Below are 57,671 nucleotides of genomic sequence, written 5' to 3' on the forward strand. Positions count from 1 at the left end.
CCAGCGGTTTTTGCAGAAAAATATGATTTATACCAACATTTCTCCCTCACCTCTAAGGTGTCAAAGTTGTAAATCTAAGAATGAGTGAGAAAACAGGAGAAAACATTACTTTATAGTGGGAGGAAATATTAGGGTGTCCGACTTATCTAGAGCAACAAATGAAGAGATTATGGAAGGCAATTATGATCGACCGATTGGAGTGAGCATACTTGCTATCTTAATGATTATTAACGGTGCTTTGGTATTAATAGCACAGTTATTAATGTTTTCTAGAACGGATGAACTATCCTCCTTCATCGGGATATCAGGGATATCTAATGCATACTTTCAAGTAGCACTTGGTTTCTCAGGGGCTATTGGTATTATTAGTGGGATTGGTATGTGGCAAGGGAAAAAATGGGGCTGGTGGCTAGCCATATTTTACTTTGCATATGAAATTACTTCAAATGTTAATTCATTATTTACTATGAAGGCAATTTCAGATCAGTTTGATATTTCAGGGCGAAGCCTGAATAAGTATTACATCAAAAATGGATCAAGAATTTTATGGAATGGATTAATTTTATACTATATGTACCGTGAAAATGTAACGTTTTATTTCAATACAACGGAGATAAAGAAGTGGAAAGCACTGCTTATTGTGTTTGCCTATTGCATAGCTATTTTTTTAATGGGTCTCATATTGAATCTATTTAATTAATATTTCAGTCAATCTAAAGTTAAAAAGCTTAACTTGAACCGTGAAGTGAACGACAGATTTTTCCAAAAGGAGTGCCTATGAAAGAATTAGATAAACGCGAGCATGGAAGATGGGACAAGATCAGGGCTAGAGGAAGGGTAATCTATGCGCTTCAATGGTCGCTTTATTTATTGATTTATTTTCTATTTATTCAAGGCGTCATAATTTTATTTAATCGTAGAAGCATTGAACAAATCGACATAATTGCTATATTGATTCTTTCTGTGATTTTGGGCATAGCGTGTATCCACTTCAAGGAGAGAAGGGACTGCTGTGGACTATGGGTTTAATCAGGAATGGTTAATAAAGAAGTTAGGTGCAGTTAACTGATAACAATTACATATTAAGCCCGATACATTCTGTTATCAGCATGTATATAACTGCACCGGGCATTTACCGAATTTGATCATCATCGCTTATTCCTCGCTTTTGAAAAAGTAGGTGTTAATTTACAATAACTACACCATTATAGCACAAGTAAAGGGATCGATTGCTTCACTCTTTTTGTTTGCATTTATGGTATAATTTGCAGAAAATTTAGGTAAAGGAACGGCTTAAGTGGGAGAAGAATCATGAAATATTTTACTAAAACAAGGTATGACGAGTGAGGATGTATCTATTGTAATACTTAAAGGAAAAACAGATGTTTAAAAGGAGAGAGCCTATGCAAGAGTATGAAAAAAAAGCGCGGGAAAGATGGTATAAAACGAGAGCTAAAGGAAGAGTGCGATATGCTCTTCGTTGGATACTGGAGTTCATTTGTATTTGTGTATTTTTAATTATTTTTTTGGGTAGAAGCCTTGCATACATGGAGATTATTACTATGGTATGCGTCACTGTCATAATCGGTATAATCGTTTCTATTATGATGTGGACTTTATTTGAGAGAAAGTATAAACAGGAATAAAACAGCTAGTCCAGACCATTTTCTAAATGGTAAATAAACTGCTTATTTGCCGTGACTAGCCTCATTCCCTGATGGGTGCTGTAGACAACAACGTAATTAGAGTCTGCGTACTCTTCAAGAATCTGTTCTTCAGAGTAAAAGGTTAAGAAAACAGGATCAACATTATAACCAATTCGAAACACGTAGTGAAAGAAATATTTTTCCCTGCTTTCGATTTCTAATACAAAGCCTTGTTTATCCTTGTATCCGTACTTTTCCTTTAAATAAGATCTGTCCAGCTCTAATTCCATCCCATTCCAGTGATAGGCTTGTCTATCCGTACCATTGAGTGCTTCTCTTCCTCGCTTGATGCTGTATTCCCCGGATGCCGATTTAACCGCTTCTGCTTCATAAAGCTTAAAATCTGCGGAGAAATAATTTTCATTAATCGGCTTTGCCTCAACAAAGGTTTTTCGATTGTTTTTCACTTTATAAGTAATTTGGTATGTACGTAACGGTACCAGCTTCTCGAGCTCCCCAGCAGCAATGGTAATCTCTTTTAGCGATTCTCCTTCCTCATGTATTCCTTCCAGCCTACTTCTATCCTTCTCATAAAGGCCAGTCAAATAGCTTTCCGTAATTAAGATGTTTTCCGTTACGGTGGGCGATTTCGCAAACGGGTTGCCAAAGACGATTCCTACAATGTAAGCAATGAACAAAATAAAAATAACGGCTGGAACGGACAGAATCAGAAAAGCATGCAGCAAACAGGAATTACGGCTTTGTTGAGCTTCTTTTGCCGTTCTCATTTTTATTTCCCCCGCAGTACAATTGAAATATATATTTTTTTCTATATTATACTATAACTCCCTTGCGAAAGAGGAAGACTTAAGAGGTGAAGCTAATGCAAATCGCGCTTAACTACATTTCTTTACGGGAATATAACCATGTGGTAATATAGCGATATGAAAAATGATAAACTTTTTGAAATATTGGCAGAGCCCAATCGAAGATCGATTCTCGATTATTTGCGTGCGGGGGAGAGATCTGTCGGAGAACTTGTAGCGATATCGACACTGAGTCAGCCTGGTGTATCGAAGCATCTGCGGATTTTGCGGGAAGCGGGCCTTGTAGCGGTGCGGAAAGATGCACAGAAGCATTTGTATCGCTTGAACGCGAAGCCCTTAGAGGAGATTAGCGATTGGCTTGAGCCTTATCGGCTGTTCTGGTCCAATAAGCTGGATGATCTCGAGCGGATGCTGGATGAAGAATAACGGTAAGGAGGAACAAACATGTTAGCAGTCATCACGCAAATTGAAAATGGACATACGGTACGTTTCGAACGCCATCTGAAGCACCCTGTGGAGAAGGTCTGGGCTATGCTGACGGATAACGAGAAGCTGGCAAAATGGTTCTCTGAGCTTAGGGTCGATGACCTTCGAGAAGGCGGAATCATTAAGTTCAATATGCAGGACGGTACTTTCGAAGAGATGGTAATTATCGAGCTTAAGCAGCAGTCCGTTTTGGCGTATACATGGGGTGAGGATCAAGTCCGGTTTGAATTGTATCCGGAGCCGGAAGGCTGCCGCTTGGTTTTGATCGAGACAGTCAATAAGATTACTGCCCATACGCCAAGAGATATTGCGGGCTGGGATGTATGTCTGGATGTGATCGAGGCACTGCTGGACGGCAGAACAATTGAATCGCGCAAAGACATTTGGAAAATCAAATACGATAAATATGTACAAGCCTTTGAAAATTTGCCTCAAGCGTAGCTTGAATCGTTGAATCAACAAGCAGCTTGCGTTATTTGGATGTGAGAAAAATAATAGGTGCGATTTTTATATTTGTACTGGCTGGATTAGCGGAAATCGGCGGAGGTTATTTAGTTTGGCTCTGGCTCCGTGAAGGAAAGCCGCTATACTGGGGAATCGTTGGAGGAGCAGCGTTAGCGCTATATGGCGTTATTGCTGCGTTTCAATCCTTTCAATCGTTCGGAAGAGTGTACGCGGCATACGGAGGAGTGTTTATCGCGCTTGCTGTTCTATGGGGATGGCTCGTTGATAAGAAAACGCCGGATTTGTACGATTGGATTGGCGCTGGCATTTGCTTAATTGGGGTTTCGGTCATTCTTTGGGCGCCTCGGCATTAAGAAATGTGCAAGCAAGGGGATGCTGTGACGGGAGCTCCTGTTATAGAGCTAGAGTATAAGCATCCATTGGTGCCGTACTTGAAGAGGTTGATATGGCGACATATCGACGAATCTGGGGTGGTACCGCGAAAATTTCGCCCCCAAGACTTTAAGTCTTGGGGGTGAAATTTTTTTTGTTTTGTAGACGTGACGAGAAGAAGGACCGCTGTACTAACCCTACAATGGAGGTTTTACGATGAGGAATGAGATAAAAGCGGATGCGGATCATTTTTTATACAAAATCATTAATGAGGATAATCAAGCGGGCGTCTTCAGCAGACCTATGTGCACACGATTTCTATTTTGAGCTATCGCAGCCTATTCGAGTAAATGATGTGCAAGCGAAAGAAACGCTGCAAAGTGATTTGCTCTCCCAAAATCTTCGATTTTAACTAATCAAGCATGTGGGCAAGCGGTGTAAATGAGATATTCAGCGATTTAACGGACAGAGAATCCTTTATTTTTCTAATTCAGCGATTATTGTGGCGTTCGCGGACTCAGGTTCCGTTATTCACTCAAAAAAACCAATTTTAACATCGTTTAAATGGATTTAACGGATCTCCTGTCCGCCTATTACGCCTAAATGGTCAAAATGCAAATATAACGGAAATACAGTCCTCTCACTACAAATTCATGTGTTGAGATTCATTAGAAAGAAGTAAACTTTCTTCGTCCTGTCTGATCCAAGGGTATGCGCTATTCTATAGGAGGAGCTTTATTTTTACGTTGAGCGCGCTATGCATATGGTTTTTTACGATCTATTATATTTCGAAAATGGGCGGGTATCCGTTTAACTTCATTTTAGTGGTTTTTACCGACATCGTAGTCGGCATGAGCTTGGTCCTGTGCAATGTCGTCGTTTGGAAAATAAACCGCAGACGCTTAAAGGCTGCAAAATGAAGCTTTCGCTTCAGGCTGCTGCTGTTGGATTCACCTGCGAAACAGCCAGCAGCCTAACGTCATTTGTACGCTCCTCGGCGTCAAATAAAGTGAAATATAAACGCAGGTTCACACGCTTCTTTTAAAAATGCTGATTTAGACGTAAAATATAAGAAACAACGGAGGAGAGAATGAAATGACGAATGAAGCAATAGCAATCAATCATGATGATCTTTTGGCAGATTTGGAGTACCGAGGGCTGGTACAGCAATTTACCAACCGCGAGGAATTACATAAGAAGCTCACCAGCGAGCGCGTTGTGCTCTACTGCGGATTCGATCCGACTGCGGACAGCCTCCATATCGGGAGCCTGCTTCCGATTCTATGCTTGCGACGCTTCCAACAGGCGGGACATATCCCGCTCGCGCTGGTCGGCGGAGGAACGGGCTTGATCGGAGACCCGAGCGGCCGCTCGACAGAACGTTCACTTAACACGTCGGAGACAGTATCGCAATGGACGGATAGCTTAAAGCGTCAGCTGTCTCGTTTTCTTGATTTTGAAGCGGAGGAAAATTCGGCTAAGCTCGTAAGCAATTACGACTGGATCGCGCCGCTTGATGTTATTACGTTTCTGCGGGATGTAGGCAAAAACTTTACCGTCAACTATATGCTTGCGAAGGACTCCGTCGATTCACGCTTGTCATCGGGTATTTCCTTCACGGAGTTCAGCTATATGATTTTGCAAGCCTACGACTTCCACAAGCTGCATCAGGATCATAACTGCTCCTTGCAAATTGGGGGCAGCGACCAATGGGGCAACATTACAGCAGGTCTTGATCTAATTGGCAAAATGGGCGGCGGAGACGCTTATGGAATGACGATGCCTCTCGTTACAAAGAGCGACGGCAAAAAATTCGGCAAATCCGAATCCGGCGCGATCTGGCTCGACCGCTCGAAGACATCTGCGTACCAGTTCTATCAATTTTGGATCAACACGGAAGACAGCGATACGATAAAGTTTTTGAAATATTTCACGTTCCTGTCCCGCGCCGAGATCGAGGCACTTGAGAATGAGCTGCAGAATGCTCCGGAGAAACGTGCTGCGCAGCGTGAGCTGGCACGCGAAATTACCCGTCTTGTTCACGGCGAAGAGGCGCTAGTAAGCGCAGAGAAAATTACGCAGGCTTTCTTCTCGGGTGATGTCAACCAACTGAGCGAAGCGGAGCTTATCGAAGCGCTGCAGGACATGCCTACAACGGTGCTTACGAATAGGGAAGAGATTGGGCTGATGGATTTGCTGATTGAATCAGGAGCAGCGCCATCCCGCCGCCAAGCGAAGCAGGACATTACGAGCGGCTCGATTTCGATTAATGGAGCGAAGCAAACGGATGCTGAGGGCGTTGTCGGCAAAGAGCAAAGACTGTATGACAAATTTGTCGTCTTGCGCCGCGGGAAGAAAAACTACTTCCTCATTCGGTTCGAATAGTAAAGAACGTTGGTGAGCGGCGTTGGTGCTCGGACGAGCTGGAATTTCTGGAGTTAACTAGAGTTAAGTTGGAGGTAGCGGGATTAGAAGTAATTCTAATTAGAAGGTTTACTCTGGAGAAATTCCAGTTAGTTGAGATCCTTCGGTTTACACCTGCCCGAGCCCGACGAATCGCTTACTCTGTAAAAGCAAACAAGGCTGCCGATCATGATAATCGGCAGCCTTCTATTAATAGGTTAGACATTAACGGCAGTCGCTTCGACCATCCAGCTGAATGGATCAGCCAGCTTGCCCATTTGAATGCCGGTTAGCGTGTCATAGAGCTTCTTCGATAGCTCGCCTGTTTGGCCTTCATTGATGACCAGAACGTCGTCCTGCCAATTCAATTCGCCGATTGGAGAAATAACGGCCGCTGTTCCTGTTCCGAAAGCTTCTTCCAGCGCGCCGCTCCGACCAGCCTCATATAGCTCTTGAATCGTAATCTGACGCTCGACAACCTCGATATCCCAATGGCGGAGCATTTGAATAATCGAATTGCGCGTAATTCCGTCTAAAATGCTGCCAGTTAGCGCTGGGGTGTACACGACGCCGTTCATTTTGAAGAAGACGTTCATGCTGCCGACTTCCTCGATATATTTGCGGTGTACGCCATCGAGCCATAGTACCTGGGAATAGCCTTTTAACGTAGCCAGCTCCTGCGCTTTCAGACCAGCCGCATAATTGCCTGCAGTCTTCGCCTCGCCGACGCCGCCCTTAACGGAACGGACGTATTCCGACTCTACGAAGATTTTTACCGGGTTCACGCCTTCGGTATAATAAGCGCCTACCGGCGACATGATGATGATGAATTTATAATGCGTAGACGGTGCCACACCAAGCTGGGCTTGCGTTGCGATGATGAACGGACGAATGTACAGCGACGTGCTTGGCGCATTCGGAATCCAGTCCTTATCAACAGCGATAAGCTGCTTCAAAGCTTCAATCGCGGTATCAACATCAAGCTCGGGAACGCTGAGACGCTCGTTGGAGCGGTTCATTCTTTGTATGTTTTTTTGAGGTCTGAACAGCAGCACGCGGCCGTCGTCGGTTTTGTACGCTTTCAAGCCTTCAAAGATCGTTTGTCCATAATGAAATACTTTTGCTGCCGGGTCTAATACGATCGGTTGGTAAGGAAGGATACGCGGCTTATGCCAGCCGTTGTCCGTCGAATAATCCATAATAAACATATGATCCGTAAAATGGTTGCCGAATCCGAGCTGATCCGCCGCTGGTTGTTGTTTCTTATTTTTGGTCAATTCGATTTCCAATGATTGAAGCAATTGGCCCATCTCCCTTTTTGATCATTAATTGAATGCTAACACTTCATACGCTATATTTAAAATATCTATTTTATTGAATGTCCATACTTTAAAGGTATGGATGAACGGAGTGAACGCAACGTAATGGACATGCGTCAGCTGAAGTACTTTTTAACTATAGCACAAGAAGGACAGGTTACGCGCGCAGCTAAACTGTTGAATATGGAGCAGCCGCCCCTCAGCAGACAATTGAAGCTGATGGAAGAGGAGCTTGGCGTTAAGCTATTTGAGCGCAATGGCAAGGGACTTATCCTTACAGACTCGGGAGAGCTGCTTAAGCAGAAAGCCGAATCTCTGCTTCTTCAATTCGATGAATCCCTCAGGGAAGTAAAGGGAATGGAGGAGGGCATTCGCGGCGTCCTGTCGATCGGATCGGTTGTATCCTGCATTTCCTTATTGCCTAAGCGAATTGAGCTGTTTAGAGACAGGTACCCCCAGGTCACGTTTAAAATATCGGAGGGAGACCACTTCTACTTAGGCGAGCAGCTTGAGAAGCGGGCCATCGATTTGGTTGTTGCGAGGCTGCCGTTTGAGGCGCAAAAGCATCCACAGCAATATACCATTTTGACGCTGCCATCCGATCCGTTTGTTGCTGTCATTCCCAGCTCATGGACAGCCTATTCGAGCAAGGAATCGTTATGCATGAAGGATCTAGCTCAGTTTCCATTCCTCACATTGAAGACGGACAAGACGACCCGGATGCATGAGCAGGTCGTAAATGAATGCAAAAGGCATGGTTTTCTGCCTAATATTATATGCGAATGCTCCAGCGTTGCGATTATTATGTCGCTAATTGCAGGAGGGATCGGCGCAACGGTTTTTCCGAAGTCAGTCATGTCTTCCTTTCCAAGCACTGTCATCAAAATGCTCCATATCGAGGATGCGGATTTCCAATCCGATGTCGGCATCCTATGGCTGAGAGATCATTATTTGCCTAAGCGTGCACAGCTGTTTATTGAGAGCTTTCGCTCGGAAATGTGAGGAAGGAGGCAGCAAATGGAATCCAACATTCGACGGGCAGAAGCCAAGCTTCGCGCCTATAAGCAAGAGCATGTCCTTAAGGTTCTCAGGAACTTACCCGAGACGTCAAAACAAAAGCTGGCCGCACAAATAGAGCTTATCGATTTCGAGCGGCTGTTCAAAGCGCTGGACGAGCATCATGAGTCCAACCAATCCAGCATAGCAAATGTAAAGCCAATCCCGTTTGAGGATTGGGACTGCTATGATGCGGGAGAACAGCATGCTTTTACGGAGCTCGGGTGGGAGCTGCTGCGCAAAGGGGAAATCGGCGCTATCGTCGTCGCGGGGGGCCAAGGCAGCAGATTAGGCCACGATGGACCCAAGGGGACATTTGATATCGGCCTGCCATCCGGGAAATCCTTATTTCAGCTTCAAGCAGAAAGGCTGCTCATTCTATCTAGAAGAGCCGGCAAGCCTATCCCTTGGTATATCATGACTAGCCCGGACAACCATGATGCAACGGTATCTTTTTTTCAAAAACATCATTACTTTGGCTATTCGGCTTTGGACTGCTTTTTCTTCCAGCAAAATACGCTGCCTGCTCTTGATTTTGAAGGCAAGCTGCTATTAACGGACGATGGCGCCATTAAGGAAGTGCCAAGCGGGCATGGGGAATGCTTCGCTTCCTTAAAGCGGTCTGGCGCAATAGCCGACATGAAGCAAAGGGGTTTAAGCTGGCTATTTTATTACAACGTAGATAACGCGCTTATTAAGGTGGCTGACCCCGCTTTTATCGGCGTAGCTGCCTCGCATAACCATCCGATTGCCACGAAGGTGATCGAGAAGTCGGATGCTAAAGAGAAGATTGGCATCGTTTGCATGAATAATGGACGTCCGGCTGTATTGGAGTATAACGAGATTCCGGCAGAAATTAGCGAAGCAAGGACGATGGATGGGCATTTGTTTTATAGTCTGGGGCATATCTCGATTCATTTATTCAAGCTGGATTTCATTGAAGAGCATGCCGATGCCGATATCCCCTTTCATATCGCCTCCAAAAAGTTGGATTACTTAAGCAACGCAGGAAATAAAGTCATGCCTGTTGAACCAAACGCGTATAAGCTGGAACGATTTATTTTTGATTTTTTTCCGTATGCGGATCAATTGACCGTACTCAAGGCAAGGCGAGAAGATGAGTTTGCTCCTGTGAAAAATAAAGCTGGAGAGGACAGTCCGCAAAGCGCGCGCAATCTCGTACTCGCACAGCATAGGCGTATTTGGCAAAGTGCTGGCGAATAGCCTAAAATAGGTTCTTATTTCATTGATGACAAAGGTGGTAATTTGGAAGAATGGCTAAGGGCAAATATTATGTCGTTTGGGTAGGCAAAAAAACCGGTGTATTCGCAACTTGGCCAGAATGCCAAGCACAGGTTAGCGGTGTGAAGGATGCGAAGTATAAAGCCTTCGAGAGCAAGCCGCTTGCTGAAGCAGCTTTCAAGGACGGCTGGCGCAAGCATTGGGGGCAAGGGAGCGGCACTGCCGCCGCCAAGACAGGTACAAGCGTCAAGCAGCCGGTACTGTTTGGCGATGAAGCCTCTATCGACTATGACAGCATATCCGTTGACGTGGGCACTAGAGGCAATCCCGGCCCCGTTGAATACAAAGGCGTAGATACGCAGACCGGCGAAATTCTGTTTTATGTCGGGCCAATCGCTAACGGAACAAATAACTTGGGCGAGTTTATTGCGATCGTCCATGCCCTTTCGTACTTGAAGGAGAAGGGCAGCGGGAGAACGGTCTACAGCGATTCCCGGACGGCGCTCAGCTGGCTTCGCAATAAGAAGGTTGCCTCGACTTTGAAACGGGATGCTTCCACCGCGAAAATCTGGGAGCTTACGGACGAGGCGGTGAGGTGGCTTCAAACCAATACCTATTCCAATAAAGTGATGAAATGGAACACCGAGGAATGGGGAGAAATTAAAGCCGACTTCGGAAGAAAATAAAACGGCATGGAAAAGCACAACTACTGGTTTCCTCGGAGCGATGACGGGGAAACTTTTTTGTGTTTCTTGAACGTCCGGCTAAAGTAGTAGATGTCGTTGAAGCCTGTAGCGGCCGCAACCTCCGATACGGTGAGCGGACTGTGGCGCAGCAAATAATCGGCTTTGCCGAGTCGAGTCATCGTAATGTACTCGGTCACCGTATGACCGCTGAGTTCCTTGAACAAACGGCTGAAGTGGAAACGGCTCAGGCTTGCCATATTCGCGAGCGTATCGACAGACAGCTCATCTTGATAGCGCTTCTCGATATGCTGGAAGACGGGCGCAAAGCGCTCGATATTTTTCATCCGTTCTGCATATTCGTCCTGGGTAAGCACAGTAGCGACATGACCGCGAAGCAGCAGCGTAAGCAGCCGGTAAAGCTCCGACTTAATCGCAAGCTCGAAACCGAACTCGCGTTCCTCCAGCTCTTTGATGATCGCAAGCATGCAGGAGGATACGTTGCTGTTGCCTGTGACATGGTTTTGCAGCAGCAGCCTGTTTTGCGTTATCGGGGTGATGAACTTGGTTTCGGCGGCGTCTACCGATTGGCTGTGCAGCAGCGAAATGTCCGCAATGAGCGCATAGTAGTACAAATGGGAAGAGAGACTGATGCCGTAGTGCAGCTCGTTGCTGTTGACGACAACAAGATCGCCGGCGGAGGCTATTGTGGTCGTAGATCCGCATTCGATCGAGGCTTGGCCGGTGACGATATATAGGAATTCAAGATGTTCGTGAAAGTGATGGGGGAAGATGACGACGCCCTGCTCATTAAAGGTAATACGGTGCAGCTTGATTGGAAAATGAGGGTCTGGCATGTCCATGGGCTCGCGCAGCGTTTCGAATTTTTCCACCTTCATCAACCTCCTTATCTGGATAGCACAATTGTACAAACAAACCGCACAGCTTTGCATGGTGTTAAGTATTGAAACCATTATAATACGAAAGTGTAGACGTGCAAAACCTTACTATGACAAAGGAGAGATTAGCAATGAAACCGGTACAAATTGCGGTTATTGGAAACGGCTCTATCTCATCATCTCATTTAGATTCATATAAGAATAACCCAAATGCGAACATTTACGCGGTATGCGATTTGAACGAAGAGCGCGCACAGGCAGCGGCGGAGAAATACGGAGCAGAGAAGATCTATACGGATTATCGCGAGCTGCTCGCTGATCCCGTTATCGAAGCAGTAAGCATCTGTACATGGAACAACACGCATGCCGAGATCAGCATTGCCGCGCTAAATGCGGGCAAGCATGTGCTTGTCGAGAAGCCGCTATGCCGTTCCGTTGAGGATGCGCTTCTTGTTCAGGACGCTGTAAACAAATCGGGCAAGCTGCTTCAAGTCGGCTTCGTTCGCCGCTATGATACGAATGCGCAGCTGCTGCGCGCCATGGCGGACAGAGGCGAATTCGGCGAGATTTATTTTGCCAAAGCATCGACGCTTAGACGTCTCGGCAACCCGGGCGGATGGTTCTCCGACATCGAGCGCTCCGGCGGCGGGCCGCTGATCGATATCGGCGTTCATGTCATCGATCTGTGCTGGTATATGATGGGACGCCCTAAGCCGGTTTCCGTTAGCGCCAATACGTACCACAAGCTTGGCAACCGCTCGAATGTGAAAAATTTAAGCTTTTATCAAGCGGCGGATTACGATGCAGAAAAAAATACTGTTGAAGATATGGCAAACGCTCTCATTCGTTTCGAGAACGGCGCATCGCTGCTCGTAGATGTCAGCTTCACGCTGCATGCAAAATCGAATGAAACGGCTGTGAAGCTTTACGGGGAAAAAGGCGGCTTTGAGATCGATCCGGAAACCGTCATTGTCACGGAGCAAAACGACACGATATTGAATATTTATCCGCAGACGGACAACAAAGGCTTTGATTTTATCGGCGCATTCCAAAATGAGATCAATCACTTTATCGATTGCGTTTCAAGCGGATCACAGCCGATCAGTCCGGTTGAGGACGGCGTGGAGATTATGAAAATATTGGTCGGCATTTATGAATCGGCCGCCAAAGGAGCGGAAGTTCGTCTATGAAATTAGGGATTAGCACATACAGCTTATATCAAGCGCTGAGAACAGGTGAAATGACGATACAGGATGTTATCATCTATATAGCATCTATCGGCGCTGAACATGCGGAAATCGTACCGCTCGGCTTTAACCTTACCGAAACTCCGGCGCTTATTGAAGCCATCAAGAAGCAAGCGAAGGAAAGCGGAATCGAGCTGTCCAATTATGCGGTAGGCGCCAACTTCTCGGCCCTAAACGATGAGCAGTTCGAGCAGGAGATTGCCCGGTTGAAGCAAGAGGTAGATATCGCGGCAGCACTAGGCGTCAAGAAGATGCGCCATGACGTAGCTTCGTCAAAGGATCTATCGATCTCTAACTTTCTGCTCGAGCTGCCAAAGCTGGCGAAAGCTTGCCAAATCATCGCGGACTATGCAGCGCCGCACGGCATAACGACAAGCGTAGAAAATCACGGCTATTATATTCAGCATAGCGACCGCGTGCAGGCGCTAGTTGATGCGGTAGACCGTTTGAACTTCAAAACGACGCTGGATGTAGGCAACTTCCTATGCGTAGATGAGAATCCTGTTGCTGCGGTCGCAAATAATATTGGCCTCGCTTCCATGGTTCATGTGAAAGATTTCTACTATCGTCCAGCTGCCGAAAATCCTGGCGAAGGCTGGTTTAAATCAACGAGCGGCAATTGGCTGCGCGGCGCAATCGTCGGCCATGGCGACATCGCGATGCCGCAAGTGCTGCGCGCAGTGAAGGAAAGCGGTTATGATGATTATGTTTCCATCGAGTTTGAAGGGCTGGAAGATTGCCGCCTTGGAACGAGACTCGGCTTTGAATTCGTAAAGCGTGTATGGAACGAACTATAACAAGAGGAGCGTGCCTGATATGACATTGCCTATTATTACGAATAAAATCGGCGTTATCGTGGATAGCTTTCAGGTTGGCGTAAAGGAAGGCCTGCTCAAGGCGAAGCAGGTCGGCGCCGATGGCGTGCAAATGTATGCTGTTCACGGCGAGCTTGACCCTGCTGGTCTTACTGCAGCTGCGAGAAAAGAATGGAAGTCCTACATTGAAGGGCTTGGCCTCGATGTTTCCGCCTTAGTTGGCGATCTGGGCGGCCACGGCTTTCAGGACCCGGAGCAAAACCGCGCGAAGATCGATAAGTCCAAGCGAATTATGGAGCTGGGCTTGGAGCTTGGAACGAATATCATTACGACTCATATCGGTATCGTGCCGAGCGACAAGAACAGCCGCGTATACGAGACGATGCATAACGCCTGTGAAGAGCTGGCCCGTTTCGCCAACGATGTGAATGCATATTTTGCCATCGAGACAGGTCCCGAAACGTCGGCTCATCTGAAGTCCTTTCTGGACGGCCTCGGCACCAAAGGGGTAGCGGTTAACTTTGACCCAGCCAACATGGTTATGGTTACGGGCGATGATCCGGTTCTAGGCGTACATACGCTGAAGGATTATATCGTCCATACCCATGCGAAGGATGGCGTTAAGCTCGGTCATATCGACCCGCGCGACGTCTATGGCGATTACGGCTACGAGGTTACGCTTGACCATGAGAAAATTGCGGTCATGGCCGAATCCGGCTCGGCATTCCGCGAAGTACCGCTTGGAGAAGGCGGCGTGGACTGGGCTGCCTATCTGCGCGCGCTTCAAGAAATCGGCTATAACGGTTATTTGACAATTGAGCGTGAGGTTGGAACTAGCCCAGAGGCTGATATTAGCAATGCGGTACAGTTTTTGAAAGCTTTCAAAGGTTAGCGGCGGCTGCATTAACTGGAATAGCTTCCGCTAATAAAGGGATAACCGGTAAAATGCCTGCATGAGATGGATTACCTCCCGTTAAGTTGAAAAAGCTCTCTAGGCGAATGCCAAGAGAGCTTTTTTTGCCGCTTCTCTAGTCTTATTTTGCTGGCAGGAAGCGCTTTATCGTATTGCCGATTCGTTATTCACAAATTTTATGATTTAATTCAGTGTAAAGGTATAGGAATAAAGAGAACTTAAAGCTATAATGGTTTTAAGTAGGTTTCCAACATAAAACGAGCATCTGGTGTTTGCCAAAGGCGACAGCCGTTTACGGTTGGTGTATAATTATGAAAAAAGGCATTGGGCCTATAGCGACTGCTGGAACCCTGCCGAAAAATAACATTTAAGGAGTACTCGAAATGACTAAAACGCTTATTTTCGGGCATAAAAACCCGGATACCGACACGATTACATCAGCTATTGCTTATGCTGAGCTGAAAACAAAGCTAGGTGCTGACGTTGAGGCTATTCGCCTTGGAGACGTTAACGGCGAAACGCAATACGCGCTTGATTATTTCGGCATTGCAGCTCCTCGTCTTATCGAGAACGTTGCTGACGAGACTGACACGGTTATCTTGGTCGACCACAACGAGCGTCAACAAAGCGCTAACGATATCGATAGAGTACGCGTTTTGGAAGTTATCGATCACCACCGTATCGCTAATTTCGAGACAAGCCACCCGTTATATTTCCGCGCTGAGCCAGTGGGCTGCACAGCGACGATTTTGAATAAATTGTACAAAGAGAATGGCGTTGAAATTCGTAAAGAAATTGCCGGCCTTATGCTGTCTGCCATCATTTCCGATTCCTTGCTGTTCAAATCGCCAACTTGCACAGAGCAAGACGTAGCAGCAGCTCGCGAGCTTGCCGCAATCGCTGGCGTTGACGCAGAAAGCTACGGTCTGGACATGCTTAAAGCAGGCGCGGATCTAAGCGACAAAACAATTGCACAGCTGATCTCCCTTGACGCGAAAGAGTTCGCAATGGGCAGCTATAAAGTAGAAATCGCACAGGTAAACGCGGTTGACACAAATGATGTTATTTCCCGCCAAGCTGAGCTGGAAGCGGCATTGAATGACATCATCGCAACTAAAGGACTTGACCTGTTCGTGCTAGTCGTTACCGATATTTTGAACAACGATTCCGTTGCACTTGCACTAGGCGCTCAAGCTCATGCTGTTGAGAAAGCTTACAACGTAACATTGTCCGACAACAAAGCGGTACTCAAGGGCGTTGTTTCCCGCAAATCGCAAATCGTTCCTGTTCTTACAGAAACGCTGAGCAACCTGTAGGAAATTGGGCGGCTGCAGCCGTTCATTTACAAATAGCAGTCTGGAGCTTGTCCAACAAGTTTCAGGCTGCTTTTATTTTGCTATAATAGATAGAGAAGGAGCGGATGACATGTTTGCAGTTACCGAATACAGCGCCGAATTAATGAAGGACCCGTTTGGCATTTTGACAGGAAAGAGATATGAATTCATACTCGATCTTGACGTTGCCGACGATGATGAGCTTTACCACGAGGAAGGTGTAACGCTTCGCGTCATTTATGTCATTGAGGATGATGAATCAGCTCGGATTGTAAAATATGAGTTTTTGACGACCTCCACTAGTACATATATCGATTTTGAGCTCGAAGAGGAAGAAAAAACGTTCGTGCTTGAAGTTTGCAAAGAGCACTTTCAAAAGTCAGAATAACAGTACGAAAGAGAGGGACACAGATAAAGTGTCCTTTTTTTATACATTTTTTTCAATTAAAATCCCCTTTTTCTTCTTTTTTATGATAATATTTTCTGGTATAACTTGAAAATATACATTTTTCGACAAAATGAAGTATTTCAAGGGAAATTAAGAATGATAAGGGGATTAGTATGAGAATGATCAGAATGATGTTTGGCTTGTTAATGGCTATGCTGCTGTTAACCTCTACAGCTTATGCAACCGAGGGAGGCCCCGAGGTGAGTTGGGTAAAGGGAGGCGGTACGGTAGAGATAGGCGGAATGTCTTCGCTTAAGCTGGACGAATCGCTGTTTTTTTTGGACAAAGAGGATACAAAAATAATTCAGGAGTACATAGGCAATCAATCGTATGATACTGAGATAGGCAGCGTATTTCCGGTAGATGAAAGTCAAAATTGGTTTGTCTTGTTTGAATACGAAGAGGTTGGAAATATTTCGGATAAGGAAAAGAATGAAATTGATGCGGGCAAGCTTCTCAAAAGCTATAAGAAAGGATCGGAGGAAGCAAATAAAGATCGAGCGGAAGAAGACCGTCTATATGTGAAGGGCTGGCATACTGAGCCTTTCTACAATGAAGCGAATCATACACTTATTTGGGCTCTTGAGGCTAATGACAGCCAAGGAAATTCCATTATCAATTACAATGTTCGGACACTGACTCGCAAAGGATACATCTCGACATTGCTAGTTACGGACATTGAAAGATTGGATAAGGATATCGAAATGTTGAATGCTATTATTTTACCAAATTATTCAGTTAACGCAGGACATCGCTATTCCGATTTTGATGCGTCAACGGATAAAGTATCCGAATTCGGCTTATCGGGTCTTATTCTAGGAGGAGCGGGTTTGATTGTTGCGAAGAAAGCAGGCTTGTTAGTGGCTGCAGCGCTCCTGCTTAAAAAGTTTTGGTTTGTGTTAATTGCCATTCCAGCCGGAATATGGTCGTGGATTAAACGACGCAGGCAAGCGAAGCAAGAAAGAATGTAGGCATAGAACAAGCCTTATCCACACAAGAGAAAATGTTACTTTCTACCTAACATCCATTCCTTTTGTTATTTGTCACCCCTTAACCGCATAAAATTTAAAAACAGCTATTTTTTGCAGGTGGATGCAGAAAGGAGCAGGTGATGAACAGGGCTAGTAAAGACATCGAGCTGGCTGAGCAATTCGGCGCCCATAATTATCATCCCCTGCCGATAGTGATTAGCAGCGCAGAGGGCGTATGGGTGCAGGATTCAGAAGGTTCGCGTTACATGGATATGCTGAGCGCTTATTCGGCTTTAAATCAAGGGCATCGTCATCCTCGCATTATTGAAGCGTTAAAGGAGCAAGCGGATAAGGTCACGATTACGTCACGCGCATTTCACAACGAGGTGCTGGGCACGTTCTGCGAGAAGCTTGCAGCCTATACCGGCAAAGAGCGGATTCTACCCATGAATACGGGGGCGGAGGCGGTCGAGACGGCGATAAAGGCAGTGCGGCGCTGGGCTTACAGCGTCAAGCATATACCGGCCGAGCAAGCGGAAATTATCGTTTTTGAAGGCAATTTTCACGGACGGACGCTGACGGTCACCTCCTTCTCCTCGACAGAGAGCTACCGGCAGGGCTTTGGCCCGTTCACGCCAGGGTTTCGTGTTATTCCATATGGGGATCTGGAAGCTTTAAAGGCTGCGATTCACCCCCATACCGCCGCGGTGCTGATCGAGCCGATTCAAGGCGAAGCGGGCATACGCATTCCGCCAAGAGGATTTCTTGCCGCTGCGGCTAAGCTGTGCGCGGAGCATCAGGTGCTGCTCGTCGCAGATGAGATTCAAACCGGCTTCGGCCGCACCGGACGCAAGTTCGCTTGCGACTGGGAGGATGTTGTTCCCGATATCTACGTTATGGGCAAAGCGCTTGGCGGGGGCGTATTGCCGGTATCGGCCATTGCAGCAAGCAGCAGCATTATGGATGTGTTTGAGCCAGGGTCGCACGGCTCTACGTTTGGCGGCAATCCGCTCAGCTGCGCCGTTGCAATCGCTGCGCTTGATGTGACCGAGGATGAGCTGCTGGCTGATCGCTCGCTTGTGCTCGGGCAGTATTTCTTATTGAAGCTCGCCCAGCTCCAGCATCCGGATATAAAAGAAGTGAGGGGCCGCGGCTTATTTATTGCGATCGAGCTGAATACGCCTGCTAGAGCTTATTGCGAGCGGTTGATGGAGCTGGGGCTGCTGTGCAAGGAAACGCATGACTATGTGATCCGGCTAGCGCCGCCGCTCATTATAACGGAAGACGAGATCGAATGGGCGTTTGAGAAAATTCAAGCTGTCTTCACGAATAGCAACTTGGCAGGAGAGTGACGGCTATGAGCATTCAACAGGTTGCCATTGTTGCGGTACCTTTCGGAAAAGGGGCTGGCACGCCAGGTGCTGAGCTTGGTCCGGCGCATATTTTGCATGCTGCAGGGCTAAGCCGCAAGCTGACGGAGCTGAATATTCCCTATCGGTTGGCAGGAGAGATCAGCGTCCCGGCGAAGCTTCCGCCTCTTCAGTCAGCGAATGCAAAGCATTTGTCGGAGGTGCATGAAGCCTGCAGCCAGCTATCGGAGCGCGTAGCTGAAATTGTGGCAGAGGGAGCTTTCCCGTTAGTTCTCGGCGGCGATCATAGCATTTCGATTGGGACGATTGCGGGCCTTGCCGAGCATTACGAGGATCTTGGCGTCATTTGGTTCGATGCCCATTCGGATCTGAACACGGAGGATACAAGTCCGTCGGGCAATATTCATGGGATGTCGCTTGGCATCAGCCTTGGCAGAGGTATTCCGATATTAACCGGATTAAGAGGCATTTCTCCCAAAATAAAGCCAGAGCACGTAGCGATCGTCGGGGCCAGATCGCTCGATTCCGGGGAGAAGGCGTACATTCGCTCCTTAGGCATCGCCTGCTATACGATGCATGATATCGATCGTCTCGGCATTGCGCGCGTGATGGAGAAAGTGATTCAGCAGCTCAAGCAGACGACCGATGGCGTCCATGTCAGCTTTGATATCGACAGTCTTGATCCGCTGGAGGCGCCGGGAACGGGGACGCCAGTCCGCGGCGGGTTAAGCTACCGTGAAGCGCATCTTGCGCTGGAACTGCTTTACCAGTCGAATCTCGTTACATCGGCGGAAGTCGTTGAAGTCAATCCAAGCCTTGACCATCATGACCAGACGGCTAAGCTAGCCGTAGAGCTGATTGGCTCGCTTCTTGGCGAGCAGATATTGTAAGGATACCGAGCGTCCATTTGAATGGGTAGGAGGGATACGCCTATGCGGGAACCATTTCAGAACGAGCCATTTACCGATTTCTCGGTAACCGATCATATTAACGATTTTCAGGAAGCGCTGCGTAAAGTGGAGTCGGAGCTTGGCCAGGAGTATACGCTGAAGATTGGTCCGGACCGCATCGAAACGATACAAAAGCGCAAATCGATCAACCCCTCCGATGTGAATCAGCTGATCGGCATCGTATCGCAGGCGGACACTGGACTTGCGCATAAAGCGATACTTGCCGCAGCGGCGGCCTTCGAGGACTGGAAGAAGGTAACGCCGCCTGCCAGGGCGAGGGTGCTTTATAAAGCTGCGGCGCTGCTGCGGCGGCGCAAGCATGAGTTCTCGGCTTGGCTCGTATACGAAGCGGGCAAAAGCTGGGCCGAAGCAGACGGAGATACGGCGGAGGCCATCGATTTTCTGGAGTATTACGGGAGGGAAATGGAGCGGCTCGCGGAGCGCCAGCCGATAGTAGCGATAGCGGGCGAGGATAATGAGCTGACATATATCCCGCTTGGAGTCGGCATTATTATTCCGCCATGGAACTTTCCGCTTGCGATCATGGCAGGCATGACGATGGCCGCCGTCGTTGCCGGCAATACGGTCGTACTCAAGCCAGCCAGCGCGACGGCAGTCATCGCTGCCAAGTTCGTTGAACTGCTGGAGGATGCTGGCTTGCCGGACGGCGTTGTCAACTTCTTGCCAGGGGCAGGAAGCGAGGTGGGCGATTTTATGGTGGAGCATCCGTTAACCCGGTTTATTTGCTTTACGGGCTCGCGCGAGGTTGGCTTGCGCATTAATGAGAAAGCCTCGCTTAGCCAGCAGGATCAAAAATGGATTAAGCGCGTGGTTGCAGAGATGGGCGGCAAGGATACGATCATCGTCGATGAGGATGCGGATCTTGATCTGGCAGCCGAAGCGATTACAGCATCCGCCTTCGGCTATGCCGGCCAAAAGTGCTCGGCCTGCTCGCGAGCCGTCGTGCATGAGCTCGTCTATGACGAGGTTATCGAGAAGGTGGTTGAGCGGACGAAGCGGCTGAAGCTTGGAAAGGCAAACGAGCAAATCACCTATATAGGTCCGGTTATCGATGAGCGGGCATACCTTAGCATTTTAAAATATATCGAGGTTGGCCGCAGCGAAGGCGCTATCGTGCATGGCGGAAGAATCGGCGACAGCAGCGGCTATTTCATTGAGCCTACGATCATTAAGGATGTTGCCCCCTATGCCCGCATCGCGCAGGAGGAAATATTCGGCCCCGTACTCGCGTTTATTAAGGCATCCAACTTCGACGCGGCGCTCGATATCGCGAACAACACCGAATATGGGTTAACGGGCGCGGTCATCTCGCGGAACCGCAGCAGACTGGAGCAGGCACGCGAGCAGTTCCACGTAGGCAATCTTTATTTTAACCGAAAGTGTACAGGTGCTTTGGTCGGTGTTCATCCCTTTGGCGGCTTTAATATGTCAGGCACGGACTCGAAAGCAGGCGGGCGCGATTACTTGCTGCTCTTCACGCAGGCGAAGGTTGTATCGGAAAGATTCTGATCGTTATTTGCGAGCGGATTGGGCAAGCAGGGTGCCAATCCGTTCTATTCCTCGTTCAATATCATCCTCGTTTACGTTGGTTGCGTTTAGCTTCACGATATTTTCCCTCTCGAAATTCGCCAAATAATCCCGGTCCAAAGTGTCCAGAAGGATCGATTCCTTCTTTAATTTTGCAATCAGCAGCGGAGCGGAAATCGTTTTGTCCAGCAAAATATGCGTATGAATGATCGGATTCCTCGAGCGTTCATAAGTGAAAGCGCCGCCGCTGCGAGCAGCCTCTTTTGCAAGCGCAGCATCTAGCAGCTTTGCCCTAGCCGCGTATCTGCTGCGGATTTTGGCGCGGTGACGATCGAACATGCCGCTGCGCAAATAGATTTCAAGAGCGGCCTGCGACAGCATGGAGCTGTCGATGTCGTCATGTTTCTTGTACAGCCGAAACGCTTCAGAGAGTAGATCGGGAACAACGGCGATGCCGATGCGCAGGCCGGGAAAAATAATTTTGGAATAGCTCTTCAAATAAATGACATGCGACGAATCGTCATGGGCGAATATCGGATCGGCCTTGCTGTCCCGCTCGAAGTCGGCGAGGAAATCATCCTCAACGATGTACACATCGTATTTGGCGGCCAGCTTCGCAAGGCGCTTCTTTTCTTTGTTCGTGTAAGAGCAGCCCAACGGATTATGGAAACGCGGCATCGTATAAAAAAACTTAATGTCCTCCGTACGGAAGATTTCCTCCAGCCTGTCAAAATCAATGCCCGCAAAGCGACGCTCGATGCCGATGACAGGCACGCGGCGCGTCTCCAAATATTCGATAAACAGATGATAGCCTGGCTGCTCGATCAGCACCTTCTGCTTGCCATTTGGGAAGGGCATAGCGGCAAGCAGCGACAGCGCCTGCTGTACGCCGGACACCACAAAAACGTTCCGCTCCGCGGTAAATACCTGATAGCCCATTAATTGCTTGCGCACGATATCGATCAGAGAGGCCATTCCTTTGGCAGTGCCATACACGAATAAGTCCTTCTGATACGTGTCGATCGCTTTATTGATGCAATGCTGAAAATCCAAATAAGGGAACACATTCGGATCTGGAGCAGCAGCCGCAAAATTCAAAATAGGAGATGCTTCGCTTTGATCGGAATCCGTCCCTTTGACAACGTAATAGCCGCTCTTTGGCATCGCGTATATAAGATGGCGCTTCTCCAGCTCATCCAGCGCTTTAATGATCGTGCTCTTGCTGCAGCCATACTGCTCCGAAAGCGTGCGGATCGAGGGGAGCTTCTGTCCATCCTTATAGGGCTGCTTCAGAATCAATTCCTCCAGCTCGTTCATGAGCTTCAAATACATGTACATCGGACATGCTCCTTGCTGTTATCTGTAACGGTACAGATAGCGGTTTTCCTTATTGTAGCATGCATGGCTGGGAGATACGATATAGCTAACATAAACAGCCACAAGGAGGTACGTCATGACAGCAGCACAATTAGATGCCAAAACAAAGCGCTTCGCATACTCTGCGATCGTAATTTATTCGACCATTATAGGGCTTTCTTTTCTTTTCGGAAAATTAGCCTTAACGGTGGCAACGCCGCTGGATAGTCTCGCTCACCGCTTTACCGTTTCCTTTACCGCGGCAACCATTCCTGTTCTATTCGGGTGGGTAAAGCTGCAGATCAAACCGCGGGATGTACTCGCTATTCTACCGCTAGCCGTTTTATATCCGTCGATGTTCTTTGCTTTTCAAGCCTTTGGCTTGCAATTCACGACCTCCGCGGAAGCGGGCATTATTCACGCGACAGTGCCGATCTTTACGATGGCTGCGGCAGCCTATTTCCTGAAGGAGCGGACGACGAGGCTGCAGAAGCTTTCGACGCTTCTCTCCGTAGCAGGCGTCATCTTCATATTTGTCATGAAAGGAACGACGATTGATTTTGCTAATATGAAAGGCACGCTGCTCATTCTGTTGTCAGCCCTCGCATTAGCCGGCTATAGCGTGCTTGCAAGGAAGCTTACTACGCGGATGAGTGTGATTGCCATGACTTATGTGATGACGGTGATCGGCTTTCTCGTTTTTAATGTAATGGCGGTTGGCAAGCATGTGGCAGAAGGGACGCTGTCCCTTTACTTTGAGCCGTTTGCAAGCGCTGTATTTCTATTTTCGATTCTCTATTTGGGTGTGCTCTCCTCGCTCATTTCCAGCCTGCTCAGCAATTACGCCTTATCGAAGCTGGAGGCATCGAAGGTGAGCGTGTTCAATCATCTTGCTACATTGGTTTCGATTGTTGGAGGTTTTGTCTTCTTAAATGAACAGCTTGCGTACTACCACCTTATCGGCGCGGCTGTTATCATCGCGGGGGTACTGGGCACGAATGCGGGGACAAGGGGAAGGAGGAAAGCGGCGCTTCCTCCCAAGGCGCTTGATCCAACGGCGAAACGCTAACTACGTAATAGAGGAACGGATAAACAATAGCGCCAGATAAAGCGGCATAGCGGAGAGATTAAGTACCTCCATAGAAACCGGCTGAGTGGCAGCAGTATTCGTTACCCGAACCCTTTTAACGGATAATAGATCAAATAACGCCATATCAGCAACCTTTTTCTAACATTTGGACGGTATGATCACGTATTGGATAAGCATGAGAATTTCCAGTTATGTTTCATTGATCGCGCCAAACGAAGGAATTAGAAGGAGCTTTTCCCGTTAGAGGTGTCCACAGAAAATAAAGTGTTAGACTGAAGAATTAAGTGGTAGACTAGGAAAATAAAGATGTAGACTGAGAATTTAAAGTTTTAGACTGACGATACACCATTTAACGGGCAGCAGTGAAGTAACGGAAGTAACTATCCATCCATTAATTTCATTTATATCTGATATCACAAATATTAATTTCATCTATATGAATGCCCTCGTTATAATTAGCTGTAGTTAAGCGCTAACGGGCTGATTAACGCCATCAATATCAATAATATTTTCTCTGACGGGAGAGCTGGTACATGGGGAATAGAACTGATTTTTTGAACATGAATATAGCAGAATTAAACAAACATGATGTGTCTCTTAAAGAAAGGTATGCTGAGTATAAGAATCAGACAATGAAAATGGATATGTCCAGAGGAAAACCGTGTCCTGAACAGCTTGAACTTTCCAGAAGCATGCTTGATATAGTCACATCCAGTGACAGCTTAAAGGCGTTGGACGGATCGGATTGTCTTAATTATGGTGGTATTGATGGGATACCCGAAGCTAAAGAGCTTTTTTCACAAATACTTGAAGTTAGTTCAAATGAAATTATAATCGGAGGAAACTCAAGTCTTACTCTGATGCACGATACTCTAAGCAGAGCGATGCTTCACGGTGTTTACGGCGGCGAACTGCCATGGGGAAAACACTCCACTGTTAAATTCTTATGCCCAAGTCCAGGTTATGACAGACATTTTGCCTTATGTGAACTATTAAATATTGAGATGGTCGCAGTGGATATGCTTAATGATGGTCCGGATATCGAAGCAGTTGAAAAACTTGTTAGTCAAGATGATACGATTAAAGGAATATGGTGCGTTCCAAAATACAGCAATCCTGATGGCATTACTTATTCGGATGAGACTGTTGACCGACTTGCCAGTATGAAAACGAAGGCAAGAGATTTTAAAATTTTCTGGGATGATGCTTATGCTGTGCATCATTTGACTGACAAACCCGATCATTTGAAAAATATCCTAAGTGCATGTAAAGAGGCTGGAAATCCTGACCGTGTTTTTATATTTTGTTCTACTTCCAAGGTTACTTTTCCTGGAGCCGGTGTTGCTGCTATGGCAGCAAGCGTTGAAAACATAAAATATATTAGGAAACAGATTGCTGTCCAGACAATTGGTCCCGATAAGATCAACCAGCTAAGGCATGTCCGATTTCTGAAGGATATGGATCATTTACGAAGTCATATGGAAAAACATGCGGCTATTATTAAACCCAAATTTGAGATGGTCCTAAATAAATTAGAGTCAGAGCTGGGCGGGAAGAATATTGCAACCTGGAAAAAACCAAATGGAGGATATTTCATTAGTCTGAATACATTGGACAGTTGTGCCAAGATCGTTGTAAAAATGGCAGCCGAAGCCGGTGTTACATTGACTGCGGCCGGAGCGACTTTTCCTTACGGCAAAGACCTGCGCGACCGTAATATACGCATAGCCCCTACCTTTCCATCTTTGAAAGAACTAGAGAAATCAATCGAGGTATTATGTATTTGTATCCAATTGGCAAGTGTTAATAAAATTCTAACAGAAAGATAGTTGCTTCAAAACATATATTGCGCTAACGGAGACGTTAGCGCAATACAACAGCGGCAGTCTAAGACTTTATCTTTGAGTTATAGTCCGCCGCTGTTCCATTTTAAGAACTAGTCTAAACTGGCGTAAAGTTTGGATATACCTATTTATTACGATGACAGCTTTACTATAATTGGATATCATTGGATCAAAAGGGATGCTGGAAGCATTGTGGGGGTTGGTCCAATGAACGTGAATAAGGAAAAGTGGATTATAGAGGCTGATATAGCAAGCATGCAAGCGGCTATGGGAGCGGGCTGGTTAAGCTCGGAAGAGCTGGTGAAGCTGTACCTGGCTCGGATTGAGAGATACGACGGAGAACTTCGCTCTATTTTGGAAGTTAACCCGGATGCGATTGAAATCGCCAAAGCATTAGACAAGGAACGAATCGAGCAGGGAATCAGGGGAAGCCTGCATGGCATACCGATCCTGCTCAAGGACAATATCGATACGCATGACAACATGCACACGAGTGCAGGCTCGGTCGCATTAGCGAATTCCTACGCAGCGGCGGATTCCTTCGTTGCATCTCAGTTGCGCGCAGTTGGAGCCGTTTTGCTCGGAAAAGCGAATATGACGGAATGGGCCAATTTCATGTCCAGCTCGATGTGGGCGGGCTACAGCTCAAGAGGAGGACTTGTGCTTAATCCATATGGACCGGGAGAGCTGTTCATTGGCGGCTCTAGCTCAGGCTCAGCGGCTGCGGCTGCCGCGAATTTGGGAGCTGGAGCAATCGGCACGGAAACCTCCGGATCGATCATCAGCCCTGCAAGCCAGACGAGCTTGGTAGGCATTAAACCGACGATTGGCTTAATAAGCCGAAGCGGCATTATACCGATTACGAACAGTCAGGATACAGCCGGTCCGATGGCAAGAACGGTGGCGGACGCAGCCATCCTGCTTGGAGCGTTGACGGGTGCGGATGAGAAGGACGAGGTGACTGCAGCCGGGGTGAAGCATGCTTACCGGGATTATACGCCGTTTTTGGATGCGGACTACTTGAAGCAAGCCCGGATTGGAATTCCGCGTTTTTACTATAAGGATTTAGACGAAGCTAGACTCGTCATTATTGAAGGAGCAATCGAGGTTTTGAAGCAGGCAGGAGCAACGATTATTGACCCTGTTGAGCTGCCGTGCGAGCAGGTCGATTGGGACTGGCATGTGCTGCGCTATGAATTCAAAAAATATATCAATGACTATCTCGGCAATTTGAATGAGTCGGTTCCCGTTCATTCCTTGCAGGAGCTGATTGCCTATAATGAGGAGCATGCAGAGATTGCCTTGAAATATGGCCAAGACACGCTCATATCGGCAGAGGAAACGAGCGGGACGCTGACCGAGCAGGAATATGTGAATAGTCTAATCCGAAATAAAGAGCTGGCCGGCAAAAGCGGAATTGATCTTGCCTTGGCGAGCATCGATTAGATGCGCTCCTGATCCTCGGCAATGAGGAGCTCGATGATATTGCCGCCAGAGCAGGCTATCCCGTCATTACGGTGCCAGGCGGTTTTGCGGAAACCGGCATCATCGCAGAAGGCGGCTATACGACGAAAGGGCCTCAGGGCATCACCTTTGTCGGCACAGCCTTTAGCGAGCCGACTCTCATTAAGCTGGCTTACGGCTTCGAGCAGGCGACTAAGCATCGTTTTCCGCCATCGGCCTTCAGTTGAAATCAAATAGGCGCAAGCATCAGGTTTTATAGCCTCGTTGCTTGCGCCTATTTTAAAAACCTACAACCGAATTTTAAATGATTTTTTCGTTAGCGGATAAAGCCATTTTACGCCGCTTGGCGTGAGCGTGTCCGCGATGAGATGAGATAAATAACCGAGCATGGCGACGATTGCGACGCCTTCGATATGCAATTGATTTTCGAGTCCCCAGCCAATCGCTCCCCAAATCGGGACCACCCATATCGTATGCGTCATGCCGCGGTGCTTCAGCCACGGTACCCATGCGGCAAACAGGCCAAAGCCGATAAGCCAGTTCATCTGGTAATAGTAGCCGGCGTACATGACGAGGCAGCCGACGATGCTGGCGAGCACATTTCGGATGACGCCTTGCTTAGCGACGAGGCCGAGCAGGAAGACGGCTGCGGCGACGCCTATGTATAACGGTGACGGTGATCGATCGGTGAAAAAATAATAGCAAATGATGCCGGCAAGCAGGAAGCCTGACCAGAGCGTAAGCTCGCGGATAAGCTTGGAGATCTTGCTAAGCTTGGAACTAAGCATGCTAGGGCCGTCCAGATCGGCGCTTAATGCGGAGAAGCCGGCTACTGCAATGTACAAAGCGGCATGCTCCAAAGTGAACGGGTAATAGATCGAAGCGACAGCACCGACGGCTGCTCCGATGGCAAGATGAGTCTTTCCTGTCATAATTCCTCCTGTGACTGACTATGCTTATGCATGTATGATGACAGCCTATATTATAGTTGTTCCCGGTTAACCTGCTCATTGCGTACCATTTGCTCCAGCTTCTCTACCAATCGGTCATGCGAGGGGTCTTTTTTGCCAAAGCTGAAGAGCCTTTTTCGGTTTTGCTTTTTGAGCAGCTCCAGCAGGTAGAGCTTTTCTTTTAACGTAAACATGCTTACTAAGAGCCTCCTATCTATTCAGCCTGCCCCTATCGTACCTTATGAACCAAATCCCCGATATGATGATAGCCGGCATCCTCCGCGATATATGCGCATTCGAGAAAATCATGATCATGGTAGGGGCTCTTTCGTTCTGCTTTTTTATAATTATAGAGGAAAGAGTCGAGGCAAGGAAGGCGAACACGCAATAAATAACATCATCGTTAAGTAAAGGTATGGAATGCAAATTTTGAAATTAAAGAGGAATCCATCATGTTTGAGATTAGTGGGCTGCTCGACAGGTTTGATAACCTAAGAGCAGTCTATTCTTTTTTAATGGAATGGAATAAATTTTTATTGATTTTTAGTAAAATAAAAGTATAATTTTACTTATCATACAGAAATCGCTTACAGTAAGCATTTGATGTCCACAGGAAGGAAGGGTAGTGTGGCTACGATCAAAGAAATCGCACAAAGAGCCAATGTGTCGATCGCAACGGTATCTCGGGTGCTTAATTATGATCCGGGCATTTCGGTAGCAGACGAAACCCGCAAGCGTATTTTCGAGGCTGCACAGCAATTGAACTACAAGACGCTGCGTGAGCGCAATGGCGCTGCTGCCAAGGAGCACTGCCTTGTCGGGCTTGTGAACGGGTATTCCGATCAGGAGGAAATGCTCGATCCGTATTATTTGGCGATAAGGCTCGGTATTGAACGGGAATGCTTTCAGCGAAAGCTGGATTTAGTTAAATTATATATGCAGCCCAAAGGAAATTTAGAAAGCAAAGACTGGCCTGGCGAGAAGCTCGACGGCATAATTGCGATTGGGCGGTTCGAGAAGGAGGATTTGGATTATTTTCCGATAGGCCTTGGGAACATCGTCTTCGTCGATTCCTCACCTGATGATAACCGCTTCGACTCTGTTGTCATTGATTTGCGCAAGTCGGTTTCCGAGGTTGTGGACTATCTTATTGGGCTGGGCCATACCGCGATCGGTTATATCGGCGGGCACAATAAGGTCAACAATAAGCGTGTGCGGGATGAGCGCGAGCAGGCATTTATGGAGCGTCTAGCCGCTCATGGCCTGTACGATGCGGAGCTGGTTTTTACAGGCAGCCACTTATATTCCGAGGATGGCTATAAGCTGATGAAGAAGGCTTTATCCAGAGCAAAGCTGCCAACGGCGTTTTTTATCGAAAATGATTCGATGGCGGTTGGCGCGCTGCGTGCGCTGCATGAGGCGAAGGTGCAGGTTCCGCAGGACATTTCGATTGTTGGATTCAACGATATCGCCATATCTGAATTTTTGCAGCCGCCGCTTACGACGGTAAAGGTTCATATGGAGCATATGGGCGAGACCGCGGTTGAGCTGCTTGCCGATCGGCTGGCCGCCAAGCGGGAAATTGCCAAAAAAATCGTTTTGCCGACCCTTTTGCAAATACGCGAGAGCAGCGGGACGCCAGCTAAGAAATGATTGGCACTGTGAATAACGGAAGTTATTAGAATATGCGCGGAGGTGGCTGGGTTGTCTTTGTTGCTGAACGGTCAGAACGTATTGCCGGCTGTGCATAAGCTTAAGGATGTGGAGGCGGTGCTTGCCTCGCCTTATGCTTTTATGGTGCTGCTCGGAGGACATCTGGGACAAATAAAAAATATCGTTGATTTGGCAAGGCAGCATGAGAAAAAGGTGCTGCTGCACGCCGATTTGATTGATGGCTTGAAAAATGACGAATACGCAGCCGAGTTTCTCTGTCAGTCGATACGTCCCGCGGGCCTTATATCCACCCGCTCAAGCGTAATTGGCCGCACGAAGCAGAACGGGCTGATTGCGATTCAGCGGCTTTTTCTAATCGATTCGGACGCCCTCGAGAGAAGCTATACGGGCCTAGACAAAAACCGTCCCGATTTCATTGAGGTGCTGCCGGGTGTCATTCCGGACATCATCAGCGAGGTCAAGCAGCGAAGCGGCATTCCGATTATTGCGGGAGGGCTTATACGGACCCAGGACCATGTCAAGCAGGCGCTCGAGGCCGGCGCAACGGCTATCACGACATCGCGGAAAGAGCTTTGGAAGGCCGAGAATTAAAGAGTTTCGCTTGCAAGGAGGAGGGTGGAAACGGATGCTTCGTTTATATCGGAATCAACGAAGAAGGTAATGGCGGAGCTGCTTGCCAAGACAGGTATAACGGCTGAGCAAGTCGCTGGAATCGGAATTACGAATCAACGGGGAACGAAGGTTGTTTGGGACAAGAAGACCGGTCAGCCCATTTATCACGCGATTGTTTGGCAGTCTCGTCAAACCGCTGGCATTTGCGAAGGTCTTAAGCAGGGCGGATATGAGCAGCTGTTTCACTCGAAGACTGGATTGCTGATCGATGCTTATTTCTCGGCACAAAGGTGAGCTGGCTGCTGGAACATGTCGATGGCGCCCGCGAGCGATCTGAGAAGGACGAGCTTCTGCTTGGCACTTTATTTGCATATCCATTTATGATCTTATTTTTATTGATTGGTATTATTTATTATTCATTGGGTTTAGGAAAAAATTAAATCTATTAATTAAACTCCCCTCAGTACGATATTGTTTTCTGACAAAAACTCGGACATTGTCGTACTGCAGGCAAATCGATCGTTCGACTGTAAAAAACAAGCAGGTAATCTGATTATTCAACTACCTCGATCTGCTTCCGAACCGTTTCCAACTTATAGACCTTGCTGTAGTCTCCGTCCTGAAGCGTAAATTCCGCAACTGCCGAAACATCATATAGGCCGGACTTTTTAAACTGATATGGATGCTTCTCTGATATAACCTCATTCACTGACATTGGACGTATAACCCCGACATCGGTTCTGACAATCGTGTTAATCGCCTTCCCAGTACTGTCCCGTATGACAAAGTAGAATACCGGCTCCCCGCTCATAATCTCGATTGTCCGCTCAGCCTCATTTTTCAATTCAACCTCAATCTGAAAAGCCTCATTTGTCTCAACTAGCTCCGGAACTGAAACATGAATGGAAAAAAGATCGTTTTCAGCGCTTGCCGTAGTAGATGGGTGAAGCTTTGTCTTTGCTATAGATCCGGGTTCTGAAGACTGGCAGCCAAGCAAAGATAATAGAAGGATAAGGATAATTACCAGCTTATTCAAATTAAACACCTCCAACCAAACAGACGTTATGTGCTATGTTTTTGTTTCAGCCAGGTTTATATAGGCTGACAATATCGTAAAATTAATTACTTTGAAGGGATGATAAACCAATGATTAAGAGAAAAGTAATGATTGCCGTTATCTTGGCCGGCTCGTTAATTTCCAGCTCCATCTTTACTTACTCTGCAAGTGCAGAGGATGCGTCTGCTCCTGAGATGAAGGCGTTTAAAGGAACGATTTCGGAAATCGAGCTGGCAAAGCTGCACAAAGTGGATCGATTGTTTGAGCCATCCATGGCGGCTGAGAAGCGAACTGAACGATACAATGGCTGGCATCGTGCGGTAAAAGCGGCCATGGCTTTTGCGAAATAATCGTGCTATAATGTCGATAAGTTAATAACGGTTGGAGATCAGGAGAAACCACGAAGACCGCTTCCAAACCCATTTTATATGGCTAGGAAGCGGTTTAAGTGGTTTTTTTGTTTATATATTCTAAATCATGAGTAACCAAATGAATTTGGCAGAACATTAATGGGTAGAGAATCGGGAGGCAATCATAATGACAAATGATAAGGGCAAGGAAATTTTTGCAGCGCAAAATCGCGAGCAGGTGCTGGCAGAAATGCAGGCTTCACCGCTTGATGTGCTGGTAATTGGCGGAGGAATTACGGGGGCAGGCATTGCGCTTGACGCTGCCGCTCGCGGGATGAAGGTAGCGCTGGTGGAGATGCAGGATTTTGCGGCGGGAACATCTAGCCGTTCGACGAAGCTTGTACACGGCGGCTTGCGCTATTTGAAGCAATTCGAGGTAGGCGTCGTAGCCGAGGTCGGCAAGGAACGAGCTATCGTATACGAGAATGGACCGCATGTGACAACGCCGGAATGGATGCTGCTCCCGCTCTACAAGGGAGGCACCTTCGGCAAATTCTCAACCTCGATTGGGCTGCGTGTCTATGATTTTTTGGCGGGAGTCAAAAGAAAAGAGCGGCGCATGATGCTGAGCGTGGCGGATACGCTGTCGAAGGAACCGCTATTGAAGCGCGATGGCTTGAAGGGCGGCGGCTATTATGTGGAATATCGGACGGATGATGCGCGGCTGACGATTGAAGTGATGAAGAAAGCGGTAGAAACCGGCGCTTTGTCTGTCAATTATGCGAAAGTGGAGACGCTTCGGTACGATAACGATGGTAAAATAACAGGCGCGCTCGTTAAAGATACCATTAGCGGCACAGATTATGAGATTAAAGCAACAAAAATCATCAATGCAACCGGACCTTGGGTCGATGATATACGGGAGATGGATGGCTCCAAAAAGGGGAAAACGCTTCGTCTGACGAAGGGCGTTCATCTCGTGTTCGACAAGAGTCGCTTTCCGCTTCGCCAAGCGGTGTACTTCGATACGCCGGATGGACGCATGGTATTCGCGATTCCTCGCGCCGGCAAGACTTATTTCGGTACAACCGATACCAATTATAAAGGCAACACCGTGAATCCGGTTATGACGCTGGAGGATCGGACCTATTTGCTGAAGGCCGTCAATTTTATGTTCCCCGAGCTGAAGCTTGTTGAAGCGGATGTCGAATCGAGCTGGGCAGGACTGCGCCCGCTTATCCAGCAGGAAGGAAAGTCGCCTTCGGAAATATCACGCAGAGACGAAATATTCGTATCGCAATCCGGCCTTATTTCGATTGCAGGGGGCAAGCTGACAGGCTATCGCAAGATGGCTGAAATGGTTGTCGATAAAGTAGTTGAGCTGCTAGGGCAAGAACGGAGCGGCGTTAACTTTGCGAAAAGCGCAACAAAATCGATTCCGATGTCGGGCGGAGACCTTGGCGGATCGGCAGGCTTTGAGCCATTTTTACAGAAGAAAACGGCTGAAGGCGCTCATTTTGGCTTTACGAAGGAAGAGTCGGCCTATCTTGCGCAGCGTTATGGCTCCAATGTCGATCAGCTGTTTGCGATGGCTCAAGGGGCGGCAGCATGGGCAGCTTCGCATGAGCTTCCGCTCGTGCTGGCGGTGCAACTGCGCTACTCATTAGAAGCCGAGATGACGGTGAAGCCGACGGATTTCTTTATCCGCCGTACAGGCGATTTGTTCTTCCGTATCGGCTACGTGCAGCAATGGAAATGGCATGTCATAGCCGCAATGGCGGATCGTCTGCAGTGGAGCGACGAGCAGCGTGCTGCTTATACAGCGGAGCTGGAGGAGAAGCTGGTGGAGGCGGTTGAGCCGCTGAGAAGCTGATAGCTCGCATCTAAAAAAAAACTAGAGAGCCAAGTGTGATTTGGCAATATGATTGAACGCAACCCTTTTCAAAAAATAGAGGTTTTTTCGAAAGAACGAGACTGCTGGTATTACGATACCGGCAGTCTCGTTCTTTTAATAAAGGCTATAATCAACCTCGTATCCATCGGGAGTTGATAGCTGGAAATAATAAGGCTGAGTATTGTCTATGCCTTCTATAGTAAATATTTTCAGTCTCGAATGGACAGGTCTTCCAATCACTATAATTTGTTGATTTTTTATCTTTAAAGAGGTTATGTCTGTGTTCATGACGACAACTAATATTTTTTTTAATCGGTCATTGATAGGTGCAGCTTTTTCCATTTCCTTGACTATCCCGACATTATGGGTGAAATCATAAAGTACCGACGCATTCATAGGTGAAGTAAATATGCGATGCTTTGCATAATGGATTCGATTTGGCACATACGACCAACGACCAATACTGCTATGCCAATAAGGAAGATAAGACGGTCTTTCCCAAGATGGCATATCCAGAACAACGGTATACTTTAGATTATTACCATTATGAATGACCTCGCTGATTGATTCTATCGTTTTAGGTATTTCACTATGGCTGAAGGGTGGATTACGTAAAGAAGTTGGCTGGGAAGGCTCAAGTGCTTTTATTTGTTCTTCACAAGCAGGTAGTTGTTGTGCTGCGACGGATGGAACATTTACAGCTAACAAGAACGCAGTCAGTAAAGTTAAGGGGATTTTTTTTCTGTTCCTCATAAACGCCTCCTTTTCAATATCGCTTTTTTGACGTTAATTTGTGTTGCTAACGGATTTCTTATTCCAAAGTTATAAGTGTCAAAACGCATCATCATTCGCTTTGGTTGTTGCAATTGAAGCTAATCAACCATATCATATACATATGAGCATGTATTCATATGTTATGAATTGTTTCAATGAAATGATTGAATGAAATGATTCGATCAGAGCTAAATGGAATAATGAGGTATGAAGCAGACGAATAGAGTTTGAATCGGAGGTTGCGTTAGATGAGCGAAGCAAATGATGAGCAAAAACAAAGCTTAAGGATAGCAGAAGATGAATGGGATAAACGGCAGGATGAGCATGGACATTCTGATGGGAAGAGCGAGCATACGCATGACCATAGTGGTCTTGATCATAAGCATGACCTTAACGGACATGATCATAAGTATGACAACGTTAACAAGAAGCGCGCAAATGGCAATCATATCGATCATTCGCACGGACATCACCATGGTCACTCGCATGGACATCACGGTCATTCACATGCCCCTAATAATAAGGCTGGTCTGCTGATTGCGCTTGTCATCACAGCTGGAATTATGATATTGGAGTTTGTCGGGGGCTTAGTGACGAACTCTTTGGCGCTGTTGTCCGATTCCGGTCATATGCTGAGTGATGCCGCTGCGCTGGCACTGAGCCTGCTGGCGATGTGGTTTGCGGTGCGACCGAAGTCGACCAAACGTACGTATGGTTTTCATCGCTTTGAAATATTAGCCGCTTTGCTGAATGGCGTCACGTTGTTTGTCATCGCGGCTTTTATTATCGCGGAGGCGATCAAACGGTTCGGTGAGCCTCCAACTGTGGCGAGTGGTTCGATGATGATTATCGCAGGCATTGGTTTGCTGGCTAATATGGCGAGTGCGTGGTTTCTTATGCGCAAAGGCGACGTTAAGGACAATTTAAATGTACGCAGCGCTTATCTCCATGTTCTTGGAGATGCACTTGGCTCCGTTGGTGCAATCATTGCCGGTATTCTCATGTCCTTGTTCTCGTGGTATATCGCGGACCCGATCATAAGCGTAATCGTTGCGGTTCTTATTTTGAAAAGCGCATGGGGAATTATTAAATCTACCGTTCATATTTTAATGGAGGGTACGCCGGCTAATGTGGACGCAAGGCAGATCGAGGAGACGCTGCTTCGCATCGGTGGGGTAAAAGATGTGCATGATCTTCATATTTGGACGATTACGTCTGGGCTGGACGCCGTAAGCTGCCATCTAATCGTCGAAGACAGCGTGGACTGCCAGAAGGTTTTGCAGGAAGCGATTCAGCAAATTGCAGCTGATTTTCAGATCGAGCATACGACGATTCAGATCGAAAAATCGGAGCTGAAGCATTCGGTTTTAAAGGTGTAGGGACTGTATTGAAGAATAAACAGAAAAGCAGGTCGCGATGCTTTGTTGAAGCATTGTGACCTGCTATTTTGTGCGCGTTTAACGGGTTGCGGCAATTGATTTGGCTTTGTATACCTGCAAGCCGACCAAGAAGGAAACGACGCCCCACAGCACCATAATGCCGATTCCGATCCAGAAGGAGCTGGATGCTACGCCTGATGCGTATATGAGACCGTCCCGCATGCCATCGACGAAGTAGGTGAGCGGAAGCATTTGCGTGACCGGCTGCAGCCAAGTCGGCAAAGTTTCGAGCGGGAAGAAAACGCCGCTTAGGAACATCATAAGCATGCTCGCGATGTTCGCCATCCCCATGTAAGCCTCCATCGATTTGCTGAACGAGGAGAACAAATACCCCATCGCATTAAACACCAATCCGCCTGCAAAAAAGGCAATGACCAAGCTGAACACGTTAATATGAAGATTCGCGCCAAATCCGAACACGCCAATCAACGATAAAATAACGATTTGGATGACGCCTAGCATAAGCCGCACGACCATGCCGGCTAAGCCGTAGAGTCCCATTTTGGCAGGAGTCATGCGAAGCCGCTTCATCAAGCCTTTCCTGCGCATCTCGACGAGCTCGACCATGCCGAACAATCCGCCTTGGGCAACAGATAATCCAATCATGCCAGTGAGCAGGAAGTCTGCATAATTCAAATCGTCTGCGCCAGAGGAGACCGAGCTTTTGGTTAAGCTGAACGTAGGTGTAGCTCCGGCAACCGTCCAGTTCGCTTGCTGAATAAATTGATCTAATATCCCGGCTATCGCTTGAGTAGTAGCGCCTTGTTCATCAGCCTTATTTACAATAAGCTGCATTGTAGTGGCGCCTTCTGATTCAGGCAAAATAATAAGGGCGTCGATATCTTGCTTTTCAACCAGTTCATTGCCGGCTTGTTTCGTAACGGGCTGCTCTTCTTTGAACTCGAGCACAGGAATTTGCCGCAGCTGCTCAAGCAGCATGCTTGAGGTTGCATTTGGCTGGGGATCAACAACAGCGATTTTAGCTTTAAAGCTATCGCCAGAGCCGCCTCCGAAAATAATCATAAATAACACCATTAAGATAACGGGAAAAAAGATATTCCAAAACCATACTTGTTTCTCGCGAAACATCATTTTGATTTGCGCGGTGAACATTTTGGAAAATTGCTTGGCGTTGTTCATTTAATCCCTCCATTCCTTGCCGGTGAAGGCGATGAATACATCTTCAAGGCTCATTTCGCGAATTGAAATTTGCTCGACCCGGAAACCGCGATCTTTCGTAAAGCCGAACAGTTCATAAAGTGTTTCTTCCGGCTGCGTCGTCCATAGCTGGAGCGAAGCGCCTTCACGGCTTGTTCTGACAACAGTAGGTTGGAGGAGAGCTACCTTCTCCGTTTCGATTGCTGCTTCGGCGCCGTCAAGAAAGGTGAGACGGACCTCGCGTTCCTTCGTAAGCCGATCGATGAGAGCAGCTGGTGTGTCGAGCGTGACGATCTTCCCTTGATCGACGATGCAGACGCGGTCGCTCAGCTTCTCGGCCTCCTCCATGTAATGCGTCGTAAGGATTGTCGTTTTGCCGAGCTCCTTCAGCTTGAGAATGATATCCCAAATGTTGCGTCTAGCCTGCGGATCAAGTCCGGTCGTCGGCTCGTCAAGGAAAATGATCGTCGGATCATTAATCATTGCAAGTCCGATCGCTAGCCGCTGCTTTTGGCCGCCGGACAGCTTTTTGACATGCTTATCACGTTGATCCGTGAGGCTGATCATCTCGAGCACCTCAGCCGCTGGCCGGGATTTCGGATAGAAGGTCGCGAACAAATCCAAATTTTCTTCTACCGTCAACAGGTCGAACAAAGCGCTGGACTGCGGCTGCACGCCGATGGACACTTTGATTTGCTCACTATTTTTGGACCAATTTAAAGCACCGAACTCAATTTGGCCCGCATCAGGCGATTGCAGTCCTTCAATCATTTCGAGCGTAGTCGTTTTTCCGGCGCCGTTAGGGCCAATAATGGTGAACACTTCGCCAGCTTCCACCGTGAAGCTGATGTCTTTAACTGCGCTGACTGAGCCGTAAGCCTTTTTCAAATTGCGGACTTCTAAAACGGGCATTATGTAACCTCCTCAAAGTTTGGTGAAGCAAGCTAGCTTTGGAAGCGAAAGCTTGAGTTGTGAAGTTGGAAGCATGGTCTCCGGTTTCTTTTATCTGCTACCGTCATTTTAACCGTATCCATTTTATGTGAGTACCGCCTATAGCATGCTTTTAATCTCGGTCTGTAGGCGGAGAGGATAGTCGTTGCTGTACAAAAGCATCTACAGGAGCACAAACAGAAGCACAAACAGTAGCAGTAAGGGCGAATATGGGCAATATTGCCGCTGAGGCGCATTTGAGGGCAGATAGAGGGGGAGCGGGCAAAAAAAAAGTAGAGCCATCCGCGCTTAATCAAGCGGTCGGACGGCTTTTCTTTTGATTAAGTGCTGAATACTTGGCTGACTTGGCGCTGCGGGCTGCTGCTGCTTCTTCTTTGAAGGAAGCGGACCGAACAGCAGCCAATGCCACTTGTATGGCGCGCATAGCGATACGATCACCCAAGGAACAAGCAGAGCAAGCACGAACCCTCCTGCCGCCCAGATGTGATACAGCAGCGGATAGGCGCTTAGGTTTATTTTGCGGTATAGAAACAAGATGACAGGATGGACCAAATAGATGCCAAAGGAGGTCGCTCCAATATGAAGAAGCGCTCTGACCGCCCATTTGCTCCATGTGGTATGGATCCAGAAGGAAAGTTGAAGCAGTACAATGCCCGCTGTCACGCAGCGCAGCTCGTCCACCAGATCTAATAGATCCGTATTGATTACCGATATTTTATATACCCAGTTCTCGTAATAAAAATAAACCATAACCATGCTCGACGATAAGAATAATACCCATAGCACAATTGTCGCAATTATTTTTTGGGGCGTGGAGTTTTGTCGTGTGAGGTTGATCCATTCAGCAAGCTTCAAGTAATAAATGCCGATAAACGCGCCAGCCGTAAAATAAAACATGTAGGTAAACGAATAGCTGCCTGGAGTTGTAATATGAAGCAGCGTGATGATTTTAAATATAAATAGCCATTGCACCAGCAGTCCTATCCAGGCGATATGCTTGCCAAGCGATGGAAATCGTTTGAGGGCATACAGCATGAGCGGAGCCAGCGCATAAAATTGAATAATAATAACGACAAAATATAGATGCGTGTAAGTTTTGCCGATGACAAGCAGCTTGAGAAATTTAAACGTCGTAAAGTAGCTGATAAACGTCTGGATGTCAGTAAAGCCAAACTGCACCAGCCTCGTAAAGCCAAAATACAAGAAGGAGAATAAGAGAAACGGAATCAATATTTTGGACATTCGTTTTTTGTAAAATTGTCCGATCGTTTTTGCGGTGAAGGGTTTGTCGCAGTAGTTGTAAAAAAGGACGAAGCCGCTTAGAAAAATGAAGACGGGAACTGCAAATTTGGTAAAGTTGTTTAAAAAAATGTAAAGCGGATAAAGCGTAGCTTGGTGATCGTAGCCTGCTACAATCGAAGATGTTGCGTGAATCATGAGGACCGCTAAAATACCGAAGGCTCGAAAGATGTCCAACTGGGGCAAATACGGTCTGTTTGCAGCGTGTTCCATTAAAATCCCCTTGTTTTTTATAGGATGCTAGAGCAGTAATGAAGACGATGAAACCGCCACTATCGATATTATAAGGTCAGTCCTAATTTCAGCCAATACTTTTATTTTTTAAGTCTCACCGCATTCGAAGCAGGCCTTATTCAGTACAGACAAAATGGATTCAGCTTGATATGATAGACTCTGTTATGTTTACCGTCCTCATAGGATGGATCTTGGAAAGGGGCTTCTTGCTCTCATGTGGCTTACTTATTCGGTAATCGCTGCCCTAATCTTTGGCGTGCGAGGCATTCTGTATCATTGGACGAGTCAAAGGCCGCTCAACCGTAATTTACTGCTCTGCGGAACATTTAGCATGGGTGCTATTATAAACGGCATTTGCGCGCTCGTATTTTCGTCGGATTGGACGATGGCAACGCTAATCGGGATCCAAATGGGATTGTTCTCCTTTGGCGGCAATGCGAGCATGTTTAAAGGCTTTGCGGTAGGAAAGGCGTCGCTCGTCGCGATTTTAACGGCGCTGCCGTCGGTTGTTGTGGTCATCGTTGCTTTTGGATTGTGGAACGAGAAGCTTCATGCTATGCAGCTTATTGGGTTTGTCGTTATTATAAGCGGCGTGCTGCTGGTTCGTATGTCTAATGACATCTCGCTTCGGAATTTGCAAGGAGCGCAGTGGGGCATGCTGGCGATGCTGTTGTTTGCGGCAAATGATTTGTCAGGCAAATGGTCGACGATGATGGAGGCGGATTTGTTTCCAACGATGTTTTTTGTGTTTATGACGGGAACGGTCTGCTTTGGCTTATGGTGGCTGCGGGATTTGCAGAGCGAGCGGGGCAAGCGGGCGCTTGCTCTTCAAAGCGTAAGTCCGGCAGGCGGTGGGGTGCGCGTGTCGCAGCATGCTTCCAGCGGTATTGCAGACAACCATCCGATTGCATGGAGCGTCAAGCGTACTTATCTTGTCGGACTCGCCATCGGGATATCCAATGGGGTTGGCATGATGCTTATTGTAACGGCGTTCTCCCTCGGCAAGGCCGGGCTCGTATCCGCGGTTGCTGCCCTTAATGTGTTGATCGTCCTTCTTTATACGCGATTCTTCGTTAAGGAAAAGTTCAAACGAATTGAGGTTATAGGCATTACACTTGCGTTCGCGGGTATCCTGCTTTTGCGGTTGTTTGGGACATAGCGGTTAACATGTAGAAAAAGCTTTGCAGCGGCGGTTGGTCAACTGCGAGTTTAAAGCGAAGAGGCCAGCAAGTATGAACATCAATAAGGGCAGCTCCAACAGGTTGAAAAAACCTCATTGGGCTGCCCTTATTTTTTCATATAGCTGCCGCCTTATTTCATGACTGCTGGCCGGGACGAATGCGGACGACGCCGATATCTGTTGCGTTAATGGCAAATGCATTGCCGCCCTGGTTGATGGATGCATTAGCGCCTTGCTTTACGTTAACGAAGGTTTTGCCGGTGTCTTTTTTTACCCAGTTGCCTTGTTTAGAAAATTTACGAGTCATTTCCTCACCCCCCTTCAAGCGTCTTTAGGAGCGCTGCCAAAATGAAGAGAGGGCTAATATTTCCTGTTTTTTTTGCTTTTCTTAAAAATTTGTACAGTAGCCGCATTGCTGGCAAGCACATTGCCATGCTCAGCTCTTGCTTCGGAAGTTTGGTAGATATTGATGATCAAATATTTGTTTTTGCCTACTTGATACTTTATCGTTTTCACGCTTGAACGAACCATCTGTAAACCCTCCCCTGCCAGCCAGTTTGACTTTGCAAGTTAGTATATGAGAGGAATAGACAGGCTGTATCCGCGAATGATAACCGTCAAATCTATCAATTACTCATTCCTTTTGTAATGCGAGGGTGTCATGCCCGTTAGTTTCTTGAACATACGGTGAAAATGCGGAAGACTCTCGAAGCCGCATTGCTCAGCGATGCCAGCGATATTGGCATCGCTCTCCATAAGCAGCTCCTTGGCGCGAATAATCCGTTTGGTCGTCACGTATTCCGTCACGTTCATGCCCGTCAGCTTCTTGAAGACGCGCGAGAAGTGGGCAGGGGTAACGGAGGCGCGCTTCGCCAGCTGCGACAAGCCGAGGGGACTGCCCGGATGCTCATCGATATAGGTTAAAGTAGCGGTCATCCAGCCCGGTGCTGATGATGATATCGGTTGCCCTTCCTCAGAAGGGTTAAGGGTACGTCCAAGCAGCAGCAGCAGCTGCTGCAGATGAAGCAGAACGGCCTGGCGGTAGCCCGGCAGCTTATCTGACTCCTCGTCATGTATGCGATCGATGAAACCGATAATTTGCTGCTTATCGGCAACAAGCACTGCCGGCAGCTTATAGGCTTTGCGGCGCTTGGCCTGCTCGAAGCAGCGCAAATAGGAGAAGGCGTCGCCAAGCGGCGGGCTGTGAACGAGCGAAGCGTTAAAGAACAGTGCGGTTGAGGTCTTAGGATCTTCAGAATCGGGAAAGGAACGGTGGATGGTGTTGCCGGGAATGAAAAAGATATCGCCAGGGGCGGCGTCATAGAAAGTTTGGTCGATAAAAAAGGTGCCTCTGCCGCTATAAATGTAGACCAGCTCATACCAATCGTGGAAATGGTCGGGCAGCTCGTTTTGCGCGCTTTTGGTATCCCGATAGACGCATTCGAATGGAAAAGGGGTATTGGCATCGAACCTTTTGCGATACGGATTCATCGCTTCACCTCATTCGAGTAGTTTGTCAGCCTGATTGTAGCAAATATCAAAATAGAGTACAAATATGCGAGTATTGATTATTTCAGAGATCAATATTGTTTTTTATAATAAAGAGGAACCTAATCGGCTGGAAAAGAGGCGGAAGCGATGAGATTGGATGCACATCAGCATTATTGGAGCATTGAGCGAGGGGATTACGGCTGGATTACACCGGAAATTCCGGTGCTGTACCGAGATTTTTTGCCGAAGCATTTAGAGCCTCTTTTACATAAACATAAGCTGGACGGATCCATTGTTGTTCAGGCGGCGGCGACGCTTGCGGAAACCGACTATTTGCTCGCATTAAGCGCCTCTTCCGATACGATAGCAGGTGTAGTGGCTTGGCTGGATCTTGCTGACCCTGATTACCGCACTCATTATGAGCGCTTTGCGCAGCATCCGAAGTTTGTTGGCTTCCGCGTCATGATCCAAGAGATGGCTGATGCAAACACGATTCTTGCGCCCAGCTTTGTGGAAGCGCTCACTTTTTTTGCGGAGAAGGGTGTGCCCGTTGATTTGCTCGTCGTATCGCCTCAGCTCGAGCCATTGATCAAGCTGCTGGATAAGGTGCCCGGCCTTCATGCGGTTATTGACCATATCGCGAAGCCGCGTATTAAGGACATGTTGCTTGAGCCTTGGAAAAGCCAAATGAGCCAAATCGCCGCCCATCCTCAAATTTACTGCAAGCTATCGGGCATGGTGACCGAGGCGGATCATGATAGCTGGAAGCCATCTGATTTCAAGCCCTATATCGAGCATGTGCTCGGGGCATTCGGGGCAGACCGAGTGATGTTCGGCAGCGATTGGCCGGTCTGCCTGCTGGCAGCAAGCTATGATGATGTTGTGGCTGTGCTTGAAGAGGCTCTGCCGGAGACGTGGACGGATTCGGAGCGGGAGCGGCTGTTCGGACTAAATGCAAAGGAGTTTTATCACCTATGACAACGTTAAACCCTAGCAAGTTGAATGAGGAACAGACGCGATTATACGAGGCAGCGAAGCAAGCGAAGGTGACGGTGCTGCAGATTGGCGAAGGCAATTTTTTGCGCGGCTTCTTTGACTGGATGCTGCATGAATGCCGGAAGAAAGGCTTGTATGAGGGCAGTATCGCGGTCACGCAGCCGCGTCCTGGCGGCAAGCCGAAGATCGACGCGCTCGCTGGGCAGGATGGATTATATACGCTCGTTATTCGAGGCTTGGAAGATGGGGAGCGCGTGGAGCGGACGGAAGTGATTTCGGTGTTCAGCAGCGTATTTGACCCTTATTCGGACTGGGAGGCTTATCTCGCTTTAGCTGAAAATGCTGATTTGCAGGTCGTCGTATCCAATACGACGGAAGCGGGGCTTGCCTACCGGCCGGAGGAGCAGGCAGAAGGGCAGCCGATTCAGTCGTTTCCCGGCAAGCTGACGGAGCTGCTTTATCGCAGATTTAATCATTTTAACGGTGATCCTGAGCGCGGCTTGGTGTGCTTGCCCTGCGAGCTGCTGGAGCGCAACGGCGATGAGCTTCGCAGCTGTGTACTCCGCTATAGCAACGATTGGGGCTATTCCGAGGCATTTAAAGAATGGGTCATTAAGCATAATCGGTTTTTGAATTCGCTTGTCGATCGGATCGTTACGGGCTATCCGGATGAATCACAGGCAGAGGAATGGTTCAGCGAATGGGGTTATTCCGATTCGATGCTGAGCACGGCGGAGCCGTATCATCTGTGGGCGATTGAGGCGGAGCCGGAGCTTGAGAAGCTTCTGCCGCTGCGGGAGGCAGGCCTCAATGTGCACTGGGTTCCAGATTTGAAGCCGTTCCAGGTCAGAAAGGTAAGGATCTTAAACGGAGCGCATACGCTCATGACGCCGCTCGGGCTGCTGCATGATGTGGAGCAGGTGCGCGAGGCGATGGAGCATGCGGTGCTTGGGACGCTTGTGAGGACGACGGTAGAGACGGAAATTATTCCTTCGATTTCGGCTAACGAGTCAGAGCTTCGAGCTTACGCGGAGGATGTGTACGAGCGTTTCTTGAATCCGTTCATCCGTCACCGGCTTGCTGATATTGCGATGAATAGCTTAAGCAAATTCAAGGTGCGGCTGCTGCCTTCGCTGCTTCATTATGCGGATGACGGCAAGGCAGTACCGAGCGGGCTTGCGCAAGGCTTCGCCGGCTTGCTGCGTTATTACAAGGTGAAGCGGACTGAGGCGGGCTTCGAAGGGAAGACGTTAAGCGGCGCTGCTTATATAGTACGGGATGATGCTGGCATGCTGGAGACGATTGCGGCGGTATGGTCGGAAGCGGAGAAGCAGCGTTGGCCTCTTGAGCAGACAACGAGCAAGCTGCTTAGTCTTGCGGGCATTTGGGGACGTGATCTAGCTGTCGAATGGCCAGCGTTAACTGCTGCTGTTAGTGCGAATATATCGGAAATGGAGGGAGTTGCGAGTGAATAGCTGGGTCAGATTGCATGAGGAGGATCATGTCGTTATCGCGCTGCAGCCTTATGCCAAAGGGGAGCAGCTGACACTGGAAGCGGGGAATACGCTTACGCTGCAAGACGAGGTGCCGAAGGGGCATAAGGTGCTCACGCGTGCTGTCATGAAGGGCGAGCATGTGCTGAAGTTTGGCTATTCGATCGGGGTTGCGAAGGAAGATATCGAGCCGGGCAGCTGGGTGCATACGCATAATATGGGTACTGGCTTGAAGGGCTTTGTAGATTATTCTTACGAGCCTTCGAATCCGGAGCCCAGCAAGGCATCGTCGATTGATGCGGGCCGCACCTTCCAAGGCTTCATCCGCGAAAATAGCGACGTCGGCATCCGCAACGAAATATGGATTATCAATACGGTAGGCTGCATCAACAAGACCTGCGAGATTGTAGCAAGAAAAGCACATGCGCTCTATGAGGGACGCGTGGACGGCGTGTATCACTTTGCACATCCGTTCGGCTGCTCGCAGCTTGGCGATGATCTTGTGCATACGCAGAAGCTGCTCGCCTCGCTCGTGAACCATCCGAATGCAGCTGGCGTGCTCGTCATCGGCCTCGGCTGCGAGAATAATCAGATTGATGCGTTCAAGCGGGCGATTGGCGAGCACAGCCCGGAGCGGGTGAAGTTTCTGAAATCGCAGGAGGCGGAGGACGAGATCGAGGATGCCCTTGCGCTCGTTGAAGAGCTGGTCTGTTACGCCGAACGGTTTAAGCGCGAGCCGGTTCCGGTGTCGAAGCTGAAGCTTGGGCTAAAATGCGGAGGCTCGGACGGCTTGTCCGGCATAACGGCCAATCCGCTCGTCGGCGCAGTGTCCGATCGCTTGGTCGAGGCGGGCGGAACGGCGATTTTGACCGAGGTGCCGGAGATGTTCGGAGCGGAGACGATTCTGATGAACCGTGCTGCGGATGAGCAGGTTTTTGGCAAAATCGTTCATTTGATCAACGATTTCAAGCAATATTTTATAAAGCATGATCAAGAAATTTACGAGAACCCGTCTCCCGGCAACAAGGCCGGAGGCATTAGCACGCTGGAGGAGAAGTCACTCGGCTGCACGCAAAAGGGCGGCCATGCGATCGTGCAGAACGTTGTGCCTTACGGGGAGCGCATTACGAGCAGCGGGCTTAATCTGCTGGAGGCGCCGGGCAATGATCTCGTTTCGGTAACGGCGCTGTCCGCGGGGGGCGCGCATATCGTGCTGTTCACGACGGGCAGAGGAACGCCGTTTGGCGGACCGGTGCCGACGGTGAAGATTGCGACGAACAGCGAGCTCGCCGGGCGCAAGAAGAACTGGATCGACTTTAATGCAGGCCAGCTTCTTGAGGACAAAAGCATGGAGACGCTGACGGATGAGCTGTGGGAGCAGCTGATCAGCCTTGCTTCAGGCGAGACGCAGACCCATAATGAACGCAATGGCTTTAAGGAAATTGCGATCTTTAAGGACGGCGTTATTTTGTAGAAGCGTTAGGCGGCAAGCTTATGCATAGGTTGCGGCATGGATTCTCATTGGAGCGTTAGGCTGTAAGCTTCTGCGTAAGACAAGGCGTGGATTCACATAAGGAGTGTTGAGAGATGAAATATCGCAAGCTTGGAAAGACGGGCCTAGAGGTGTCGGCGCTCAGCTTCGGGGCATCGTCGCTTGGGTCTGTGTTTAGGGAGACCGATGATGCGGAAAGCGTGCGCACGGTGCATACGGCTGTGGACAAGGGCGTCAATCTGATCGACGTGTCGCCGTATTACGGTTTGACGAAGGCGGAGACGGTGCTGGGCAAGGCGATAGCAGAGATTGCGAGAGATCGGTTTATTTTGACGACGAAGGCAGGCCGTTATGGCACGGATCAGTTCGACTTCTCGGAGAAGCGTATCATCAGCAGCGTAGAAGAGAGCTTGCAGCGATTGCAGACCTTGTCGATTACATTCATCGCCATTATCCGGCTAAGAAGTTCCATATGTTCGCTCCCGGCGAGCGGCTTATTTATATGAAATAAACAGTTTAGAGTTCTTATTTCAGCTTAAACACGACAACGCCGGCGATCATGATGCCAATTCCGATCAGCTTATTGGCTGATAAAGGCACCTTATCGACGCCGAACAGTCCGAGGCTGTCAATGATCAGTGAGACAAGCAGCTGCGTAACAAGCAGAAGCGCAACCGAGTAAGCAGGACCAAGCGTCGAGATGCCCTTCATAACGGTAAACACAATCATAACGCCGAACGCGCCTCCGAGCCAGTATAACTTGTTCACGGTGTACAGCTTGGATAGGCCGCCGTCCTTGACCATTAGCAAAATGAGCAGCGACAGCAAAAACCCGGTGCCATGCACCCAAGTGTTTGTAAACCAGAAGCCTGCTTTATCGCTGAGCCTGGTGTTGAATACGCCTTGAAAGCTGACCAGAACGCCAGCAAGCAGCGAATAAATAATGCCCATCATGAATAATCCCTCCAACCGGATAAGTTAACGGTATAAATTGCCGCTGGCAAGCTCTCGAAGGCGAATCACGTTACGAATATAGATGGCGCCGCGCTTTCGCTCGATAATGCCGTCAGCGGCAAGCTGCGTGATGACGCGGTTTAAATGGCGGTAGCTGGTTCCGAGCAGCTCGGCAACCTCCGTCAGCTTCTCTGTCTTCATCTCTACAAGCGAGGGGGTAAGCGGATCTTCGGACATAATAGAAATAAGGTAGCTCGACAGGCGATTTTCTACCGGATACAGCAGGTTAAGACTTGATACATACGAAACCGTGTGCAGCTTGTGGCTGATTTGCTTGATGATGAAGGTTAGGAAGCGCGGGTCTTGAAATGCCGTTTCCCGCAGCGCCTCCGTCTTAATGGCAATAAAGTGGCTTATGCCGACCGATTCGACCATGCAGCGAACCGGAAGGCCGGTCATAAGCTCCATATCCCCAATGATCGCAAGCGGTTCATTGAAGCGCAGCAGTACGGACTTTCCGTTCGGAAGCGTCGTGTAAACCTTAATTTTCCCTTTTACTAATAGGAATAGCTGATCAAGCTGATCGCCTGGCGAGCAGATCGCTTCTCCATTCTCGTAAGCCAGAAGGTTCATCATCACAATGCTTGCCGCATCAAATATGATATCAAGCTGATTTTCGGCTACATATTGGGCAATGCTTTCTTTGTTATGAATCTTTTTCATGGTCCCTCCGTCAACTGTTGAGTAGAAAAGCAACTGCCAGTTATTATCCTCATTTATTATTTTAGAAACAGAACGTGAATATGAAAAGGACATATGTCCCATTCTCAAAGATAAGTTATCTTAAATTTTTCTATTTCGCTTGTTTTTGTACGCTGCCATTTCAAGGTCCACATGAATTTGCTGGCTGCAGGGCAAAATAAGGGGAGAGCGATGACTGGAGGATGATCTGCTGTGGCCAATAGAGGACTTGTAACGGCGATTGCCGCTGTAGGTGCAGCGCAGCTGCTTAAGCTGCCATTGCATTATGCAAAGACCGGTAGATGGGAAATCCGAAAATTGATTGGATCGGGCGGTATGCCTAGCTCGCATTCGAGCGGGGTATCGGCTTTAGCTGCATATACGGCAACCAAATGCGGCGTGAAGACGCCAGAGTTTGCGATATCGGCGATGCTTGGCATTATTGTTATGTATGACGCTATGAATATTCGCAGGCATGCAGGAGAAATTGCTATGCAAGTGAATGATTTGGATGTGGATGTCGAGAAGCTGGCTGGCAAGCATCCGGGAATTTATCATATGCGCCGGCGTAAGCGGCTCAAAGAAAGCTTAGGCCATCAACCGCGCGAGGTTGCGGCAGGCTCTCTGCTCGGCCTTTTGTTTGGGTTCGTTGGCGCAATAACCGGGTCAAAAAGATGACAAAAGCAAAGTCGGGATTCAGATTGGATGAAGGTTTAGGCGTTCATGCGCTTAAGCCTTTTTTAGTTTGAAGGTCCATTGTTTGAAGCTCAATTCGATTTTTCGATTCGGATAGCCGGGTCGTTTTCGTTCTTATATAATGGTGAAAGATGGAAATTTATTTGAAACGATATAAGGGGGATTTTTTGCAAATGACGGAGCAATTATTATGGATGCATGGAGCACCGTATGCAGTAGGTAATGCGGACGAGGATTGTCCAGCTATCACCCCATATCTTGTGGAAGGCGACCATTCTCCCGCGATTATTATATGTCCTGGCGGCGGCTATCAGGGAAGAGCCCCTCATGAAGGGGAGCCTATTGCTCAGTGGCTGAATGGGCTGGGCATTTCTGCTTTCGTTTTGCGCTACAGGGTGGCCCCTTATCCGTATCCATGCGCGCTGCTGGATGTACAGAGGGCGATACGTACCATCAGATTCAAAGCGGATTTGTTCCGAATCAATCCGAACAAGATCGGAGTGCTTGGCTTCTCGGCGGGCGGACATTTGGCGTCGAATGCGGGGACAATCTATGACAAAGGAAATGAGAGTGCCGAAGATGTTATTGAACGAATGTCATGCCGTCCAGATCTGCTTGTTCTCTGCTATCCCGTTATAACGCTCACAGAGCCGTTCACGCATGAAGGCACAAGAGATAACTTGCTGGGCAAGGAAGCGGAGATAGGACAAGTTGAGCGGATTAGCAGCGAGCGAAATGTAACCGAGGATACGCCGCCGACTTTTTTATGGCATACGTCGAATGATGCAGCCGTTCCCGTCGAGAATAGCCTAATGTTCGCTACTGCTCTCAGCAAGCACAAAGTGCGCTTTGACCTTCACGTGTATGAGAAGGGGCAGCATGGGCTAGGCTTAGCTGAGGACGAGGAGCATACGAGAGGCTGGACGGCTGCATGTGCTTCATGGCTTGCATTGAATGGATTCAACTAACAGCTTGCGGTATTGCGATAGCTTACGAGCAAACGATGATTTGCCTAATGAAGCTGCCTTTTCTGGTGGTGCAGCGATCTGAGATGGTGAAGCCTGCGCCTGCGATAAGGTCGTCCATCGGATCAGCCGTAATAATAACGGCCTTGCTCGCGATGCGGCGAGCATTCTTCAGCAGCGAAAGCTGCGCCTCAGGCGTCGTGCTTGAGAAGTGGTTATAGGGCATATCTACAATCGCTGTATCATAGTGGCTGGTAATGTCGGCAATGTCGCCGCATACAACATCCGTTTTGAAATCGAAATGCGTTAAGTTTTCAAGCGTACCGCGAATGACAAAAGGATTGATGTCTCGGCCGACGATGTCAATGCCCATCGAGAGCGCTTCTACGAGCACCGTCCCAATGCCGCAGCAGGGGTCGATCGCTGTCTTTCCGATTGGAAGAGGGACAGCTATATTGGCCACCGCACGTGCTACCCGGGTGCTAAGCGCAATCGAATAGCTGCGCGGCTTCTTCATTTGCGTAAGCCAAACGGCCTTGCTCTTGATGTAGTTGCCGAAATACCAGCGCCCGCCCCAGTTCAATATGCCGAAGGTGTAATCGGGATTGTGCACATCGGCTTCCCCATCAATATAGATTCCAATTTCACGTTCGATGCTGCGCTTGTCGTCGAAATCTATTTTATCCTCTGATGCAAGATCGCTCATTTTGATAAAAATAACTTTAAACGTTGAATCGGCTAATTCGATTTGCTTCACTTGCTCCAATATATCCTCGAGTCGATCCGCCTCATAAAGCATCTCTAGCCGCTCTCTCATAAAGGGGCTGCGATCGGGATGAACGGCTATCTCACTCATCAAGAGCCCGGAATCCGATTGCTTGCCAAAAAAAGACCGCATCTCCAAGTGACATAGATCTGCTTCCTCCGGCCGGTAGCCATAAGTATAAATAAATAACGGCGCTTGCTTTTTCATTTCCAAATCGTAGTCGCATCCTTTACCATAACGTACTGAAACTTTCATTATACGTTAAATGGCTTGCAAATGCCTGCTGCTCAGAAATGGAGAAGGCTGTTTCACATCTATTCAGCCTATTTGGGCGACCGCTTGTTGCTCGGCAAGCAGAAGCTGTTCCCGTACTTTAACGACTTCCCCAATAATAATTAGCGCTGGATTGCTCAGTTTCATGGATATGGCAAGGGTATGAATATTAGCAAGAGTTCCTACGATTGTGCGCTGTCGCGTGGTCGTACCGCGTTCGATTAACGCAACGGGCGTTGAAGAGGCTTTGCCGTGCTTCAGCAGCTCCTCTCGAATAGCGGGCAGCTCGCTTACGCCCATATAGATCGCTAGCGTATCCACGCTATGCGCCAGCAAATCCCAGCGGATTGGGGACTTTACGCCGTGACAGCGGCTGCCGGTCACGCAAGCAAAGGAAGCGGCATATTCCCGGTGGGTCACGGGGATGCCCGCCGCTGCGGCAGCGCCGATTGCCGAGGTGATGCCTGGCACAATTTCGTACGGAATGCCTTGTGTGGCGAGCGCCAGCGCTTCTTCGGCTCCTCTTCCGAAGACAAGCGGGTCTCCCCCCTTCAGTCGGACGACGCTTTTGCCTTGGCGAGCATAATGGACGAGCGCGTCATTAATTAGATGCTGGGGCATGGCATGCGAGCCAGGAGCTTTGCCGCAGTAAATCAGCTCTGCTTGAGAGCTGGCATAGCCAAGCAGCTCTTTGCTTATGAGCCGATCGTACAGGACGACGTCAGCCTGCTGAATGCGCCGCATCGCTTTAATCGTAATAAGCTCAGGATCGCCTGGACCTGCTCCGACAATATAGACCATTCCTGCCGTTATATTTCTCATAAGCTGCTCCTTCCGGCTCAATTTGCCGCATCGTATTCCGTATTTCTACGGTTTTCTCTTGAGACAAGTCCGCCTTAGATCGTTACATAGATAGATCCGCTCTCTTGATCGATTTCGGTCTCGAAGGTCGTTACGCAGCCGTCGTCAGGCTCATGCACGCGGCCGCTGCGCAAATCCACCTTCCAATCATGGAGCGGGCAGTGTACGGCCGTGCCGCACACCATCCCTTCCGAAAGCAGTCCGCCCTTATGCGGGCATTTATTTTCAACGGCGAGCACGCTGCCGTCTGTTAGGCGGAATACGGCAATTTCGATGTCCTTTATTTGAATGCGGCGCGAGCCCTTTACATCAATGTCGCTGAGATTAGCGACGAGCAGCTTCGTTGTCATGTGAGTACTCCTCCTTAAAAGTTATAATTGCACAGTCTCAGCGGCGGATAATTGCTCGAAATTTTTGCGGAGCTCATCGGTTTCAACGATTTGCTTCCAAGGATCGGTCGTTAAGCTGAGCGTCTTCTCAATGCGCGACTTCAAGGCAAGACGATCTTCAGGATTTTGCAGCGCAATCTTTACATAATCGAGTCCAACACGTTCGATCCATTGTGCGGTACGTTCATTCCATTGCGCATTTTCGCGATAAAGCTGCAAGTAGGCGGAGGACCATTCCATTACCTCTTCCTCGGTTTTGACGATGCAGAGCAGGTCTGTTGCGCGAACCTTTACCCCGCCGTTGCCGCCGACGTGAAGCTCCCAGCCTCCATCTATGGCGACTACGCCAAAATCTTTAATGGTTGCTTCCGCGCAATTTCGCGGACAACCGGACACGGCAAGCTTAACTTTAGCTGGCGCATTTAGACGCTCGAACGCTTTTTCCAATTTGATGCCCATGCCGATTGCGTCCTGCGTGCCGAAGCGGCAGAAGGTCGAGCCGACGCATGTTTTTACCGTACGCAGCGTTTTTCCGTAAGCGTGGCCGGATGGCATATCAAGCTCTTCCCATATTTTCGGAAGATCCTCTTTCTTGACGCCGAGCAGGTCGAGCCGCTGCCCGCCAGTAAATTTAACCATCGGAACGTCGTATTTCTCGGCGACCTCGGCGATTTTTTTCAAATCGGCTGGGGAGGTTACGCCGCCGTAAATACGCGGAACGACGGAGTATGTGCCGTCCTTCTGAATGTTGGCATGGTAGCGTTCATTGGTAATCCGTGATTCGTTCTCGTCAACGTATTCCTCCGGATTGATCATGCCGAGGTAATAGTTAAGCGCCGGACGGCATTTCGAGCAGCCCTCTGGATTATGCCAGCCGAGTACGTTCATGACTTCTTTAGTGGAATTAAGATTCATCCTTGTTATTTCTGCGACGATCTCATCCCGGTTAAGCGTCGTACAGCCGCAAATGCCTTCCTTGACCGGCTCGCCTACCGCATCGCCGGCATATATTTGAAGCAGTCCTTCAACTAGCGGCTTACAGCCGCCGCAGGAAGCGGAAGCTTTCGTGCAGGACTTGATGGCGCCAACCGTGTTGCAGCCCTTATTCGTAATCGCCTCGCCAATCGTACCCTTGGATACGCCGTTGCAGCCGCAGATGATTTCATCATCGGCCATCGCCTCTAGTCTGTTGCCGCCCGAGGATTTGCCAAGCATATCGGATGAGATGCCGAGCAGCAGCTCCTTCTCGCGGCCTTCTACCGATTCGCCTTTCTTAATCGAAGCGAATAATTCTGCACCATCTGAGGTGTCGCCGAATAGTACAGCGCCAATCAGCTTGCCATCCTGAATGACGATTTTTTTGTACGTGCCTGCCAAATCGTCTTGGATCTTCAATGCGCGAGTGGTTGGCGATTCATCAAAATGTCCAGCGGAGAATACGTCTACGCCAGATACTTTAAGCTTCGTTGAGGTGACGGACCCTGCATAGCCAGCCGTTTCCACACCAGCCAGATGCTTAGCAAGCACGGCGCCTTGCTCATACAGCGGAGCAACGAGACCGTATGCAATCCCGCGATGCTCAGCGCATTCGCCGACAGCATAAATGTCAGGCACGCTCGTTTGCATGAAATCATCGATGACAATGCCGCGGTTTACTTCAAGGCCTGTTGCCTTAGCGAGCTCAACGTTCGGCTTAATGCCGACGGCCATCACGACCAAATCGCCATCTACCTCGGTGCCATCCGTGAAGACGAGCCCGGAAGCGCGGCGTTTGCCTTTAATGGAAGCTGTGCTTTTTTTCAATAAAAATTGCATCCCTTGCGCTTCCAGCTCGCGCTGCAGCATTTTGGATGCTGCTTCATCCAATTGCCTCTCCATCAGGTAGCTGTGAATATGGACGACATTGACTTCCATTCCGAGATGGAGAAGGCCGCGAGCGGCTTCGAGTCCGAGCAGGCCGCCGCCAATGACGACTGCTTTCTTATATTTTTTGGATGCATCGATCATCACTTCGCAATCATGGATGTCGCGGAAGGCGATAACGCCTTCCTTGTCTGCGCCGGGGAGCGGCAGCATAAAAGGATTGGAGCCAGTCGCCACAATGATCGAATCATAGTCAACCTCAATGCCTTGGTGGGAGATTACCTTTTTGCGGTCCATGTCAATTTTGGTTACTTTGTGGCCGGTGTAAAGGGTGATGTTATTTTCTTTGTACCAATCCCAGTCGTTAATGACGATTTCTTGCATGTCTGCGCCGCCTGCGAGGACGGAAGAGAGCATAATTCGATTATAGTTAGGATGCGGCTCAGCGCCGAAAATTGTAATATCGTAGCTGTCTGGTGAAAGCTTCAGTAGATGCTCGATTGCTCGAACCCCCGCCATGCCGTTGCCGATTAGAATTAGTTTCTTTTTCGTTGTATTCATTGTAATTCTCTCCTCTCAATCTCTGTCTAAGCAAAAATAATAAAAGCCTGCCTTCGATCCAAGAGAAAACGTACGTCTCCCTTGAAAACGAAAGCAGGCTTCTTTGCCGCTCCAAACGAATACATCGTTGTACTCGTGAATGATATGTTTTTGTTATCGTAAATATACAATGAGATTAGAAGCTATGTCAATATACTTAACATCAAATGGGTGAAAAACTTGGGTGATGACAATTTCATGTTTTGTATGTTATATATAATCACAAAGACATCGACTTGTGCACTGTTAACAAATGAAGTCGAATAGGAGGGGGCACTTCTACATGCGTTCATTGTTGGTGATCGATCAACGTGCAGCAAGCGAGGTACCGGTGGCGGACCCTCAATCGAATCAGCTTTCCAAGAAGCATACTCCAAAATTTTTGCTTGAGACCTATGGGTATCATGTCATTCGTGCAGGTGATGAGAATAAGGCTGTGCTGCAAATGAACAGTGCAGATGCCGTTATTCTTCACTTGCCTCTTAATGAAGTGAAACAATGGGGAACGAAGCTGTTGAAGCAAAAAACGGTGCCGATGCTCTGGTGGTGCAGCGCTGCGACAGCATCCTTGTCAGCCGCATTTTGCGAGGACGACGTACCTGTGGATGGCGTGCTGACCCCTTCGATGAGCGAGCAAGAACTGCACTGGGCGCTGCATTTTGGATCTAAGCAATGCTTCGAGAGGCTGCAATGGATAAACGAGCGCAAGCAGCTGGAAGGACGTCTTGAGGAGCGGAAGTGGATTGATATGGCAAAGGGGATTTTGTGCAAAATTAAAAACATTTCCGAAGCGGAAGCCTACGACGTGCTGCGGAAGCAGGCGATGAATGAGCGCAAGCGTATGGTTGATGTAGCGACATCGATTGTAAAGGTATATCAAATCCTTCAGGATCAAAAATAAGGGGGCGATGCGATGATGATCAACCTGTTAAAGGAAGTCGGCCGTGGAAAAAGAGGAGCGCGTGACCTCGGGTATGATGAGGCGTTGCAAGCGGCCAATGCAATTTTAGAATTAAAGGCGACCCCAGCGCAAATCGGCGCTTTTTTTATCGCTGAGCGAATAAAGATGGAAAGCGTTGAAGAAATTGAGGCCTTTGTAGCCGTCTGTCGCAAGCATGCTCATCGCGTACCTATTCAACAAGGACTCGATTGCGCTGGCCCCTATGACGGTCGGAAAAAATCATTTTACGCTACATTTCCTACTGCGTTTCTTCTTGCGGCCGCCGGGCTTCCCATTACGCTGCACTCAGCGGCATCCTTGCCTCCAAAATGGGGAATAACGCTGCATGATTTGTTGAAGGAAGCAGGCATTGATGCTGAACGCTTATCGAGCGAACAGATTGTTCAAGCGGCTTCGGGTACCGGCGTGCTGTACGTTCCGGCAGAGGAATGGTGTCCGCCTCTTAAGGCGCTGCGCTCCATTCGTATTGAGCTCGGTATGCGGACCGTACTGAATACGGCCGAGAAGCTCATTGATTACGCCCATTCCCCTTATTTGATATTCGGGGTTTTTCATAATACGGTGTTTGAGCGAATGGCGAAGCTAGCCAGCAACTTGGCATACAAAAAAGCGCTCATCGTACAGGGGATGGAGGGCTCCGAGGATTTGTTCATCGAGAGGCCGACCCGCACCTATTACGTAGAAAATGGAGAGTCGCATCTGAATATCATCGATCCGGACACCTATGGCTTAGAAACGCCAGTGCCGGAAATCGATTGGACGCCTGCAGGGCAGCTGCGCGTATCGGAATACGTCCTGCAAGGACGCGGCCATATCGCTTTCGTCAATCAAGTGCTGCTTAATGCGGCCGTGAGGTTGCAATTGGCAGAGAAGGTCGACTCCATTGAGGAAGGGTTGTATATTTGCAAGGATTTGCTCGATAATGGCGCCCCATGGGAGCTTTATCGCAAATGGCAAAGCGCGATGCGAAGCGAAACATCGCTGCCTTGTCGCATGACGTAGCGGCGAGAATCGAAACGTCATTGCCTTGTCGGATGGCCTAGCGGCGAGAAGCGGGGAACGATCGCCCGGCATAGCCTGCTTACTCTGAACTTAATATGACGAAAGAAAACGAGCCGTAGAATCGCTTTTATGGCTCGTTTGGCGTCCTGCTAGAGCTGTGAAGACTATAGAATCCTTAAATGATTTCGTGAAGATAACGGGAGATTTTCCAGTTAGTATGACTTTCAGACGCTTGAATCACAGCTACAGCAATAAGTGCCTCTGAGAAAATAATAGGAGCATCGATTTGCGCCTGAATTTCCGTGCAAGGAGGATCAACTTCGAAAACGTTCACCCTTGCAAATTGCGGGCAATTCATTCCTATGTGGTTTATCCATGGTTCACTCTTCTAAAACTCTGTTAACATCCGTTATCGGGTGGTCCGATTGTTGACTCGCTTGCTTTTGGCCGCTATCCGGAAGGGCAGGAAAGAGGAGATAAACGGCGTGTTGAACTCCCAGTTGAAGAGTAAGGCTGTAAGCTCGAGCTTGATCGACAAATAGTACAGATACTCCTTCAGGCTTCCGCATCTATACCGGTAACCCAATACATGGGTACTTTCCGTGATCATCTTCAGTCGGAGAAGCCTCGTCATATCTTCCTTCGTAACGGGGGTTGGGCTATTCCTTAAATTACGAATCAGCATGCTAAGGATGGACCCAACATGATAGGCTGCCATATCTTTTTTATAATGACTATAGGCATATATACCGAACTCCTCGGAAATCCGCTTCCTTAACTCATGTTGCAAAATCAAGCTCTTCTCCAAATAAGGCTTATAGGGAGAGCTCATTAAGCTATCTAAATTGTCGACGGTGTAAAAATATAACGAATCCGGAAGCGCATAGACACGCTGTGCGGACAATAGGGCTTCCATATGAAAAATGGTATCCTCGCCGATCGCAAGTCCCTCATGGAATTGAATGCCGCTGCCTTCAAGCGACTCCCGAAGAAATAAGCTTCGCCAATTAAAGCACAAATCGTTATTCGAATGAACAGCCGGTGCGCTTAATATAAAGTCCTTCCCGTTCATCGGCGTATGGAGCCTGTAATGTGGAGAAACGTTTAGCCCAGAGGGCACAGTCTCGTAGCCGCTGATTACGACGTCGCAACGATGCTCCTCCGCTGTGGCATAAAGCTTAACGAAAAACATCTCGTTGATTTCATCGTCGGCATCCAGGAAGGCGACGTACTTGCCGCTTGCTGCCTTGAGGCCAGCGTTTTTAGCGGAACTCGTTCCGCCGTTAGGCTTGTGAAGCACTTTTATTCTAGCATCTATGGCAGCGAGCTCTTCGCAAATAACACCGCTCTGATCGGTGGAGCCGTCATTGACTAGCAGCAGCTCTAGATTTTGGAAGGGCTGATTTAGGATTCGTTTTACGGAGCGGAGCAACCATTTTTCAGCATTAAAGATGGGTATGATTACACTAATGGCGTAGTCCAAACGCTTCACCTCAGCTATGATCAATAATTGAAGCGCTGCCAAGCTCAGCTTCAAAATCATCATACCATATTCGTTATAAAGAACGAATCGTTATTTTGCAGATCGTATTTAGAGCCAATATTTAAGCTTGGAAGGCTAATCTTTTCCGTGGTAATATAAGGATGTTGCGCGATTTGAAGTAAAAAGTTGAGGGTGAATAGTCATGAAATATTTGAATTTTAACCATTTGCTTCAAAAGATCGGCGCACTAGTATAGTCTAGAGATGGCTTTGAGGCATTTGGAAGGAAGGGAACTTCCTTACTTAGCTGTTCAGCATTGATAGTA

At 48.3% G+C, this 57,671-nt stretch carries 53 protein-coding genes and 3 pseudogenes; 35 read left to right on the plus strand and 21 right to left on the minus strand.

The window, feature by feature from the left end; all coding sequences use genetic code 11:
* Positions 1–133: 133 nt before the first annotated feature.
* Positions 134–700: a hypothetical protein gene (locus AC2TDN_RS21420; protein ID WP_484690132.1), complete on the plus strand. Its 567-nt coding sequence runs from the start codon at positions 134–136 to the stop codon at positions 698–700.
* Between the two features lie 951 nt (positions 701–1,651).
* Here AC2TDN_RS21420 and AC2TDN_RS21425 read toward each other — a convergent pair.
* Positions 1,652–2,434, minus strand: a complete 783-nt coding sequence (locus AC2TDN_RS21425; RefSeq protein WP_484690133.1) for a hypothetical protein — start codon at positions 2,432–2,434, stop codon at positions 1,652–1,654.
* A 156-nt stretch (positions 2,435–2,590) separates the two neighbouring features.
* Between AC2TDN_RS21425 and AC2TDN_RS21430 the strand changes: the two genes are divergently transcribed.
* The 4 genes from AC2TDN_RS21430 (at position 2,591) to tyrS (ending at position 6,181) form a co-directional block, all read left to right on the plus strand.
* Positions 2,591–2,899: an ArsR/SmtB family transcription factor gene (locus tag AC2TDN_RS21430; RefSeq protein ID WP_484690134.1), complete on the plus strand. Its 309-nt coding sequence runs from the start codon at positions 2,591–2,593 to the stop codon at positions 2,897–2,899.
* Positions 2,900–2,917: 18 nt separating this feature from the next.
* Complete coding sequence (locus tag AC2TDN_RS21435) at positions 2,918–3,400, plus strand: SRPBCC family protein (RefSeq protein ID WP_484690135.1); 483 nt, start codon at positions 2,918–2,920, stop codon at positions 3,398–3,400.
* Between the two features lie 35 nt (positions 3,401–3,435).
* Entirely contained in the window at positions 3,436–3,777 is a 342-nt protein-coding gene (locus tag AC2TDN_RS21440; protein WP_482068742.1) for a YnfA family protein, read from the plus strand.
* 1,114 nt (positions 3,778–4,891) lie between these two features.
* Positions 4,892–6,181 carry a tyrosine--tRNA ligase gene (gene tyrS, locus AC2TDN_RS21445; RefSeq protein ID WP_482068741.1) on the plus strand — a complete coding sequence of 430 codons (1,290 nt, stop codon included), beginning with the start codon at positions 4,892–4,894 and terminating at the stop codon, positions 6,179–6,181.
* Positions 6,182–6,417: 236 nt separating this feature from the next.
* Here the strand turns inward: tyrS and AC2TDN_RS21450 are convergent, their stop codons facing one another.
* Positions 6,418–7,500 (minus strand): branched-chain amino acid aminotransferase, encoded by a 1,083-nt coding sequence (locus AC2TDN_RS21450; protein WP_482068740.1) that lies wholly within the window; start codon positions 7,498–7,500, stop codon positions 6,418–6,420.
* A gap of 123 nt (positions 7,501–7,623) precedes the next feature.
* On the opposite strand from AC2TDN_RS21450, the gene AC2TDN_RS21455 reads away from it, so the two are divergent.
* The 3 genes from AC2TDN_RS21455 to rnhA are packed head-to-tail and all read left to right on the plus strand — an operon-like array spanning position 7,624 to position 10,502.
* Positions 7,624–8,520 carry a LysR family transcriptional regulator gene (locus tag AC2TDN_RS21455; RefSeq protein ID WP_484690136.1) on the plus strand — a complete coding sequence of 299 codons (897 nt, stop codon included), beginning with the start codon at positions 7,624–7,626 and terminating at the stop codon, positions 8,518–8,520.
* Between the two features lie 15 nt (positions 8,521–8,535).
* Positions 8,536–9,798, plus strand: a complete 1,263-nt coding sequence (locus AC2TDN_RS21460) for a UTP--glucose-1-phosphate uridylyltransferase (protein ID WP_484690137.1) — start codon at positions 8,536–8,538, stop codon at positions 9,796–9,798.
* Positions 9,799–9,848: 50 nt separating this feature from the next.
* A complete protein-coding gene (rnhA, locus tag AC2TDN_RS21465; RefSeq protein WP_484690138.1) occupies positions 9,849–10,502 on the plus strand; it encodes a ribonuclease H in 654 nt (217 codons plus the stop codon).
* Between the two features lie 20 nt (positions 10,503–10,522).
* Here rnhA and AC2TDN_RS21470 read toward each other — a convergent pair whose 3' ends face one another.
* Positions 10,523–11,392, minus strand: coding sequence for a helix-turn-helix domain-containing protein (locus tag AC2TDN_RS21470; protein ID WP_482068736.1), 870 nt, complete (start codon positions 11,390–11,392; stop codon positions 10,523–10,525).
* Between the two features lie 137 nt (positions 11,393–11,529).
* Between AC2TDN_RS21470 and AC2TDN_RS21475 the strand changes: the two genes are divergently transcribed.
* The 9 genes from AC2TDN_RS21475 to pruA all read left to right on the plus strand — a co-directional run bounded on the left by AC2TDN_RS21475 (position 11,530) and on the right by pruA (position 20,976).
* Positions 11,530–12,588: a Gfo/Idh/MocA family protein gene (locus tag AC2TDN_RS21475; protein ID WP_484690139.1), complete on the plus strand. Its 1,059-nt coding sequence runs from the start codon at positions 11,530–11,532 to the stop codon at positions 12,586–12,588.
* Positions 12,585–13,442: a sugar phosphate isomerase/epimerase family protein gene (locus AC2TDN_RS21480; RefSeq protein WP_484690140.1), complete on the plus strand. Its 858-nt coding sequence runs from the start codon at positions 12,585–12,587 to the stop codon at positions 13,440–13,442. Before AC2TDN_RS21475 ends, AC2TDN_RS21480 begins: the two co-directional genes overlap by 4 nt.
* Before the next feature lie 19 nt (positions 13,443–13,461).
* On the plus strand, positions 13,462–14,352 hold the full coding sequence (locus tag AC2TDN_RS21485) for a sugar phosphate isomerase/epimerase family protein (RefSeq protein ID WP_484690141.1): 891 nt from the start codon (positions 13,462–13,464) through the stop codon (positions 14,350–14,352).
* A 404-nt stretch (positions 14,353–14,756) separates the two neighbouring features.
* Entirely contained in the window at positions 14,757–15,689 is a 933-nt protein-coding gene (locus AC2TDN_RS21490) for a manganese-dependent inorganic pyrophosphatase (protein ID WP_169090945.1), read from the plus strand.
* A 109-nt stretch (positions 15,690–15,798) separates the two neighbouring features.
* The gene (locus AC2TDN_RS21495; RefSeq protein WP_484690142.1) at positions 15,799–16,095 is read left to right on the plus strand and encodes a DUF6509 family protein; all 297 of its coding nucleotides are present in this window, start codon (positions 15,799–15,801) and stop codon (positions 16,093–16,095) included.
* A 179-nt stretch (positions 16,096–16,274) separates the two neighbouring features.
* Positions 16,275–17,126, plus strand: a complete 852-nt coding sequence (locus tag AC2TDN_RS21500) for a DUF2167 domain-containing protein (protein WP_484690143.1) — start codon at positions 16,275–16,277, stop codon at positions 17,124–17,126.
* 140 nt (positions 17,127–17,266) lie between these two features.
* Complete coding sequence (locus AC2TDN_RS21505; RefSeq protein ID WP_482068730.1) at positions 17,267–18,478, plus strand: ornithine--oxo-acid transaminase; 1,212 nt, start codon at positions 17,267–17,269, stop codon at positions 18,476–18,478.
* A gap of 5 nt (positions 18,479–18,483) precedes the next feature.
* The gene (gene rocF / locus AC2TDN_RS21510) at positions 18,484–19,386 is read left to right on the plus strand and encodes an arginase (RefSeq protein ID WP_484690144.1); all 903 of its coding nucleotides are present in this window, start codon (positions 18,484–18,486) and stop codon (positions 19,384–19,386) included.
* Positions 19,387–19,428: 42 nt separating this feature from the next.
* Complete coding sequence (gene pruA / locus AC2TDN_RS21515; RefSeq protein ID WP_484690145.1) at positions 19,429–20,976, plus strand: L-glutamate gamma-semialdehyde dehydrogenase; 1,548 nt, start codon at positions 19,429–19,431, stop codon at positions 20,974–20,976.
* A 3-nt stretch (positions 20,977–20,979) separates the two neighbouring features.
* Here pruA and AC2TDN_RS21520 read toward each other — a convergent pair whose 3' ends face one another.
* Entirely contained in the window at positions 20,980–22,332 is a 1,353-nt protein-coding gene (locus AC2TDN_RS21520) for an aminotransferase-like domain-containing protein (RefSeq protein ID WP_482068727.1), read from the minus strand.
* 115 nt (positions 22,333–22,447) lie between these two features.
* Between AC2TDN_RS21520 and AC2TDN_RS21525 the strand changes: the two genes are divergently transcribed.
* The 3 genes and pseudogenes from AC2TDN_RS21525 to AC2TDN_RS21535 all read left to right on the plus strand — a co-directional run bounded on the left by AC2TDN_RS21525 (position 22,448) and on the right by AC2TDN_RS21535 (position 26,975).
* On the plus strand, positions 22,448–23,419 hold the full coding sequence (locus AC2TDN_RS21525; RefSeq protein ID WP_482068726.1) for a DMT family transporter: 972 nt from the start codon (positions 22,448–22,450) through the stop codon (positions 23,417–23,419).
* Positions 23,420–23,973: 554 nt separating this feature from the next.
* The gene (locus tag AC2TDN_RS21530; RefSeq protein ID WP_482068725.1) at positions 23,974–25,269 is read left to right on the plus strand and encodes an aspartate aminotransferase type Ic; all 1,296 of its coding nucleotides are present in this window, start codon (positions 23,974–23,976) and stop codon (positions 25,267–25,269) included.
* A 222-nt stretch (positions 25,270–25,491) separates the two neighbouring features.
* A pseudogene (locus AC2TDN_RS21535) lies at positions 25,492–26,975 on the plus strand (amidase family protein).
* A gap of 60 nt (positions 26,976–27,035) precedes the next feature.
* On the opposite strand, the gene AC2TDN_RS21540 reads toward AC2TDN_RS21535, so the two are convergent.
* Together AC2TDN_RS21540 and AC2TDN_RS21545 are read right to left on the minus strand one after the other, a co-directional pair.
* Positions 27,036–27,680, minus strand: a complete 645-nt coding sequence (locus tag AC2TDN_RS21540; protein ID WP_484690146.1) for a metal-dependent hydrolase — start codon at positions 27,678–27,680, stop codon at positions 27,036–27,038.
* A gap of 50 nt (positions 27,681–27,730) precedes the next feature.
* On the minus strand, positions 27,731–27,892 hold the full coding sequence (locus AC2TDN_RS21545; protein ID WP_169090968.1) for a hypothetical protein: 162 nt from the start codon (positions 27,890–27,892) through the stop codon (positions 27,731–27,733).
* A 433-nt stretch (positions 27,893–28,325) separates the two neighbouring features.
* Between AC2TDN_RS21545 and AC2TDN_RS21550 the strand changes: the two genes are divergently transcribed.
* The 3 genes and pseudogenes from AC2TDN_RS21550 to AC2TDN_RS21560 all read left to right on the plus strand — a co-directional run.
* Positions 28,326–29,351: a LacI family DNA-binding transcriptional regulator gene (locus AC2TDN_RS21550; protein WP_482068721.1), complete on the plus strand. Its 1,026-nt coding sequence runs from the start codon at positions 28,326–28,328 to the stop codon at positions 29,349–29,351.
* Between the two features lie 57 nt (positions 29,352–29,408).
* Positions 29,409–29,963: a glycerol-3-phosphate responsive antiterminator gene (locus AC2TDN_RS21555; RefSeq protein ID WP_482068750.1), complete on the plus strand. Its 555-nt coding sequence runs from the start codon at positions 29,409–29,411 to the stop codon at positions 29,961–29,963.
* A 24-nt stretch (positions 29,964–29,987) separates the two neighbouring features.
* Positions 29,988–30,349, plus strand: a pseudogene (locus tag AC2TDN_RS21560) (FGGY family carbohydrate kinase); the annotation flags it as partial.
* Between the two features lie 188 nt (positions 30,350–30,537).
* Here the strand turns inward: AC2TDN_RS21560 and AC2TDN_RS21565 are convergent.
* Positions 30,538–31,020 (minus strand): hypothetical protein, encoded by a 483-nt coding sequence (locus AC2TDN_RS21565; RefSeq protein WP_484690147.1) that lies wholly within the window; start codon positions 31,018–31,020, stop codon positions 30,538–30,540.
* A gap of 110 nt (positions 31,021–31,130) precedes the next feature.
* Between AC2TDN_RS21565 and AC2TDN_RS21570 the strand changes: the two genes are divergently transcribed.
* On the plus strand, positions 31,131–31,391 hold the full coding sequence (locus tag AC2TDN_RS21570; protein WP_484690148.1) for a hypothetical protein: 261 nt from the start codon (positions 31,131–31,133) through the stop codon (positions 31,389–31,391).
* 187 nt (positions 31,392–31,578) lie between these two features.
* Complete coding sequence (locus AC2TDN_RS21575; RefSeq protein WP_484690149.1) at positions 31,579–33,264, plus strand: glycerol-3-phosphate dehydrogenase/oxidase; 1,686 nt, start codon at positions 31,579–31,581, stop codon at positions 33,262–33,264.
* Positions 33,265–33,399: 135 nt separating this feature from the next.
* Here AC2TDN_RS21575 and AC2TDN_RS21580 read toward each other — a convergent pair whose 3' ends face one another.
* The gene (locus AC2TDN_RS21580) at positions 33,400–34,038 is read right to left on the minus strand and encodes a hypothetical protein (RefSeq protein ID WP_484690150.1); all 639 of its coding nucleotides are present in this window, start codon (positions 34,036–34,038) and stop codon (positions 33,400–33,402) included.
* A 470-nt stretch (positions 34,039–34,508) separates the two neighbouring features.
* On the opposite strand from AC2TDN_RS21580, the gene AC2TDN_RS21585 reads away from it, so the two are divergent.
* Positions 34,509–35,438 carry a cation diffusion facilitator family transporter gene (locus AC2TDN_RS21585; protein WP_484690169.1) on the plus strand — a complete coding sequence of 310 codons (930 nt, stop codon included), beginning with the start codon at positions 34,509–34,511 and terminating at the stop codon, positions 35,436–35,438.
* Positions 35,439–35,516: 78 nt separating this feature from the next.
* Here the strand turns inward: AC2TDN_RS21585 and AC2TDN_RS21590 are convergent, their stop codons facing one another.
* The 3 genes from AC2TDN_RS21590 to AC2TDN_RS21600 form a co-directional block, all read right to left on the minus strand.
* On the minus strand, positions 35,517–36,638 hold the full coding sequence (locus AC2TDN_RS21590) for an ABC transporter permease (RefSeq protein ID WP_484690151.1): 1,122 nt from the start codon (positions 36,636–36,638) through the stop codon (positions 35,517–35,519).
* Positions 36,639–37,568 (minus strand): ABC transporter ATP-binding protein, encoded by a 930-nt coding sequence (locus tag AC2TDN_RS21595; RefSeq protein ID WP_482068714.1) that lies wholly within the window; start codon positions 37,566–37,568, stop codon positions 36,639–36,641. It lies immediately after the preceding gene.
* Positions 37,569–37,895: 327 nt separating this feature from the next.
* On the minus strand, positions 37,896–39,119 hold the full coding sequence (locus AC2TDN_RS21600) for an acyltransferase (RefSeq protein ID WP_484690152.1): 1,224 nt from the start codon (positions 39,117–39,119) through the stop codon (positions 37,896–37,898).
* 235 nt (positions 39,120–39,354) lie between these two features.
* Here AC2TDN_RS21600 and AC2TDN_RS21605 point away from each other — a divergent pair, with 235 nt between their 5' ends.
* Positions 39,355–40,299 (plus strand): EamA family transporter, encoded by a 945-nt coding sequence (locus tag AC2TDN_RS21605; protein ID WP_484690153.1) that lies wholly within the window; start codon positions 39,355–39,357, stop codon positions 40,297–40,299.
* 157 nt (positions 40,300–40,456) lie between these two features.
* On the opposite strand, the gene AC2TDN_RS21610 is transcribed toward AC2TDN_RS21605, so the two are convergent.
* From AC2TDN_RS21610 to AC2TDN_RS21620, 3 genes are all read right to left on the minus strand, one after another.
* Positions 40,457–40,627 (minus strand): hypothetical protein, encoded by a 171-nt coding sequence (locus AC2TDN_RS21610; RefSeq protein ID WP_482068711.1) that lies wholly within the window; start codon positions 40,625–40,627, stop codon positions 40,457–40,459.
* Between the two features lie 53 nt (positions 40,628–40,680).
* Positions 40,681–40,851: a hypothetical protein gene (locus AC2TDN_RS21615; protein WP_484690154.1), complete on the minus strand. Its 171-nt coding sequence runs from the start codon at positions 40,849–40,851 to the stop codon at positions 40,681–40,683.
* A 99-nt stretch (positions 40,852–40,950) separates the two neighbouring features.
* Positions 40,951–41,811: a helix-turn-helix domain-containing protein gene (locus AC2TDN_RS21620; RefSeq protein WP_484690155.1), complete on the minus strand. Its 861-nt coding sequence runs from the start codon at positions 41,809–41,811 to the stop codon at positions 40,951–40,953.
* A gap of 147 nt (positions 41,812–41,958) precedes the next feature.
* Here AC2TDN_RS21620 and AC2TDN_RS21625 point away from each other — a divergent pair, with 147 nt between their 5' ends.
* From AC2TDN_RS21625 to AC2TDN_RS21640, 4 genes and pseudogenes are all read left to right on the plus strand, one after another.
* Entirely contained in the window at positions 41,959–42,789 is an 831-nt protein-coding gene (locus tag AC2TDN_RS21625) for an amidohydrolase family protein (protein ID WP_484690156.1), read from the plus strand.
* Complete coding sequence (locus AC2TDN_RS21630; protein ID WP_484690157.1) at positions 42,786–44,282, plus strand: tagaturonate reductase; 1,497 nt, start codon at positions 42,786–42,788, stop codon at positions 44,280–44,282. The genes AC2TDN_RS21625 and AC2TDN_RS21630 overlap by 4 nt, the downstream gene beginning before the upstream one ends.
* On the plus strand, positions 44,275–45,774 hold the full coding sequence (locus AC2TDN_RS21635; RefSeq protein WP_484690158.1) for a UxaA family hydrolase: 1,500 nt from the start codon (positions 44,275–44,277) through the stop codon (positions 45,772–45,774). Before AC2TDN_RS21630 ends, AC2TDN_RS21635 begins: the two co-directional genes overlap by 8 nt.
* A 113-nt stretch (positions 45,775–45,887) precedes the next feature.
* Positions 45,888–46,220 (plus strand): annotated as a pseudogene (locus AC2TDN_RS21640) (aldo/keto reductase); the annotation flags it as partial.
* 97 nt (positions 46,221–46,317) lie between these two features.
* Here AC2TDN_RS21640 and AC2TDN_RS21645 read toward each other — a convergent pair.
* Positions 46,318–46,746 (minus strand): DMT family transporter, encoded by a 429-nt coding sequence (locus tag AC2TDN_RS21645; RefSeq protein WP_484690159.1) that lies wholly within the window; start codon positions 46,744–46,746, stop codon positions 46,318–46,320.
* Positions 46,747–46,770: 24 nt separating this feature from the next.
* On the minus strand, positions 46,771–47,469 hold the full coding sequence (locus tag AC2TDN_RS21650) for a cyclic nucleotide-binding domain-containing protein (RefSeq protein WP_484690160.1): 699 nt from the start codon (positions 47,467–47,469) through the stop codon (positions 46,771–46,773).
* A gap of 231 nt (positions 47,470–47,700) precedes the next feature.
* Here AC2TDN_RS21650 and AC2TDN_RS21655 point away from each other — a divergent pair, with 231 nt between their 5' ends.
* Entirely contained in the window at positions 47,701–48,165 is a 465-nt protein-coding gene (locus AC2TDN_RS21655; RefSeq protein WP_484690161.1) for a divergent PAP2 family protein, read from the plus strand.
* Between the two features lie 191 nt (positions 48,166–48,356).
* Positions 48,357–49,151, plus strand: coding sequence for an alpha/beta hydrolase (locus AC2TDN_RS21660; protein ID WP_482068702.1), 795 nt, complete (start codon positions 48,357–48,359; stop codon positions 49,149–49,151).
* Between the two features lie 22 nt (positions 49,152–49,173).
* Here the strand turns inward: AC2TDN_RS21660 and AC2TDN_RS21665 are convergent, their stop codons facing one another.
* From AC2TDN_RS21665 to nirB, 4 genes are all read right to left on the minus strand, one after another.
* Positions 49,174–50,127 carry a TRM11 family SAM-dependent methyltransferase gene (locus AC2TDN_RS21665; protein WP_482068701.1) on the minus strand — a complete coding sequence of 318 codons (954 nt, stop codon included), beginning with the start codon at positions 50,125–50,127 and terminating at the stop codon, positions 49,174–49,176.
* Between the two features lie 105 nt (positions 50,128–50,232).
* Positions 50,233–51,009, minus strand: a complete 777-nt coding sequence (gene cobA / locus AC2TDN_RS21670) for a uroporphyrinogen-III C-methyltransferase (protein WP_484690162.1) — start codon at positions 51,007–51,009, stop codon at positions 50,233–50,235.
* A gap of 74 nt (positions 51,010–51,083) precedes the next feature.
* Positions 51,084–51,398 (minus strand): nitrite reductase small subunit NirD, encoded by a 315-nt coding sequence (nirD, locus tag AC2TDN_RS21675; protein WP_482068699.1) that lies wholly within the window; start codon positions 51,396–51,398, stop codon positions 51,084–51,086.
* A 21-nt stretch (positions 51,399–51,419) separates the two neighbouring features.
* Positions 51,420–53,861, minus strand: a complete 2,442-nt coding sequence (gene nirB, locus AC2TDN_RS21680) for a nitrite reductase large subunit NirB (protein WP_484690163.1) — start codon at positions 53,859–53,861, stop codon at positions 51,420–51,422.
* Between the two features lie 322 nt (positions 53,862–54,183).
* Here nirB and AC2TDN_RS21685 point away from each other — a divergent pair, with 322 nt between their 5' ends.
* Together AC2TDN_RS21685 and AC2TDN_RS21690 are read left to right on the plus strand one after the other, a co-directional pair.
* Complete coding sequence (locus AC2TDN_RS21685; RefSeq protein WP_482068697.1) at positions 54,184–54,801, plus strand: ANTAR domain-containing response regulator; 618 nt, start codon at positions 54,184–54,186, stop codon at positions 54,799–54,801.
* Between the two features lie 15 nt (positions 54,802–54,816).
* Positions 54,817–55,863, plus strand: coding sequence for an anthranilate phosphoribosyltransferase (locus AC2TDN_RS21690; RefSeq protein ID WP_484690170.1), 1,047 nt, complete (start codon positions 54,817–54,819; stop codon positions 55,861–55,863).
* 409 nt (positions 55,864–56,272) lie between these two features.
* Here AC2TDN_RS21690 and AC2TDN_RS21695 read toward each other — a convergent pair whose 3' ends face one another.
* Positions 56,273–57,400, minus strand: coding sequence for a glycosyltransferase family 2 protein (locus AC2TDN_RS21695; protein WP_484690164.1), 1,128 nt, complete (start codon positions 57,398–57,400; stop codon positions 56,273–56,275).
* Between the last annotated feature and the right edge of the window lie 271 nt (positions 57,401–57,671).

The sequence above is a fragment of the Paenibacillus sp. Y660 genome, from assembly GCF_057221575.1.

Excerpts from the sequence above, each read along its gene's own strand:
- AC2TDN_RS21425 (WP_484690133.1), bottom strand. The coding sequence starts at position 2,434 with ATGAGAACGGCAAAAGAAGCTCAACAAAGCCGTAATTCCTGTTTGCTG.
- AC2TDN_RS21430 (WP_484690134.1), top strand. The coding sequence starts at position 2,591 with ATGAAAAATGATAAACTTTTTGAAATATTGGCAGAGCCCAATCGAAGA.
- AC2TDN_RS21435 (WP_484690135.1), top strand. The coding sequence starts at position 2,918 with ATGTTAGCAGTCATCACGCAAATTGAAAATGGACATACGGTACGTTTC.
- tyrS (WP_482068741.1), top strand. The coding sequence starts at position 4,892 with ATGACGAATGAAGCAATAGCAATCAATCATGATGATCTTTTGGCAGAT.
- AC2TDN_RS21455 (WP_484690136.1), top strand. The coding sequence starts at position 7,624 with ATGGACATGCGTCAGCTGAAGTACTTTTTAACTATAGCACAAGAAGGA.
- AC2TDN_RS21460 (WP_484690137.1), top strand. The coding sequence starts at position 8,536 with ATGGAATCCAACATTCGACGGGCAGAAGCCAAGCTTCGCGCCTATAAG.
- rnhA (WP_484690138.1), top strand. The coding sequence starts at position 9,849 with ATGGCTAAGGGCAAATATTATGTCGTTTGGGTAGGCAAAAAAACCGGT.
- AC2TDN_RS21475 (WP_484690139.1), top strand. The coding sequence starts at position 11,530 with ATGAAACCGGTACAAATTGCGGTTATTGGAAACGGCTCTATCTCATCA.
- AC2TDN_RS21480 (WP_484690140.1), top strand. The coding sequence starts at position 12,585 with ATGAAATTAGGGATTAGCACATACAGCTTATATCAAGCGCTGAGAACA.
- AC2TDN_RS21485 (WP_484690141.1), top strand. The coding sequence starts at position 13,462 with ATGACATTGCCTATTATTACGAATAAAATCGGCGTTATCGTGGATAGC.
- AC2TDN_RS21490 (WP_169090945.1), top strand. The coding sequence starts at position 14,757 with ATGACTAAAACGCTTATTTTCGGGCATAAAAACCCGGATACCGACACG.
- AC2TDN_RS21495 (WP_484690142.1), top strand. The coding sequence starts at position 15,799 with ATGTTTGCAGTTACCGAATACAGCGCCGAATTAATGAAGGACCCGTTT.
- AC2TDN_RS21500 (WP_484690143.1), top strand. The coding sequence starts at position 16,275 with ATGATCAGAATGATGTTTGGCTTGTTAATGGCTATGCTGCTGTTAACC.
- AC2TDN_RS21505 (WP_482068730.1), top strand. The coding sequence starts at position 17,267 with ATGAACAGGGCTAGTAAAGACATCGAGCTGGCTGAGCAATTCGGCGCC.
- rocF (WP_484690144.1), top strand. The coding sequence starts at position 18,484 with ATGAGCATTCAACAGGTTGCCATTGTTGCGGTACCTTTCGGAAAAGGG.
- pruA (WP_484690145.1), top strand. The coding sequence starts at position 19,429 with ATGCGGGAACCATTTCAGAACGAGCCATTTACCGATTTCTCGGTAACC.
- AC2TDN_RS21520 (WP_482068727.1), bottom strand. The coding sequence starts at position 22,332 with ATGTACATGTATTTGAAGCTCATGAACGAGCTGGAGGAATTGATTCTG.
- AC2TDN_RS21525 (WP_482068726.1), top strand. The coding sequence starts at position 22,448 with ATGACAGCAGCACAATTAGATGCCAAAACAAAGCGCTTCGCATACTCT.
- AC2TDN_RS21530 (WP_482068725.1), top strand. The coding sequence starts at position 23,974 with ATGGGGAATAGAACTGATTTTTTGAACATGAATATAGCAGAATTAAAC.
- AC2TDN_RS21540 (WP_484690146.1), bottom strand. The coding sequence starts at position 27,680 with ATGACAGGAAAGACTCATCTTGCCATCGGAGCAGCCGTCGGTGCTGTC.
- AC2TDN_RS21545 (WP_169090968.1), bottom strand. The coding sequence starts at position 27,892 with ATGTTTACGTTAAAAGAAAAGCTCTACCTGCTGGAGCTGCTCAAAAAG.
- AC2TDN_RS21570 (WP_484690148.1), top strand. The coding sequence starts at position 31,131 with ATGATTAAGAGAAAAGTAATGATTGCCGTTATCTTGGCCGGCTCGTTA.
- AC2TDN_RS21575 (WP_484690149.1), top strand. The coding sequence starts at position 31,579 with ATGACAAATGATAAGGGCAAGGAAATTTTTGCAGCGCAAAATCGCGAG.
- AC2TDN_RS21580 (WP_484690150.1), bottom strand. The coding sequence starts at position 34,038 with ATGAGGAACAGAAAAAAAATCCCCTTAACTTTACTGACTGCGTTCTTG.
- AC2TDN_RS21590 (WP_484690151.1), bottom strand. The coding sequence starts at position 36,638 with ATGAACAACGCCAAGCAATTTTCCAAAATGTTCACCGCGCAAATCAAA.
- AC2TDN_RS21595 (WP_482068714.1), bottom strand. The coding sequence starts at position 37,568 with ATGCCCGTTTTAGAAGTCCGCAATTTGAAAAAGGCTTACGGCTCAGTC.
- AC2TDN_RS21600 (WP_484690152.1), bottom strand. The coding sequence starts at position 39,119 with ATGGAACACGCTGCAAACAGACCGTATTTGCCCCAGTTGGACATCTTT.
- AC2TDN_RS21605 (WP_484690153.1), top strand. The coding sequence starts at position 39,355 with ATGTGGCTTACTTATTCGGTAATCGCTGCCCTAATCTTTGGCGTGCGA.
- AC2TDN_RS21610 (WP_482068711.1), bottom strand. The coding sequence starts at position 40,627 with ATGACTCGTAAATTTTCTAAACAAGGCAACTGGGTAAAAAAAGACACC.
- AC2TDN_RS21615 (WP_484690154.1), bottom strand. The coding sequence starts at position 40,851 with ATGGTTCGTTCAAGCGTGAAAACGATAAAGTATCAAGTAGGCAAAAAC.
- AC2TDN_RS21620 (WP_484690155.1), bottom strand. The coding sequence starts at position 41,811 with ATGAATCCGTATCGCAAAAGGTTCGATGCCAATACCCCTTTTCCATTC.
- AC2TDN_RS21625 (WP_484690156.1), top strand. The coding sequence starts at position 41,959 with ATGAGATTGGATGCACATCAGCATTATTGGAGCATTGAGCGAGGGGAT.
- AC2TDN_RS21630 (WP_484690157.1), top strand. The coding sequence starts at position 42,786 with ATGACAACGTTAAACCCTAGCAAGTTGAATGAGGAACAGACGCGATTA.
- AC2TDN_RS21645 (WP_484690159.1), bottom strand. The coding sequence starts at position 46,746 with ATGATGGGCATTATTTATTCGCTGCTTGCTGGCGTTCTGGTCAGCTTT.
- AC2TDN_RS21650 (WP_484690160.1), bottom strand. The coding sequence starts at position 47,469 with ATGAAAAAGATTCATAACAAAGAAAGCATTGCCCAATATGTAGCCGAA.
- AC2TDN_RS21660 (WP_482068702.1), top strand. The coding sequence starts at position 48,357 with ATGACGGAGCAATTATTATGGATGCATGGAGCACCGTATGCAGTAGGT.
- cobA (WP_484690162.1), bottom strand. The coding sequence starts at position 51,009 with ATGAGAAATATAACGGCAGGAATGGTCTATATTGTCGGAGCAGGTCCA.
- nirD (WP_482068699.1), bottom strand. The coding sequence starts at position 51,398 with ATGACAACGAAGCTGCTCGTCGCTAATCTCAGCGACATTGATGTAAAG.
- nirB (WP_484690163.1), bottom strand. The coding sequence starts at position 53,861 with ATGAATACAACGAAAAAGAAACTAATTCTAATCGGCAACGGCATGGCG.
- AC2TDN_RS21685 (WP_482068697.1), top strand. The coding sequence starts at position 54,184 with ATGCGTTCATTGTTGGTGATCGATCAACGTGCAGCAAGCGAGGTACCG.
- AC2TDN_RS21690 (WP_484690170.1), top strand. The coding sequence starts at position 54,817 with ATGATCAACCTGTTAAAGGAAGTCGGCCGTGGAAAAAGAGGAGCGCGT.